Genomic DNA, 50,599 nt, shown 5'->3' with positions numbered 1-50,599 from the left:
GCCCCCTGCTCCAGGCCGGCCAGAGTCTCCAGTGGGCAGGGTTCGACCCGGCGACCCATGTGGTAAAGACGCACATCGGCACCGGTTCGAACGAAGAAATCGTGAAGCGTATGTATCGGCTGCATGGGGGCTCCCTTTCGTGCGTGCACTCTACCGTGGAGAACGGTCCGTTGTCAGCCACCTGCGGGTGGGGAATCTCACCGGTTGATCAATAAATGACCACGCCTGGCAGAGGCCCGGGTTATCTGCTACCCAGGCGGCTTTCCATAGCTTATCCACAGGCTCTTGCAGTGAAACTGTGAACAGTGCGGCTGGCCAGGTGGGGCTACTGGCTGGATAATGAGGAGAAATGCATTGCCGGAACCTGACATGACCGTTCACGAAGAACTCGATGTCGCGTTACGCCGACTCGAGGCCACCATGAAGGCCACCAGCATGTGGCGTATGGAAGCCCCCAAGCCAGAGGCTTACGAGAGTCGGCAGCCATTTTGTATCGACACCATGGAGCTTCCGCAGTGGCTGCGTTTCGTGTTCATTGCCAGGCTCGACGCCCTGATCGAAGCCGAGGCGCCGATGCCGGAAAAGTGCGATGTGGCCCCGGTGCTCGATACCTTCCTGGCCCAGCAGGGAGCCCGTGCTACCGACCGTTTGCTGCTATGCAAGGCCGTGGAGGAGATCGACCGCCTGGTCACCGAGAATTGAAGGGCAGCTGTGGGTTCGAACGCAATGAGGCCCACCGAGTCAAGATGGGCCTCATTGCGCTATGAACGGATGTCTCAGAAGCGATAGCTGATACCGGCCATGAAGACCCAGGGGTCGATGCTGACCTTGCCCACATCCGTGCCGTTCAGGCTGGCGTCGGTATCGATGTCGATATACCACGCGGAGGCGTTGAGGCCCCAATTGTCATCCAGCCGCACGTCGAGACCCAACTGGCCGGCCAGGCCCCATGAGCTACTCAAGTCCAGATCGACGCCATCGATGGCAATCTCTTCACTGAAGAAATGCGTGTAGTTGAGGCCGATACCGGCATAGGGCTGTACCTGTGAGCCTGTGCCGCCCAGCGGGTAATACTGAACGGTCAGCGTGGGCGGCAGATGCTTGGTTGATGCAGCATTCTCGCCATCAAGGTGAATGTCGTGCTTGAACGGAAGTGCGGCCAGCAGCTCGACGCCGAAGTTGTCGTGGAACAGATAGCCAAGGGTAAAGCCCAGGTTGGTGTCGCTGCGTACGTCGACATCAATGGCGCCGTCAACCAGGCTGCCGTTGTCGCTCTTGGGGTCGACATGGGCAACGCCCACGCGGGTGATGAAGTCGCCTTGGTTGTAGGCGAGCGCCTGGCCGCTGGCCAGAAGGGCAGTGGCAGCGAGGCCGGCAGTAACGAGCGTGGGAAGAGCGTGCTTGCGCATGAGTCGACTCCTGTCGTTTCAAAGGAGCAGCCCTGGGCTGCTATCGAACGAATGCAGTCTACTCAGCGTCTGAGGGTTGATTCTTGATCCAAGGCAATAGTTTTATCTGAAACAAAAAGAGCATTTCATATATTTGTTAGTAGGTTGTGCTCTCAGCAACGAAAACGCCGGGCCCATGGCCCGGCGCAGACTATCCGTCAGGTTCGCTTAGAAGCGGAACGTGACGCCGCCGCCAATGGTCATCGGATCCACTTTTACGGTACCGATGGCTCCATCATCGCCAGAGAGCCGTGCATCGACATCGGCGTAGTTGGCGAAGCCGTTGAGCATGAAGTTGTCGGTCACGGCCAGATCGATCCCCACCTGACCCACGGCGCCGTAGGAGCGACGCGCATCGACGCCTTCGGGTTCACCGGAGAAGCGGGTGTAGTTGAGACCCGCGCCGAGGTAAGGCTGCACGCGTGAATCGAAGCCGCCCAGCGGATAGTAATTGACCAGCAGGTTCACCGGCATGCGATCGACGGTGCCGAGATCGGCGCCACCCAGAGCGATATCGTGTTCGAACTTCTCGGAGCTGTTCAATTCGATACCGATATTGTCGGTGAGCAGATGACCGGCGCCGAAGGTGAAGCCGCGAGCGGTGCCGAGATCGAAATCGGCATCACCGGCTTGACCGTTATCCGAGCGGACGTCGGACTGAGCGACGCCGCCGCGCACGAAGGTATCGCCGGCGCTATAGGCCAGTGCTGCCTGACTGGCGAAGGTGAAGCCGGCAGCGAGGGCAACCACGGGAATCAGACGAGTCGGTTTCATTACAATGACCTCCTGGTTTCGGCTAAGGCCGGAAAGCCCGGCGCCTTGACACTTCCTAACTATACGAACACTGTTTCTAAATGTCTTGTTTAATTTTGTTATCGACTGGATAGCGATGATTGATGGGCGCAATCGCTGTCCGGCTAATATCAAAGACACGAATATGATAAAAAAAGGGAAGTTTTGTATAGCTTTTGCTGCGCCGCATCGTGGCGCAATGAGCCGGCTGCAGCTAAGCCTTTTAGAAAGAGGAGGAAGAGCATGTTGAGAGTTGAGGCTCAGACCCCGCCCATGTGGCTTACGCTGGGGGCGATGCTGGTGGCTGCTGGCTTGGCACTGTGGCTCTTGCTGCGTCCTGATCTCATCGGTGGGTTGGCCATGCCGCTGCGGCTGCCGGCCATTGCGCTGGGCATGTGGGCGCTGGGTGCGGCCTTCATGCAGCCGCTGGGGCTCGAATTCCGGCGGCACTGGCAGCGGCGTGCCACCAGCCCACCGCTGAGCCTGGCCGCATTGGCCGTCTTCACGTTATTAGTGGTGGCACGTGCGCTGTGGCTGTCATGACGGAGCGACGAGGTAAGAAAAGAAAAGCCGCCCTCATGGGCGGCTTTCGCTTGTAGCAGGCGATGCCCTGCGATCACGCTTCATCGAAGGTATCGAAGTCGGCCGTCACGCGCAGATCCGGTTCTTCTGTCGCCAGGCTCGCCACGACGATGGCGATATAAGCCAGGATCACGCCGGGAACGATCTCGTACAGATCGAAGAGGCCGCCGGACAGCTCGGCCCAGATGACTACGGTCACGCCACCAGTCACGATGCCGGCCAGTGCCCCCCACTTGTTCATGCGGCGCCAGTAAAGCGACATGATCAGCGCCGGACCGAAGGCGGCACCGAAGCCGGCCCAGGCGTAGGCCACCAGGTCGAGCACCGTGGCATCCGGGTTGAGCGCCAGCAGGTAGGCAACGATGGCAATGGCGATGACCGCAAAACGCCCGACCCACACCAGCTCGGTCTGGCTGGCTTCCTTGCGGAATATCGCCTTGTAGAAGTCATCGGTCAGCGCAGAGGATGAGACCAGCAGCTGGGAATCGGCGGTCGACATGATGGCAGCCAGAATGGCGGCGAGCAGAATGCCGGCAATCACCGGGTGGAATATCAGGTTCACCATTACCATGAACACCGTCTCGCCATCGGCCAGGTCGCGCTGCACGAAGCCTACACCGAGCAGGCCCACGGCCACCGAGCTGATCAGGGCGATGGCGGTCCAGGTCACTGCGATACGGCGGGCGGCAGGGATGTCGCGGTCGCTACGGATGGCAGCGAAGCGCGCCAGGATGTGTGGCTGACCGAAGTAGCCCAGGCCCCAGGCCAGCGAGCTGACGATACCGATGAAGGTCAGCGCCTCGCCGGTGGAGGCGTCGCGGAACCAGGCGAGCATGTACTCGCTCTCCGCCGCCAGGGCCGCTGCTGCCCCGGTTGTGCCACCCAGGTCGCCGAAGGCGATGATCGGCACGATGGCAAGGGCCGCGGCCATCATCAGCCCCTGGATCAGGTCGGTCCAGGAGACTGCCAGGAAGCCGCCGAAGAAGGTGTAGGAGATCACGGCAATGGTGCCGATGGTCACGGCCAGGGTGTAGTCATAGCCGAATACCGTTTCGAACAGCCGGCCCCCGGCAACCAGTCCGGAGCTGGTATAGAAAAGGAAGAACATGAGGATGAAGATTGCCGAAATGACCCGCAGCAGCTGCGACTTGTCGCGGAAGCGGTTGGCGAAATACTCCGGTAGCGTCAGGGCGTCGCTGACCTTGAAGCTGTAGAGTCGCAGGCGACGCGCCACGATCAGCCAGTTCAGCCAGGTGCCGATCAGCAGGCCCACGGCGATCCAGCTTGCCGAGATGCCGCTGACGTAGGCCGCACCCGGCAGACCCAGCAGCAGCCAGCCGGACATGTCCGACGCGCCGGCGGAAATCGCCGAAGTCCAGGGGCCCAGCGAGCGCCCACCCAGGATGTAGTCGGACAGGTTGGTCGTGCGCTTGTACGCGACGATACCGATGCCGAGCATCAGCAAGAGATACACCACGAAGGTGAAGCCGATAGCCATGTTGTTCTGAACCATTGGGGGTTCCTTCAATGTTGTTGTGGTCAATGACGAGCCGTGTCACTCGTCTCCCAGCGCAAGCAGTGATGCATTGCCGCCCAGTGCGGCAGTGTTGACGGTCACGGTCTTTTCCGTGGCGAAACGCAGCAGGTAGTGCGGTCCGCCTGCCTTGGGTCCGGTCCCGGAAAGGCCCTGGCCGCCGAAAGGCTGTACGCCTACGACGGCGCCGATGATATTCCGGTTTATGTAGACATTGCCAACGCGAATCCTCTGTGCGACGAGCTGGGCAAAGGATTCATTGCGGCTGTGTACGCCAAACGTCAGCCCATACCCCTTGGAGTTGATCGAATCGAGCACCTGCTCGATTTCGCTGGCCCGATAGCGCACTACGTGCAGAATCGGACCGAATTGCTCACGCTCGAGTGCATCGATGGCGTCGATACTAAAGGCCATGGGCGGCACGAAAGTACCGTTCGCGGTATGGGCCGGGTCCAGGCGGGTCTCGGCCAGCAGGCGCCCCTCGGCCTTGAGCTTCTCGATATGCGCCATCAGGTTTTTGCGCGCATCCTCGTCGATCACCGGGCCAACGTCGGTGCCCAGGTCACGAGGGTCGCCTACGTGGAGCTCTTCCATGGCGCCGCGCAGGATTTCGATGACCCGGTCGGCCACATCCTCCTGCAGGTAGAGCACGCGCAGCGCGCTGCAACGCTGGCCGGCGCTCTGGTAAGCGGACTGCACCACGTCGGCGACGACTTGCTCCGGCAGCGCGGTTGAATCGACGATAAGTGCATTCATGCCGCCGGTTTCGGCGACCAGCGCCGGCAGCGGGGCGTTCTCGCGAGCGGCCAGGGCTCGATTGATGATCTGGGCGGTATCGGTTCCACCTGTAAAGGCCACTCCGGTAATGCGCGGGTCGGAGGTCAGCACGCTACCCACGGTGGGGCCGTCACCCGGCAGCAGCTGCACCACGTCCCGCGGCATGCCGGCTTCGTAAAGCAGCTCCACCACGCGATGGGCGACGATGGATGTCTGCTCGGCCGGCTTGGCCAGCACGCTGTTCCCGGCCACTGCGGCCGCCACCATCTGGCCGCAGAAGATCGCCACCGGGAAATTCCATGGGCTGATGACGGCAAAGACTCCTTTGCCGCCCAGCATCAAACGGTTCGATTCGCCGGTGGGGCCGGGCAGTTCGAGCGCCTCGCCGAACTGCTCCTCCGCGCGCATGGCGTAGTAGCGGCAGAAGTCCACCGCTTCCTTGATCTCGTCGACGCCGTCGATGAGCAGCTTGCCGCCCTCACGGGAGCACAGCGTCATCAGTTCGGCCATGTTCTCTTCCATCAAGTCGCCCAGGCGGCGAATGATGGCGGCCCGCTTGGCCACCGGCGTCGCTTCCCAGCGAGGGAAAGCGGCCCAGGCGGCGTCCACGGCACGGGATGCCTGGTCGCGGCTGGTCCATTGCACGCTGCCGACTCGCTGGCGGCGGTCATAGGGACTGAAGACCTCGTGCACGTTGGCCGGGTCCCGCGTGGCCTCGAAGGCGAGCAGCGGGCCGACTTCATAGCTGCGCTGCATGAAGCCCGACATGGCCTTCATCAACGGTTCGTAATGGCTGCGCACGTTGAGGTTGACTCCCCTCGAGTTGCGTCGTTTTTCTCCGTAGATGTCCTTGGGGAGAGGGATCCTCGGATTGGAGAAGGTGCGGTACTGACTCAGGGTGTCCACCGGGTGCACGCACAGCGATTCCACCGGCACCTTGGGGTCTACCAGCTGATGCACGAACGATGAGTTGGCACCGTTTTCGAGCAGGCGACGCACCAGGTAAGGCAGTAGGTCCTTGTGAGCACCTACCGGGGCATAGATGCGGCAGTACGTACCCATCGGGGCGCGCTTCAGTGCGGCCTCGTAGAGCGCTTCACCCATGCCGTGCAGGCGCTGAAATTCGAAGGGACGAGTGGCTTCATCCGCCATCTCGAGGATAGTGCTGATGGTATGGGCGTTATGGGTGGCAAATTGCGGAAAGATACGGCCCCGAGTCTGATCGGAGAGCAGAAAGCGAGCACAGACCAGGTAGGCGACATCAGTAGAAGCCTTGCGCGTATAGACCGGATAGCCCTCCACTCCAAGCTGCTGCGACTCCTTGATCTCGCTGTCCCAGTAGGCACCCTTGACCAGGCGCACGGGAATTTCATCGCCCTGGCGTTCGGCCAGGCGGTTGAGGTAGTGCAGCACCGGCAGGGCACGCTTGGAGTAAGCCTGCACCACCAGGCCGAAGTGGCCCCAGCCCTTGCAGGTATCGCTCTCGTAGACGGCGCGGAACACCTCCAGCGACAGCTCCAAACGGTCTACTTCTTCGGCATCGATGGTAAGTGCCACGTCGCGCTGGCGTGCCTTGGTCACCAGCGCTTTCACGCTGTCTACCAGCTCATGCAGTATTTGCTCGCGACGGCCGAACTCATAGCGCGGATGCAGCGCCGAAAGTTTGATCGATACGGAAGGCGCCGGGGTGCGGTCGGAGAGCTTGGTGCTGGTCAGTCCGACCCGCTCGATGGCACGAGCATAATCATCGAAGTAGCGCTTGGCATCGACACGGGTGCGTGCCGCCTCGCCCAGCATGTCATAGGAATAGGTATAGCCTTTGTCGAACAGCGGGCGGGAGCGCTTCAAAGCTTCATCGATATCGCGCCCGAGCACGAACTGCTTGCCCATGATCTTCATTGCTTCATACATGGCGCGACGAATCACCGGCTCGCCCATGCGATTGACCAGCCGATTGATGAAGCCCGTGGGCTTGCCGTCGTCGCGTGGCTTGTCGAGAGTGACCACGCGGCCGGTCATCAGCAGGCCCCAGGTCGAGGCGTTGACCAGCCAGGAGTCGCTTTGACCGATGTGTGCCTTCCAGTCGGCCGGGCCCAGTTTGTCCTCGATAAGGGCATCGGCAGTGGCGGTGTCGGGAATGCGCAGCATGGCCTCGGCCAGGCACATCAGCATCAATCCTTCATGGGTATCGAGGCTGTATTGCTGAAGCAGCTCGTCGATGGCGTCGACGGCGGTATCCATTTCGCGGACTTCTCGCACGAGCTCGGCGGTCTTGCTGGCGATCCGCTTAAAGTCCTCGGGGTCGGCGCTGAGTACGTTGACCAACTCCTGGACGAAGGCTTCCTCGTCCACGACATAGTGTTCGCTGATGCCTGAGAACAGGGCATCGAGATCCCGCTGCCAAGTGGCAGCGCTGAGCATGGTTTCGGCGTTGAGCATAGAAGTCCCCTGAAGGTCGCCCGTCCTGAAACGGCAATGCGCCAGATGCCTGGCGACTTGCCCGGACAGAGGGTTGTCACCATTGACTTTAGGGTGGGCTTAGGGGGTCTGCTTGCCAAAAATCCGGAAGAATTTGCAGATTCCGTGGCAGATTGCCGCGGTTGGATTGAAATTGCGACTTAAGTCGTATGTCGTAGCCGGTTTGGGGCGGCGGCGGCCGACCGCTCCAGAACGGCGCGACGCAGTTGGCTGGGTGGACAGCCAAAGGCGCTGCGAAATGCATGTGAAAGGGCGCTCTGATGCGAAAAACCCGTGCTTACCGCAATTTGAGATAGCGGCATGCGGCTCTCTTCGAGCAGCCGTCGGGCGGCTTCAAGGCGGCGCCTGCGCACATACTGCCAAGGGGAGAGGCCGGTCTGTTGACGAAAGCGGCTGCTGAAATGCGCTTCGCTGAGGCAGGCCTGCGCGGCCAGGTCGGCCACCGCGATCGGGGCGGCCAGGTGACGGTCGATGTAGCGATCGATCTTGCCCAGGTCGAGCTGACGCAGTTTGGATGAGCCGTCTCCTCCCAGCCTGGCGTGCAGACAGCCGAGGAAGGTGGCGGCCAGGCGATCGGATTGGGCGTCACCCAGTCCACCCTGGCTGCTCTCCTGCTCGAGCAGAAGGAAGTCCAGGTAGTACTTCAATGGGGTATCGAGGGCAAAGAAGCGTGGGGCATCGAAGAGGCGCGACAGCTCGTGATGATAGCCGGTGAGCGAAGGAGCATTCGCTGGCAAATCGAGTATCAGCTGACGGTTTTTCCCCTGGCCGACATAGTAGTGAACATGGTTGGCAGGCACGATGCACCCGGAAAGGGCGGAAATGGCGCCACCCAGGCCCTCGATTTCGAATTCTGCCCGACCCTGCAGGCCGATGACGATCTGATGAAAGTCATGGGCGTGGTGCTGTGTGGAGGTATCGAGCGGAATCTGGCGAATGACGCTGGACATGAGGGCCTCCCGCTAGTAGCTGGCGTCGAGCATACCATACTCGATGCACGGCCTACGCTACGACTCGTTGCGTTGACGTTCCCGCAGCCGTTGACGGGAAGCGAGATGGTCACGCAGCACCTTGAGTTCTTCCTGCCCCGCCTTGTCGAGCAGGGGTTTGCCTTGAGCGAGTTGCCAGGGGCGACCGTGCTCCTGCATCACATGCTGGGCGCGACGCCGCACGCCATCGAGGTAATCGTCGTGGCGAATGGGATAGTTGAGCACGACGTTCCACTCGGTCTCTCCGACCTGGTTGGCCAGGGCCTTGTCGAAAAGCTCAAGCAGCTGTTCCGGTTCGGTGCGATAGCGAGGCGTTCGCGAGAACAGCAGAATCAGCACCATGCCGCCGATGACGAACAGGCAAACGGCAAAGATGAGCAGGAAAAGAGCCATGGTAAAGCCACGCAGGAAGAGAGGTGCGCAATCATCAAGGTCGCGGTAGCGAAGGTTTTGCGACATTGGCTGGAGCGGGTGAAGGGAATCTCCCAAGACCCGGTGTATGCCTTAAAAATCAACTAGTTGCTGATGGGGGGTAGCCATCCGATGGCATTCCTGTAGCCACTCGTGCAGCCACCAACAAGGCTGATTGTACGGGTGCCGCTCTGGCTACTCAACCTATCGCCTCAAGTGAAGGGGAAGCTGGCCGATAAGCATGGCATCCGGTCCATGTCTTGAGTAGCACAGCCTACCTGTGTGATTCGTGCGGGGCCGTCACTTCTTAACTCGGCGACAATGAGGCTCCTAGGTGACAATTAAAGCAGTGGTGGCATGTGCAGAGCGGAGCGGGACCAAGTTGGCCTCTATTGCTGTGGGTGGTGCAGTCGGTATGTTCTTCGGTGGAGTCTTTCTCCTACCGGTGGTGGTTCTTGTCGAGATGCTGGGTTTTGCCGATGTAATAGATCCTGCTAGCCCCTGGGTATGGGCTTGGTGTGGAGCAATGGGCGGGTTCTTTTTTGGGAGCCACTCGGAGGCGAAGCCTAAACCCCAAGGGCGGACACCGGCAGCCAAGGAAGAACCCAAGGAGGAGCCACTGGACCCATGGATAGCAGTGGAGATGTGGAAGAAAGGGAAGTTCGAGTACGCCCAACTTATAGACCTCTGCGAATATCAGCAGGGACAGGGACACGCAGATAGTGCCGCTTGTCTGGGGTGGCTCTATGAGTACGGGGATCCAGCCGCCCCAGGTTCATATGATCACGGCAAAGCGGTTGGCTGTTACCGAACAGCAGCCCTGCTCGGTCATGACACAGCTCTTGACAGATTGCTCGCTATTGAGCAAGCAAAGGCCGAAGCTGAGAACCCCAAAGAAGACAAGTAAAAAATAAATAAGCCCTTTGTTGAGAGTGTAAGTCATTCTCAACTAGTGGGCTGTTCTGGTTAGCCCATCATCAGATACGGTCGAGGTAGAAACCCGTCCGATTCCACGCCAGCTCTACCAGACGTGGCACCCTCAGGAAGACCCCATAGAAGCTCATCTCCAGTTCAAACCCGCCAATTGTGATAGTCATTTTTGGTATTCCCGATTGCGTGAAAGAGGCTACTTTTTATCACGAGCAATACTTTCAATAACTTAGTTACGTTGGCGTAACTGTTCCGCTAATGTATGGAAGGCTTACGGTGCCTCGATTCTAAGTACCCTACAGGCTCGCTTCACCGAAGCAGGAGAAATGCCGAAGTGATCAGCCGTTGCCTTGATGCTGGCGCTGTTCTCCTGACGCCACTGAGCAACGGCTTTATCATCGATGACCTTCTCTCTGCCAAGATGCTTTCCCTCAGCCCTGGCTCGCTCCAGCCCCGCCAGTTGCCGCTCCTTGATGTTCGACCGCTCCAGCTCAGCGAGTCCCGCCAGCATGGTCAGCATCATCTTGCCCATGGGAGTTGAGAGGTCGAAGCCTTCACGGATCGAGAGTACCGCCACTCCCTTGACCTTGAGAGCCTCGACCGTCTCCAGCACATCGATGGTGTTCCTTCCTAGACGGTCGATGGCATAGACCACCACCGTATCGCCTTCCCTGACGTAGCTCAGGAGCTGACCGAATCCAGCCCTGTCCTTGGCCTTGATCGCTCCTGAGGTCGCCTCATCGCTGAACCAGCGGGACACCTTGTAGCGGCTCTCGATAGCGTGACGCTGGGCGTTGGTGGTCTGATCATCGGTGCTGACACGGACATAGGCGATGGTGACGGACATGGCTGGCTTCCCCTGCTAGTGGCTCATAAGGCTTGGCTCACAATCTACAGGGTGGCTCATAAGAAAGCAACGGCTTTGATCCAAGGTGGAGGACCTTCGCCTCGATTGGCTCACAGGGTATACCTTCTGAGCCAGACAGGAGCGCTCACAGGAGGCTCAGGAACAGCCCTTCAGCGTGCGCGAGGAGAGAGGCAGGGCGATGACATGGGCCAACTGTAACGCGCCTCCTGTGGCGCTGTGGGGCGTCCTGCTCAGCCCTGCTACCCACCCCCTTCCTTTTGATGTGTATAGGTGGTGCCCCTCGCTGCTTGAAGGGGCCGACAGGGGGGCAGGGGGGGTAGAGCTGCAGCGTAACCCGTGGGTGTCGGCTCAGATTTGTGCCACAAAATCAGGCGGGGACTACACCACCGAAGAGACCACCTTCAGGGACTCCGCATCTATCGAAGTGGTCGCGGGTGTCACCGGGCTGGAAGTGGGCCATGGCGAAGGTGTTCCCATAGGCTGCTGCCATGGCCATCCTGTCCGCCAGCTCGTTCATGGGATGACCATTGTGGGCCTTGATCCAGCGGACCTCCACGGAGTGGCACATGAGGAGAGCATCCAGCTCACGCCACAGGTCTTGGTTCTCCACGGGCTTCCTCTGGGCATTGACCCAGCCCTTGGCCTTCCATCCCTGGAGCCACTCGTTACAGCCGCGAGCGACATAGTTGCTGTCCGAGTGAACGATGGTATGAGCAGCTGCCCAGTCAGGTCGGATGGCCTTCAAGGCTTCGATGACAGCGGTCAACTCCATGCGGTTGTTGGTAGTCGGTTCCACCTTGCCGCTGAGGCGTCGTTGCTCCTGCGGGTAGTCCAAGATGGCTGCCCATCCACCGAAGGCGAAGGGTGAGCCGTTGTTGATGCAGGAGCCGTCCGTATAGATGGTGATGGTGGCACCTGCAGGGGTAACAGGGTTGATGATGTGCATGATCGTATGTCCTCATTGTCGAAGGCGACAGCTCCCCTCAGACAACGGACCCAGCGAACGGACATACGCCGTTGCCTGTCTATCGCCTTCGAGAATGTCACTGGGGTTAACTTGAAGAGTGGCTTGGGGAAAGCCTTGGTTGAGCTGACAAGGGTCAGTGATGGTTACCACTACCACCAGTATTCCTATCCCTGACAGAACATTCCTGACCAGCGAGGAATATTTCTTCCTTTGTCAGTTGTTCCATTGTCAGAAATGTGGTATAGAACCCCCCTCTATAGGTGTGTCTTTAAGTTGCATCTATAGGTGGGTCTGGTTTGGGTATACACGGGTGGTGATGGTCAGTAGTAGGTAGTCACTCAGGGTCCATGCTTGGGCTGGGCGTCATGTCTTTCTTTATGAGTCCGCTTTGCACTTCTTTCCTGTAACTGTCCAGTAATTGAACGTCGCCGATCTTGCTGGTAACGTGCTTGATCGTGTTCGGCCTGAATCTGCTTGGCCTGTGCCAGTACCTTCTCGAAGTAAGCCAGTGGGTTGGTCAGCAGATCATCAGCAGCGTGGTCTGCTACGGCGATGCCTTGGGTCTGACCACGGTCGAAGAACTCCACGACCTTGAGGTGGAACTTGGGGCTGATCCACATGGCATAGGTGTAGACCAGCTCCTTGCAGACGTAGGTGCCCGTGATTCCCCGGCCCCGCTGCACACGATAAGCCCTAGTAGACCGATTCTGGCCTTCTAACTCAGCGAGGAGTCCTTGGAAGGAGTCGCTGCGGGTGAACCTTGCGGGCTTGTGCTTCTCTTCCCCACCCGCAGCCTTGTGCAGGTCGTTCAGGCAGTAGCGCCCTTCGGCGTCAGTCTTGATGGTGGTGTTGGCGATGATGAGTGCTTGTTATCGGCCCAAGCATTCCTTGATAGTAATCCCATGGAATTTTTCGAGAAATTTGAAGGTTTGGTCACGCTCTGAATTCAGTCTGATTCCTCTGACCATCAACAGTGCAAACCCCCCATTGGACACTTTTTCAAGTCCTGTTATCAACTGATTGCAACGGGCGTCTTTTCGAGCGGCATGGGAATTGTAGGTCATTGCAGCAGCAATGATCAGAGCGCTGATAACGAGGGCTGCAGAGCTGTTAAATTTCTGACTCAACGTTGTGTCCCTTTGGAATTTCTGGGGCTGTGATGGGAAGAATGGTGGAATCTGTTTTCTCAACTTTGAGGGAGCAGGGCTTCGACCTGAATCGCTTCCACGGCTTTGAGCCTCGCCTTGAAGTCCGGACCACGGTGATAGACCTTGCTGGCTGTGGTCAGCCCGCGTTCATGACCCGTGACCCAGACCACGAGCTGCTCTTGGAAGCCAGCTCCGAGCATGATGGTGATGGCGGTGGTCCTAAACGAGTGAAAGCCTATCTTCCTGCCTTCCTTGGGAATCGTCTTCCCGGTCAGCCGAGAGAACCACTGGGAGTACTTCGGTCCCTTCTTCCCATCGGTACGGTTCGTTGCACCAGCTTCGGGAAAGAGGTACTCGGACCCTGCCGCTTGGGCTTGCTTGAGCTGCTTCAGTATCAACGGCTTGATGGCGGGGTGTAGCGGGACGTCTCGCGTAGCATTGCTGTTCTTTCCCTTGCCCTCACGGACTGACAGGCACCAGACGCCTTGCTGCTGGATGATGTCGCTCGTCTTGAGTGAGCATAGTTCTTCGAGCCTTGCGCCTGTGTAGAAGCCAAGCCGGGGCAGTAGGTAAAAGATGCCGTCATTGCTTTCCGTGGCCTTGAAGATCGCCTCGACGTCATCGCGGGTAAACTGGTCGTAGCTCTTCACGGTGGCCTTGGGGTTGAGGCTGTGCCCCTTGAAAGGGTTCCCGGTTGGTAGCGGCTCTTCCATGGTGTACTCGGCGTGACGCCACAGGGCCGATAGGCCAGAGAGGTAGTTGGCCACGGTCTGCTTGGTCTTGCCGATGTTGAGCTGGTCCGTGATGAATTCCCTGACCTGCTTGCGCGTCATCGTGACTAAAGCCGCGTCTTCTGTCTCGAGGTTGTCGAGGAAGAGCTGCACGGCATGGCTGTTCTTCGAGCGTGTGGAGTGTTTCCGCTCGATGAGAGGGGAGTGAAGCCAGTCTTCGAGGGCAGCCTTGAGGGTGAGCCTGTACGTCTCCGGCGTCTCGGTTGTGCTCATGTAGCGCAAGGCGTCCTGTTCGATCTCTGAGAGCTTCTCCGGCTCGATCACTTCGGTCAGGTACGGTCCATCAGGATCACTACTGCGCAGCTCCTGGTCAGCCTCTGTGAACCGCTCACGGGCAGCCAGGAACAGGCCGCGCCGCTTCGCCTGGGAGAGTTCCCCTGTCAGCGAGGCTTCCAGATCCGACAGCTCAACCAGCAGCCGGTCCCTGATCCGACAAGCGTCATCAAGGTCGCCTGTCTGGGTACTCTGCTGGAGCATCTTCTTGCCGAGGTGCTGAGCGAGGGTAGGGGAGAGCCGCTTCTGGACGAACCAGACGTTGCCTCTCATGCGAAGGTGTCGGGAGTCGGCTGGCTTGCCTCTGGCCATGGTGATGCTCCGGTGCGCTTGTGGAAGATCGCGGAGCATACAGCGGAGCGGGGGAGAAGTGTAGCCACTTCTGTAGCCATTCCTGTAGCACCTAACCCCATGATTAGTAGGGAAAACCTTGTGTATCAACGGCTTAGGTGGCTACTGGAGCGGGTGAAGGGAATCGAACCCTCGTCTTAAGCTTGGGAAGCTTCTGCTCTGCCATTGAGCTACACCCGCAGGGCAAAATCGATAGTAATCTCAACATGCTAGGCCGTGCAAGCTAAGTATACTTGTCTAATTTTTTCGTCCATTTTCCCCTGATAAGTGCCTGTTTTGCCTATTTCCCCCGAGAAACCGTTAGACACTTTTTCGCTCATTTCACCGGCCTGATGGTGCGCTTTTTTCGACGGTAGTGCTGGCGCGTGGTGCTGGGGCTGGTGTGGTCGAGCAGCTCCTGTGCGCGCTGTTCCGAGTCGGCATCGCTGCCTACCTTGGCCCGCAGGTCGTGCCGGGTGAACGGCTCCTCGAGGTCGGTTTGCTCGATGGCGTTGGCCATGCTGCGCCGCCAGCTCTTGTCCCATGTCGGGGTGATGCCGCTGGGCTGCACGTAGCAGGCGCCGCGGCGGTTGGGCAGCAGGTAGAGGCTGGGAGTGGGCTTGCAGGCGCGGGCCTCATCGATGGCAGCCTGCAGGGCGGTGGTCATCTCGAACACCACGGGCCGCTGGTTCTTGCTGACGTGGATCGTGAGCGTGTTCTCGGTGATGTGCCCTTCCATGATCCGCAGGCAGTCGCTCTTCCGAATGCCGGTGAGCATGACGATGGCGGCGAACGCCCGCTGCTGGCGCGTGGCCACGGTCTGCCAGGCGGCCAGCTCCCAATCCTCGACGTACCGATCCCGCGCCTTCTTCAGCCCCTCACGCTGGCCGTAGTACTTCACCGTGCCCTTCAGCGGGTTGCGCTCCAGGGCGCCCCAGCGCACGGCAGCGTTCATCACCTGGTTGGCCACCTTCAGGTCGGTGTTCGCCACCTGCATGCCTTTCTTCTTGGCCAGCGCATCCATGTAGCGATACATCACCTTGGGGGTAATGCTGCCGGCCGGGTTGTGCCCCAGGCCTTTGCGCAGCCGGCGCAGTGCCACGGCATAGCCGTTCTGGGTGCTCACGCCTCGAGTCGGCAGGATCTCGGCCTCGTAGCGATCGATCAGGCTCGACACCTTCTCGGTCATCTGCAGGTCCTGGATCTCGGCGAACTTGCGCAGCGACTCGCTGTAGGTCTTGCCGAGCCGGTACCAGGTCTTGCCGTCGAACATGTCGCGTTCGTGCCGGCGGGGAAGGTAGTAGTAGGCGCCGTGCTTGTGCTGCCAGCGCTTGGGCATGTCCTTCATGAGTCAAGGAACCCCATATCGATGCTCGCTTCTTCGTGGTGGGCGTCGTTCGCCGCCTCGACGCCCATGGCTCTCTCGTAGGCTCGCCGGTCTACCTTGGGCCAGCCCTCGGCGTCGACCCGGTAGGGTATCCCCAGGGCATCCAACTGCTGGCGCTGGGTGGCGCGCCTGGCGCAGCCGGTCAGCTCCTTGAGTTCGTTTCGAGACAGTACTAGTGCCATATCAGTCTCCTACGTGCTTACGCCCGCCCGGGCCCCGGCCCTTTTCATCCCGCCACTTCTGCTCGCTCTCGGCGATGCTGTCGGTCATGCGCTCACTTTGCTGGCGCTTGCGCTGCTGCAGCACTGCCGCCACTTCCGGCAGCTCTCGCACCTGCCTGAGCGTCTCCAGCTCTCGCCGCTGCTTCTTGATGATCCCCAGCGCCACGTCGGCCAGCTCCCAGAGATCCGCCGGCGTCTCGCCGTCGGCCCGCACCTTGCCCAGCCCGTAGCAGCCGCCGCAGGGCTTGGCCTTGTTGCCCTTGATCTGGTCGGTACCGGTGCCCAGGCATACCGGGCAATCATCCGGAGCGATCGGGCGCCAGTTGGCCTGCCAGTCGTCCATGGTGGTCAGGCTTTCCGTAACACGGTCGAGATCCTGGTAAACCACCAGCTGCTGGCCCTCAAGGGGGCCAGAGCCACAGTAGGTGGTGACCTGGCCGTAGCGCCCGCCCTGGGCACGGTGGGTGTGGGTGGGCTTGGTCACTCGGTGGGCTCCTCGCTGTTTTCTCCCTCTGGCTTGGGTGCGGCCTCTAGCATCATGCGCCAGTCCCATCGAGCAGTAGCCCGCTCCCAATTCCTTTCTTCATCACGCTCTTCTTCGCAGGCCGCCTCGACCATCTCCTCGGTCGGCTCCACCGGCACGCACTGCCAACCATCTGGGGTGTGGCGGGCATTCCATGAGTCGCCGTTCCTGTCGCCCTCGTCGCCTGATTCGTGCCTGCCGCCGCATTCGGTGCATGCGACGATGCAGCTTTGTCGCCGATCACCCAAGCGCTCGAATTCGGCCTTACCTCCGCAGAAGGGACAGGGTTTCAGTTTGCTCATGATCTCGGCTCCTTGTCGTTCTTCTTGCTGGCGCTGTGAACCAGGCGCAGGGCTGGGCGGTGTGTCTGCTTGAGCTCGCTGGCGCCCAGGGCTTCCATGGCCTGCTGCAGGGCCAGGGTCAGCGCTTCGTTCTGCTCGAGCAGCAGGTCGATCTGTTTCTCTGGCGTGGCGGCGAGGATCCGGGTACCGCAGTCGAGGCAGCGGCCGCCTTCGTGTTCGCCCAGGTCGGCAGGCCAGCAGGTGGGGCAGTAGTTCATGCCACGGCCCTCTCTGCTGGCGCCATGTACCGGCACTCGTGGGCGAAGTTCGCCTCGACGATGGCGCGGGCCAGCGGTGGGCATACGCTGTTGCCGATTAGGCGCACCTGGTGCCGCTTTGCCAGCGGCTTGCCGTCGATCTCGGCAAACTGGTAGTGGTCGGGGAAGCCCTGGGCCTTGGCCAGCTCATGCGGCTGGAACATGCGCGTGCCGATGTCGGTGATGGCGTAGCTCTCGCCGTCGATCGTCACAGTGACCAACTGAAAGCGGTCGGTAGTGGTAATGGTCGGCACCGGCTTACGCAGATCCCGCCCTGTCTCACCTGACCCGCTGCCGTAATAGGGCGCCAGGAAGGCTGCGACCAAGGCTGGTTTCTTTCCGCTGACTTGGGCGGCCGGCACCAGTGATACGGTAACGAGGCCATTGTGGTCGGTGGCAGTGATGGTCGGCAGGGGGTTGCGCAGGTCGTCACCGATCACACCGGTGTAGTGCTTTGCAACGAAGGCGGCAACCTTGCCGGACTGACTACCCGGTCCCGCCGGTACCGGGGCAATGAAGGGGTCTTTTGCCTTAATCACGAATCGCACCACGCCGTTGGCAATGCGAGCCAGGGTGGCATCAGCCAAGGGCTTCTTGCGGTCGAAGATACTGGGGCATGGGATGCTCCAATCGACACACTCAGCGGCTTGCCGCCATGGCTTGAGGCGGCCACGTCTCACTGCCAACGAGGCGGGGTCGCCATGAGTGGGTGCCGGCCAGACGATTGGCAGCCCATCTCGCCTGGCGATCAGGAAAAGGCGTTGCCGAATAGTCGGCGCGCCATAATCGCAGGCACGCAAGATGCGCCAATCGACCTGATAACCGTGACGCTTCATCGCTCGAACGAAACCTCTGAATGTCTGCCCCTTGCGTGCCGGGTCGCGCCGCGTTTTCCCGTCTGGCCCTTTGATTAAAGGCCCCCAATCGAGGAACTCCTCGACGTTCTCAAGCACCCCGACGCGAAACTTGGTCTTGGCTGCCCAGCGGGACATGACCCAGGCGAGGCCACGAACGGACTTCGAGACAGGGCGGCCGCCTTTGGCCTTGGAATGGTCCCGGCAATCGGGAGAGAACCAGCCGAGCCCCACCGGCATGCCATGAACGGCCTCTTCGGGATCGACGTCCCAAACATCACCGATGGCATGCTCGCTGTCAGGATGATTGGCATAGTGAACTGCCATCGCAATGGAGTCGTGGTTGATAGCCAGGTTTACCGGTCTGCCAAGCGCCTGCTCAATGCCCTCGCTGGCCCCACCACCCCCGGCGAAGTTATCGACCAGGCCTTCAGGGCCGAACAGGTTCATGTTGGTCACGCGCTCTTCCTCCGCTTGATTTCTTGCCGCTGGCGCATGCGTGCGCATGTTGCCGCCTTGCGGTTCTGGCTGTTTTTCTTGGCCCTGGCGCGCACGTGACGAGGCAGGTCGGCAAGGCGGTTATAGAGCGAGGTGGTGCTGACGGTGATCCCCTTGGCGGCAAGCTGGCGCTGCGCCTGGGGTACGGTCATCAGCTGGGCTTCGATGCAGTCGGTCAGCATCCGGTCGATCACTGGCCAGTCCTGACGCTTCCTCCAGCCGCGGCGCTCTGGCGTCATCAGGCCGATACGCTGAGCAGCACCTTGCACTTCGAGCTGGCCGCGTCCCAGGGCCTCGCCAACCTGGGCGTAAGTAAGCCCGGCATTGATCAACTGCTCGAGTCGATCCAGTTCGGCCCGGGGCCAGGCTCTCCGCTTGCGTGCCATTTGCCACTCCTCGTCTCGTCTTGCCAGGTCACTGGTCAGGCCGCCGTGGCGGGCTCACCGCTGCCCTGGGAAAAAGCCCGGCCCGTAGGCCGGGAGTTCTTACGCAGGGAACTGAAGGGGTGCTGGCGCCCGGCTGCAGGGCGGGCCGTCACCAGCTGCTGGCGTTTGGCTCGTTGTCCACCTGGCACAGGCCAGCGATACCGGTGGGCGAGGCTCTGCTGAGGGCAGAGCGACCGAGAGTGTTAGTCGTAGCCGGGGTAGGAGAAGTCGTCGGGATCGCAGTCGAGGATCAGCTTGGCCTCGCCGTAGTAGAGGGCGATGACGAGCTTGTCGTACTTGCTGCGCCAGACGCCCATACGCTTGCCCATCACGTCGCCGTCGAGCTTGGCGGCATAAACCCGGGCTACTTGGTAGCCACCATGGTTCGGGTCGTTGTCGACCTCTATTCGGGCCGCCAAGTTATTGTCGAGTGCGTATTTGCTGCGGGTGGAATACCGCGAGGCATCATCAGGATCCTTATCGAAGTAGAGGTGGAAGAAGGAGCCCTCTTCCTCGCAAACCACTCTGGGACACTCCCAGCCGTTCTCCGTGGCCTCTTCGGCATGGTCCTCAATGAACGCCTCGAGCAGCTCCTTGAGGCTGATCGCTTCGGGAATTTCGAAGTCCTTTAGGACCTCTTCGACGCTCTCCTGTGCGCGGCGTACCATGTCGGCTGCGACGCCGGAGCCTTCCCACTTCTCGCGGATCGCGTTTGCGACCAGGTTGTTGTAGCGAGTGAGTCCCATCATGTCGTCGATGTTGCCGGGCATGGCGGCCTTGATGGCTTCCTCGACGGCCTTGCCCATGTCGCCATAGGTGCGGAAGGCGTTGTCGATCACGCTCTTGAACATCTTCTCGACGTGCTCGTCGATGATCTCCTTAGGCTTGTCGCTCTGGACGAAGGTGGAGATCTGCTGGTGGAGAAGCTGCTCGAGTGTTTGCTGAGTCATTGGTGAGATCCTTCAGTAAGGTTGTGGTGGTTCGCCTCGCCACCCATCCAGCTGATAAGCGAGTCGATGCTGGCGCCCAGGGCTCGGGTCATGAGCAGGAAGTCGGCCTCGAGGCGCACTACGGCGTCGCCGTCGTCCTCGGTTTCGCTGGCCTCGTCGATCAGGGCGTCAGCGAACCGGATTCCCTTGATGGCCAGGTCGTCGTGGAGCACGAAGCTCATTTGCCCTTCGATCTCTAGGGCGAGCTGGCTGGCCTGGCGGCCGGTGGCGAGCAGCTGCTGCATGTCGTCGCTGTCGAGGTCCACCTGGCGGCCACGCACTACGCCGTCGTCATACTTGTCCTCGAGCTCCACCTTGTCGCCCAGTAGCAGCGGGGCGGGGCGGCTGGCGTCGTCGGTGAGCCACTGCGTCATGGCGCGCATGGGTAGGGTCTGGGTAGCCAGCGGCGTGACCTTCAGGCTGCCCAGCGTCTCGCGCAGCAGGTCGAGCACTTCCTCGGCACGCTTGCGGCTGGACGTGTTGATGGCGATGAGGCTGCGGGTGGTGTCCCACCACACGTCGATGCGCTGGCGCTTGATGTGCGACTGAGGCAGCAGCTCCTCGTAGACCTGCACCTTGAGCTCCTGCTTTTCCTGACGGCGCAGCTTGCGGCATTCGCGCTGCTCGATCTCGGCGGCACGCTCTTCGACTTCCTCGCGAACTACCGAGGCGGGCAGGATGCGCTCCTGGCGTAGCATGGTGAGCAGCCGGTGACCTTGCAGGTCGTGGTGCAGTGGCTCGCCAACGATTCCAGTTGGAAAAGTCCAGCCGACGCGGCGCGCTTCCTGGGTGCCGATCGAGCGAGCGCCATTCTCGAACAGGGCCGCTTCAAGAGCCCCGGCATCGAGCTGGGGCTGGGCGTGCAGGCGGTAAAGGTAAAGATTCTTGAACCACATGATTATTCCTCCTCCGCGCTGTCCCGGTCGGTAATCCGGACTGGGAACTCACCCATGTACCAAAGCGCTATCTCGATGCCTGTGATGAAACCCTTGTGAAGGTCCGTGCCTTGCTCAAACTGCGGGGCATCTTCGTCATCACCGAAGCGAATGACCGTGTCCTTATGTGTCAGCACTGTTTGCAGTTGGTCGCGCCGATGGTTGAAGTGCTCCTGTGCGAGGATCAGCACCTTGGCGGCATCATCACTGACGGCGCCGGATTCAACCTTCTCCGCCATCTCGGCGAACGCTTCTTGAAAATTCATATCAGCACTCCTGCCAAACGGTTGTCTCAACGGGCTTGCCGCGACGTGTTACCTGAACCTTCACAGGGCGCCTGATGTGCAGCCCTCGGCACCTTCCGGCGCGTTGAGCGAATGCAATGAACTCCCGGCAGAACTGCGGTGCGTCGTAGATCGGCGATATGGGCGCCTGACGCTTGCTGTCGAGGATCTTGTCGGCTCGCTGCTTGACGCGCTCTTCCCATTCCGACGCCGGCTCGTCCGGCTTGGGGGGGGTGAGTCTCCAAGCCATGCGGAACGCTTCACTCTCAGTCATGCCGTAAACACGGAAGCTCATCTCGACCTCCTCAGAACTGGCCCAGCTGGCGCTGGGGCTGGTGGCTGGCAGGAAACGCGCTGGGGCTGGCGACCTGGTAGGCCGGCAGGGCCGGGCGCATGCCGGGGCACTGCTCGGCGGCCTTGTTCTCGTAGTCGGGCTGGCCGGCACGCTCATTGAGCGGCACGCCGCGGGCCTCTTCGGCAGCCCAGATGGCGGCGTCCTTGCAGTACTGCTGGTGGCTTACCTGCTCGATCTTGGCGTCCATGCGGGTGACCCAGCCGATAGCGGCGATCAGTGCGGCCACGGTGGTGATGGCCAGGGCGGTGGTGAATACGCTGCGCGGTGTCATGCGGTGGCTCCCTGTGCTGACGCCAGGTTGGCGTGATTGCGTGGGTAGAGGGTGACGCTGCCGTTGTTGTGCAGTTGCTCAAGCATCCAGCTCAGCCAACCGATGGCCTGCGCCTCGGTCCAGTGCGGCTCGGCGGCGATGATCACCACCAGCTCCCCGGTGCTCGGCACGTAGAAGGCGGGGCGATAGCCGGCCCTCGGCGAGCCGTGTACGGCCTCGCTCGCCAGCAGTTGGGTTTCCAGATCGGTGATGCCGTGCCGCTCGGCGTGTTTACGCCAGGCGGGCACCAGGTCGCGCACCGGGTAGGTGAAGACGGTGCCGTGGTCGTATTTGCCCGCCTCTCGGTACATGTCGTCATCCCCCAGGAAGTCGCGGTCGTAGTCGCCGGCGACTTTGCAGGCGGCGAAGACGAAGGCGAGCAGAGACAGGTAGGCGGTGATACCGATAAGCCAGATCATGAGCGGGGCTCCTGGGCTTGCTTTTTGCGCAGATCCGAGAGCGCCCATGAACAGGCTTCATCAGCAGACAGCCCTTGACCCGCTGCGAGCGGCGCTTCTGAGTCAGGCTTTTCCTTCAGCCAGGCCACCCAGTCGGTTGTTCTGGTCCTCGCCAGTTCCACGTAGAGGAACGGATAACGACCAATGAGCGCTTCTGCTTCCTCGACGAACTCAAACATGGCGGCGTGTCCTTCTGCGGCGGCGTATCTCATCAGTCGCGCCTCGAGGTAGGCCACCCGCGCCCGCAGCTGCTCGACGATGGCGCTGGGCTGGCGCCGCTCGGTGGTGTGCTTGATCTCGGTCATGTCGTGCTCCTCAGCGCAGGCGAATGAAGGTGCCGAACGTCTTTACGATGCAGTCGCGGGCTTCCATGGAGACGACGGCCCCTTGCTTGGCACTGCGCACGGTGAGCAGCACCTGTAGGTCGCCTTTCTGGCTCAGCGCCTGGCGGGCGAGGGTGGCCATGCGCGGCCCCTTGAGTTCGTCGGCCATCTGGGAGAGGGCCTGCTCGACGGTGGTAACAGCCATGGCTTACACCTCCCGACGCAGTTGGGTTTGGGTGCGCTGGATACGGATACGGGCGGTATTGCGCAGTTGGTCGTCGCCGCTGGCGAACACCACGCCGAGCGCCAGCGTCAGCACCATGACGGGAACCGGATTGATCCAGCCGGCGCTGATGGCCTTGGCGACCAGGTGGGCGGCGTTGCGAGCGCCGACACGGTCGCAGGCAAGAATGATGTGTCTACGTACAGTCGCGACTGAGCGGTGCATGGCCTCTCCGCACTGCTCGGCTGTGTTGCCCTGGGCGAGCAGAGAGACGACTTGCTGTTGGCGTTTTGTCAGGCTCATGGCTGTGCCTCGATACGTGTTTTATACGAAAATACGTAGATGCACGTACTAAGTCAAGCAAGAGGCGTAAAAAGTAGACGCAAAAAAACCGGCGCGTGGCCGGTTCTTGGAATAAGGATGCTCAGTGGGATGGCGGGAGATCAACGTAGGAAGCGTTATCTGCGCAGCTGGCGAGCGCCCTACGCACGGCCTCCGAAGCGCCCTGTGCAGGATGAAGCTGATGCTGGGTATTGTCAGCCTGCTCGGACAGTTGTGAGGAGGTTTTGCTGTCCGCGATGCGCTGCTGTTCAGTCGTCATTTTTCTTTGCCCCATGGCCGTTCCCTGTATATCAATACAGTATAATGGAAGAGTAGGTTTGGCCACCCCTCAGGGGCTCGGTCATGGTACTTGTTGGGCAAGGTGTGCTGTTGGTCAAAAAAACGCCAGTTGCTCGCGCTATTCGCTTCATGATCTGCCTCGTGTGGACGGTTGGCTCATCACCCATTCTCCACAGTTTTCGATTTATGCAAGCCCGTGCTGGCCATCGATGTGGTCTTGAGTATGCGATTGCATAATCGGCAACCTGTGGTAGGGCCCACTGGCAGATAGGGGAGCGACTGACGCTAACTGGAGGGCAATACAAAAAAACCCGCCTCGGTGGGCGGGTTCGGCTGCTGGCGTGGGAGTGTTAGGCGGATGGCAGCAGGCGCAGAATGGCAAAGACGAGGGCGCCGGCGGCCAGGATCGTGCCGACACTCCACTGGATCATGCTGGATTTTGTGTCTGAAAGCTCTGCTTTAGTGGCCAGGTTGGCAAGTCGATGGTCGATGCCTTCGAACTTGGCATCGAGCTTACCCTCAATGCGGGCAAGCGTGACCTTGATGTCGCCAACATCACGCTCCAGATGTTCTACTCGCGCTTCCAGGTTATTCATCGGCGGTTCGCCTCCCGAGCCTCCATGAGAACCATTAGCCGTGTCTAAAAAGTGCACATTACTCACTAGATCGATCCTTGGCTTTCTTCCATTCTACGACACGTTGCGCTGAGAAGGTTCGGCAACAGCCACAATTCATGCAAAATAATGCGTATAGCGATGCGAAGCCGCCTGAGTGCCGGGGCGGATGATCCACCACCAGGCGGAACAAATACAGCGGAGCTTCGGGCCCATCGGCTTGAACTAGCACGTCCTCCTTGCCGCATTCGGGGCATGCCAAGGTGGCCCCCTTATCCTGCAGAAAGTCCGCTAGGTCGGTCCCTTTAAGGGATCGCATGGCTTCTTCTAATGGATCGGGCATACGGGTCCTTGTCGATAGGCCTGCGATACGGCCATACAGCTATACAGTTCAGCGCCCCTGCGAATCGGTGCTGGGGCTGCCGGCCTGCTCAAGCTCCCGCTGCTTCATGCGCTTGTAGAGGGAGCCGATTACCATCTCGTCGGGTTGCTTGTCCTGGAGAAGCGCAAGAGCAAGGTCGCACAGCTCGACAACCAGGGAGGGTGCGGCGTTCGGGTTCAGGTCAGTAACGACGCTATCCACCAGCTCTACCATTTTCGCCCTTAACGACGCCTCGTCCGCCGGGGTGCGCGGCGTGGGGTCATCTGTATAGCCCGCGAGAAAGCCCACGCTGACCCCGTAGAGGTTCGCCAACTTTGCCAGTGTTGCCATGGGGATAGGGGCTCTACCAGCCTTCCAGTCGGATACGTACTGAGGAGACTGGTCGGCATCAATGCCGATCAGCTTGGAGATGCCGCGCTCCTTGTGGTGATTGTGATGGTCCTGCGCGGCTTTCTTCACCCTATCCCAGACCAGCTCTCGGCTCGGTTCTGTCGGCTGATTGCCCATCGATCCAGTGCTCCTGCATTGGAAGCAAAATATACGGTTTACACCGTAGTTTATCGGCAAAAGCCGTTATTGTAATTGAGCTGATTTCTGCAATTCCTTGCGTTAGTACTGTAATCTACGTATCTTGCTCCGTGTGACTGTACATTGAGCGCGAGGTACCAGATGCCTACCACCCTTCAGCATGCTCCTTTTTCTGAGGAGCAAGACCAAATTCCCCTTCGCCCGGTAACTCTTCGAGATGTGCTGATCGATTGCGGTGGGCCGGTCGCAGTTGCCGAGGCGCTTTCGCTAGCGCGAACCACTGTATACGACTGGTCCCGAAAGGGACGAGTGCCTGATTCAGACCTGCTCGAGGTCGGAGGCACCACATACAGCGAGACGATCGCTCACATGCAGAAAACTTTGAAGCTCTCTCCCAGCGCCATCCGGAAGCTGGGCCGGCGCCTGTAGCCCGCCAGGGGGAGGAACCGCCATGAATGCACCACTGCCAACCGTGGCCCTACGCAATACCCAGCCGGGCCCGGACAAAGACCTGATCGACAAGGCGACCCGACTGGCGTTCCTGGTCGAAGCCGCCGAGCGCCGGGAGCGCAAGGCCAGCCGAGACCGCCTGCTGGCGCTGATCGCTTATCACGAAACCATGGCCGAGCTGACGGCCCGCACCACGGCGTTCTGCACTGAAGCGCAGGTCCGTATCAACCGTGCCCGGGCCGATCACCTGGAGAAGGCCAAGGCGGCGAAGCAGGAGCTGGCGCAGCTCGAAGGGGGAAGGTGATGTTCGTTTTTCTGAAGCGCTTGCGCTCCATGCGGGCGCTGGCCAAGGCCGGGCGAGGCGAAGAACTGGATCGCGTTCTCTTGGCGATAGATCAGGGTGCGCAGTTCAAGGGAGCGAGCGGCGTGATGCTGCTCGAGCTGGCAAAAGACCAAGGCTGGAACGAGCACTGGATGACTCGTGAAGGACGCCAAGCATTGTCCGATGACCTGCTTGGGCAGTTGTACGCGAAGAAGGTGTCGCGCTACATCCGCGACACCCGCAACGAGCCAGTTCAGAAAGGGCTGGAGCGCTGATGCACGTTCTTGACCAAGTCGTTGAGAGCCGCCTCGACGTTGGCCCACTCATCGCTTTGGAGGAGTCCATCGACTTCGTGAAGCGCTTCGAGTCGGGTGTCCCCATAGACCGGGGCGTGACCAATGCCGACGGTACCTCTTATCCAGTCCTCGGCGGGGTTTCCGGTGCTTGCCAGTGCCTGCTCAATGGCTTCCAGCCTGCCCAGAATTTCTGCCTGCATCACCAGGACGGTTCTCAACATCTTCTCGGTTTCGGCCATGTCGTTGCTCCATTGGGTTGTGTGGAAGCTCCTAATGTAACGGGTGACGGCATGGCCGCCTATTTGCGCGGGGGTGGCTGATGCAGTTCTCGGTCACGATTAACCAGGTGAAGGCGCAGGCATGGGGTCTCAACGCTCAACAGGCCTTGTTGTTCGCCTGGTTGTACGAGGTGCCCAGCTGGGCGGACTCCCGGCAGATCGACGGCCACGTGTACTTCAACGTGGCGAAAACCAAGATCGTGGCCGAGCTGCCGCTGCTGACGGACAAGCCCGATACCGCATACCGACTCATGAAGCAGTTGGCCAAAGCCGGCCTGATAGCCATGGCCAGCTGCGACAACAAGACGTACATGCGCCTGCTTCCCAAGGCCCGTTCCTGGAACCGTGATGCTGCCCCCAAAGGGTCGGAAAAAAATCCGACCCCCGGTAACGAAGAGGCAGGGTCGGAAAAAAATCCGACCTCGGAAAATTCTCCGAACAGGGTCGGAAAAATCTCCGAGGTAGGGTCGGAAAAATCTCCGACGAATCAGGGTACCAATGATCAGACCCCCTCTCTCTCTGACGCGAGCGCGAACGAGCCGAACGTCTTCGAGCGAGCAGCCCAGCAAACCGACGATGGCCAACCGGTAGCGAGCACTCAGCGCCAGCAGCCGATGACCCTCGACTGGGAGCCGGACCTGGCTGTCTGGCAGCGCGCCTGCTTCGACCGAGGCATGGCGCCCGATGCCGACGTCAGCGAAGCCCTGATCGACTTCCGCGAACATTTCGCCGCCCAGCCCGGGCGCACCCTCACGCACGCCGACTGGACCCGCCGGTTCAACCGGTGGGTGTACGAGAACCTGAAGCGCCAGCAAGCCCAAGCCGCCACCACCGGAGGTGCCACCCATGCAAACCGCCGAGAGCGTACTCCTGCGCGCCGTCTCACCGCAGCAGAGGCGCGTGAACGTGACCGAATCGCCCGAGCAGGTGGCGGGCAGCCTGGCGACGTGTTCCCAGGCGAATACACCGCCCGGACTCGTTGAGGACGACATGGACCTGGTGTTCGACGCCATGGGCTCGCTGTTCGGGGCCAAGTTCAGCTCCCAGTGGGGCAGCTACGACGCCAACGGCACCTGGCTGGCCGAGCTATCGCACCTGAGCCGCCAGCACCTCGAGTTGGGTATCCACCGCCTGCGCCAGCAGGTGCGCGAGGCGGCCCGCTCCGGCGACGAGGCATGGCCGCCGCAGCCGGTGGCATTCGCTGCCCTGTGCGAGCCGCGCCCCGAGGACGTGGGCCTGCCTGACGTAGCGCTGGCCTGGCGCGAGGTGTGCGACCACGCCCACGAGCCCCGCCAGCACGCCTGGAGCCATGAGGCGGTACGGATGGCTGGCGCCGCGGTGGGCTGGTGGGATCTGCGCCACGTCGCGCCCAGCCGGGTCGCTCGCCTGGAGAAGCGTTTCGGCCGAGAGTACACCGCCCTGATCAACCGGGTGATGGCTGGTGAGGACCTGACCCCGCGCCAGCTGCTCGAGCACGACGGCAACCGCAGCCGGGCCGAACTGGCAGAGCGGGCAGGACGTGAGGCTGCACAGCAACGTGCCGAGGCTGCTGGCCTGCCGCACGCAATGAACGCCGACCAGGGGCTGCGTAGTCTCCGGGCGGCCCTCAAAGGAGCCTGAGCATGAACCAGATGATTCGGCACCAGCAGCCCCAGACCATGAGCAGCCGCGAGATTGCGGAGCTGACCGGCAAGCGTCACGACCACGTCATTCGCGATATTCGCGCCATGATCGAGGCGCTAGGGGATTCCCCAGATTTGGGGAATCTCCGAGAGGAGAAGGATGCGCGAGGGTTCACCGCCTGTTTCCACCTCGACCGCTACTACTCCGAAGTGCTGGTGACCGGCTACGACGTGAACCGCCGAGCCGCTGTCATTCGCCGCTGGATGCAACTTGAGCAGCAGGCCCGCCAGCCTGTCGACCCCATGCAGGTGCTCAGCGATCCGGCAGCCATGCGTGGACTGTTGCTCACCTACACCGAAAAGGTGCTGGCGCTGGAGCATGAGCTGGAAGAGCAGGCGCCCAAGGTGGCCGCTCACCAGCGCATCGCCAACACCGAGGGCGCCCTCTGCTTGCGCGAGGCCGCCAAGACTCTGCAGGTCAGCCCTTCCTTCCTGATCGATTACATGCTGGAGCGTCGTTGGCTGTACCGGGTGGGCACTAAGGGTCGACTGCAGGCCTTCCAGCCCCGCCTCGATCGCGGCCAACTGCGACATAAGGCAAACCGCGACGGCCATCTTCCGCAGGTGCTTGTCACCATGAAGGGGTTGGCCCGCCTGGGTGAGCTGATCGCGCAGGAAGAGAGTCGTGGCCAGGTGATTCACGCTCATTTCGGTGCCTATCAGCGCCAGGAGGCCTTGCTGTGAAGCCCGTGGATATTGAAGGCGCCATCCTCGTAGCCCTGCGCCGTGTCGCCATGGCCGGTGACCCGCAGCCCATGACCATCCCCGCCCTGGTCAAGCGCCTGTCCACGGCCGAGCAAGAGGGTCCGGGCTGGCGCCAGGTGGCCAACGCCGTACAACGCTTGGAGCGCCAGGGCCTGATCTACATCGCCGGAGAGGAAGAGGTCGGCGAGGTGATGCAGCCCGCATATCAACTTACCAATGCTGGTGAGCCGCTCGCTGCCCAGGCGAATCTCGCCGCCCAGGCGCGTGAGGTGGCATATGACTGAGCCAACCATCCATAACGAGGAGAAGGGAATGCACAAGCCGATCTGCATCTATCACGGTAACTGCGCTGACGGGTTCGGTGCTGCCTGGGTGGTTCGCTTTGCTCTGCGCGAGAACGTCGAGTTCCACGCCGGCCATTACGGCAACCCGCCGCCCGACGTGACCGGCCGCGACGTGATCATGGTGGATTTCTCCTACAAGCGGGCTGTGCTGCAGGCGATGGCGCTCGCCGCGCGTTCCATCCTGGTGCTGGACCACCACAAGAGCGCTGCCGAGGATCTGGCCGGTTTCCCGAAACCACATCGGTCCTTTGCCGAACACATGGCGGCCCGACATTTTGATGTCGAGGAATATGACGGTGCCATCTGGGCGCTCTTCGACATGGATCGCTCTGGCGCAGGCATGGCATGGGACTTCTTCTTCCCCGGCCAGCAGCGCCCGGCCCTCATCAACCACATCGAGGATCGCGACCTCTGGCGCTTCAAGCTGGACGGTACCCGCGAGATCCAGGCAGCCGTGTTCAGCTACCCCTACGACTTTGGGGTCTGGGATGACTTGCTCAGCCAGCACCTGGCTAGCCTGCGCAAAGAGGGCGAGGCCATTGAGCGCAAGCACCACAAGGACGTGGCCGAACTGGTGAAGGTCTGCCAGCGCCGCATGGTGATCGCTGGCTTCGATGTGCCTGCCGCCAGTCTTCCCTACATCTATTCGAGCGATGCCGGCCACCTGATGGCCCAGGGCGAGCCGTTCGCCGCCTGCTACTGGGATACAGCGGAGGGCCGGGTATTCAGCCTGCGCAGCTCGGACGAGGGCGAGGACGTCTCTGCCATCGCCTCGCAGTTCGGTGGCGGTGGGCATCGCAATGCCGCCGGGTTCCGGGTTGGCCCGGATCATGAGCTGGCGCGCCAGTGGGTGGCTCGTGACTGAGCACGTCAAGGGCGGCCCCCTGGCGCGCCAAGCCGCCATGCTCTGCGAGCTGCCGACGTTCGGCCTCTACCTGGACCAGCGCCGCCGCTGGCGAGAGTCCCTGACTCACTCGCAGCTGCCTGACGGCACCCACAGCCCGCAGGATGCCGCCGACGCGATACGCAAGGCCTGTGGTGTGGCCAGCCGTGCCCAGCTGGACCACAACGAGATGGCTGGCGCGATGTTCAAGCGGATTTTGAGCGACTTCGGCAACTGGAAGAGGAGAGAGGGCCTGTGAAGTGCATCTGCATCTACTGCGGTCACGAGACCCACTATGGCGACCAAGGCGGCCCTACCTGGCAGGAAGCTCACCAGTTGATGGTCAAGCACGACCAGCGGTGCCCCCAGAACCCGCTCGTGCAGGAGCTTTCGCGCCTTCGTTCAGAGGTCAGGGCAGCCCGCAACACGATCGGCGACAGCGTGACCGGGCCTGCTGGGCTGACCGCAGTGTCGATATTGGAGCAAGCGCTGCGGGGTGAGGCATGACCTTGCGCGTGCAAGCCACCGCCGGCAAGCCGCGGCGGAAGCGCAGCCTGAAGAAGGATGGTACGCCCAGGGCCAAGCCGGTGGACTGGGAGGGCAACGAGCAGGCGGTGGTGATCCGTTGGCTGCTGGGCGAGAAGATGCGCGGCACTGAGGTTGGGCAGCTCTACGACCACATCTATCACGTGCCGAACGGTGGCCAGCGCCACAAGGCCACGGCCGCGGCTCTCAAGCGCCAGGGCGTCAAGGCTGGCGTCAGTGATCTTCCTGTTCGCCAGGCCCGCGGCGGCTGGCATGGCCTTTACTTGGAGTTCAAGGCTACCCCGCCCAAGGATGCCGCGCTGGCGCCCAGTCAAAGGGAGTGGCTCGAGGGGAGTGAATACGAGGGCTATTGCGCTGTGCTGGCGCGTGGCTACGAAGAGGCAAAGGCAGTGCTGAGGGAATACGCCAGTTGGCCGCGCACCCAGGTGGTGGGCGACCGGCTGGCGCTGCAGAACGGTACCGAGTGGCGGACAGGGGGAGAGGGCGATGGGGATGGCTGCACTGGCACTGACGACACAGCGGACTGAGCGAGGGGCAACTGTGGCGGATCTTGAGCGTATGGGTATCTGGCGGCTGCGTGAGATTGCACGGCAGACGCATCCGGAGCACGTGGACGAAGCCGCGCGGGTTTTTGTGCGGCGCGTACTCGAAATGGAAGCCGAGCGCCGCACACTGTACGAAGACCACGAGCGCCTGCAGGGCTACCACAGCCACAGCCCGATGGCGCCTGGGTTCGCGCCAGGCGGTACCGATATTGCCCGGGAGCCGTTGGCGGCGCTGTACGATCGGGGCATCCGGTACCACGAGGACCACGAAGCCGCGCGGCGCTGGATCGCCGCGGCGAGGCTCTCGCCCAGGAAGCTGCTTGCGGTGCTGATCCAGGCGCGCAAGCTGGACAGGCGCGTACCGGGAGAGTGGGGTGCTCACTACGACGACATTGCCCGGTTTATCCAGCACTACGCCAAGCGGCTAGGATTCAGCGTGTCGGGACACGTATTCGACTGCATCGGACAGGATGATCAGGGGCGCCCGCAGCTCAGATCGACACGGACGGTGAGGGCGTTCAGCAACGGCCAGGCGATCAAGGATGCAGCCAAGTCAGGCAAGGCCGAGTTGATCCTTCAGGCGAAGGCGGGAATTCTCTAATACAGCACATGTTGTGCTTTCTCCACGGTAGATGTACAGTGCTGGTAGCTTGGCGATGTTGCCGCCAGCCGCCAGACACAATGAAGCCCTGCCGATCCCGGCGGGGCTTCTCCGTTTATGCCGCCTGACGTTCCCCCTTCCCCAGCGTCAACAGGGCGGCGCCCAACACGTCATCAGCGTGTTCCCCTGCCATGGATGGCCCTTTTCCGTGATGGCACCGCCTGGTGTCTTTGCCCCACGTGCGGGGCCTTTCTCTTCTGAGGTGACGCCATGCGTTACATCACCCTGCATTGCGCGGCCACGCCGGCGCGGATGGATATTGGCGTTGCCGAGATTCGGCGCTGGCATCTGGAGCGGGGCTTCAAGGACGTTGGCTACCACTACGTTATCAGGCGTGACGGCACCCTGGAGCGCGGTAGGCCTGAGCATGTCACCGGCGCCCATGTGGGCGGGCACAACACCGGCAACCTTGGCATCTGCCTGGTTGGTGGTGTGGCAGACGATGCCAAGACGCCGCAGAACAACTACACGCAAGCGCAGTGGGACACGCTCCGCGAGTTGCTGACTGACCTGCATAAGCGGTACCCGGAAGCAATCATCATGGGGCACAACGGTTTCCCTGGGCACGAGAGTCGCGGCTGTCCCTGTTTCGATTGGCGCTCCTATCGCGATGCACTTCACAACGAATATTGGGCGGATAAAGCCCCAGAGTGGCATGGCCACTGGATCGAAGAAATCGACGCAGTAGAGGCCGGATAGGCCCGCTGAACTCCATGTACGCAGACCCACCAGGAGGCGGGATGTCTGAGGAAAATCCCGATACCGCCGTGAGGAAGAAGCCGATCATGGAGCGCCACTTTCAGAGTTTCCTGCTCTCAATTGTCACGCTGCTCGTGGGCTGGCAGGGCTTTACAACCTTCGAGCTCAGCAAGGCGGGCGCCCGGCAGGATGAGCGAATTCTGCACCTGACCCAGCAAGTCGCCGAGATCCACCGCGAGCTGAGAGAGCAGCGCGACAACAACGTTTCGCTCACTGAGTTCGAGCGGCGAATGGGCGAGCACCAGCGCGAGATTCACAGCATCCGTGACCGGGTGCGCACCCTCGAGGAACGGAGATGATGAGAACTCACACTGTCCTGATAACCCTGCTGCTGTCTGTGCTTGTGCTCACTGCCTGCGCGGTCAGCCCCCAGCTGCCGTATCAGTACGCCACGCTCAAGCTGATTGAGCGAGACGCGGTCACCGCCGGTGCGGTCATGGATCGCGTCGAGCGCGTGCAGGCATTGCTCGACAACGAGCACGAGCTGTCGGTGATCGATCTTGATCAGCAGGTGAAACAGATCGCGGGCTACTCGGCCCTGCCGGCAAGCGACCGGCTGTTGATCGACGCCTTGATTGGCGACCTGAGTCACGACCTGGGCATTGCCATCGACTCACCTCTGACCGATGAGCACCGGGAGCGATTGCGGTTGCGCCTGGAGTGGATCGCCCAAGCAGCGGCCATGGCTGACTGACCATGCCGCGCTTCGAGACACAGCCCACCATCACCAGGGTGCCCGGGCCATACCCGTGGCGCCTCGAGGCTGATCTCATCTACCACAGCGACATCGTGGGAAGGATTGTAGTGCCTGCCGGCTATTGCACCGACTTCGCCTCGGTGCCTCGGCTGCCGGTTGTGTACTGGTGGACAGGCGGCCGCGCCGTGCTGCCCGCCATCATTCACGACTACCTGTACGACTGCTGGACCAAGCGCATCACCCGCAAGGAAGCCGACCGGGTATTCCTCGAGGCCATGACCAGCCACCGCGACCCCAGGCGCTGGGCGACACGTCAGGCCATGTACTGGGGTGTGCGCGTAGGGGGCGGTCGGCCATGGCGGCGAGACTCTACCGACAAGTGCGTGGGCTGACGGCCCGCGTCTGGTTCGTTGCCCTGATCCTGCTTTGGGTGATTGGTCTGATCTACTTCGAGGTGCTGGCATGGATGAATCCATTGAAAGACTGGTCGCTGCGCTCGAGGCGCAGACGTCAGCAATGAACAGCCTGGCCGAGAGCAACCGTCAGCTGGTGGACTACCTGATCGCTCACGAGGCTGACGAGATAGACGAGGAGCGCCAGCCCGAGCAGTACCTGGACGGCACCCCATGCCGCTAAGGACAGCCAAGCCATGCCGCGACCGGCTGTGCAACCGCACGACGCGGGAGCGGCACGGCTACTGCGAGGAGCACGCCGACCAGGCCAAGAGCTGGACGCGAGGCCGGGCAGGCAGGGGCAGAGGTGGACGCCCGTGGCGCCGACTGCGTGCCGCGGTGCTGGAGCGTGATCGATACCTGTGCCAACCCTGCCACCGGCAGGGCCAGGCAGCACCAGCTACCGAGGTTGACCACATCGTGCCAGAGGCCGAGGGCGGCCCCACGGTGGCGAGCAACCTCGAAGCCATATGCGGGCCATGCCATAAGGCGAAGACGCAGCGAGAGGCGCTGAGGACTCGCCCTGCCCCGGACTGACACCCGGGGGCGGGTCAAATCTCTGGAGGCCTCGCCAGCGGACACCGCGCCTTCAGTCACTTTTTTTTACGCGAGAAATAACGAAGAAAATCCCAGGGGGCCCGGATGACGAATGCTGCACCGGTGCGGGCCTCGGGTGGGGGGCGAAAGCCGAAGACCTCGAACCAGCACAAAAGCTCACTGACCCGCATCGCGCCGCCGGATGAGCTGATCGACGAAACGGCGGTTCGGCTCTGGAAGACCCAGTCGAAGATCCTGATCCAGCGCGGAACATTCGAACTCGAGGATGCGCCGCTGCTGGTCGCCTACTGCAACAGCTTCGCCCTGATGCTCAAGGCCGAACTCAAGATCACCGACTGGGCGGCAGACGATGGCGGCATGGTCGTGAACACGGCCGACGGCAGCATCAAGAAGTCGCCCTACGTCAACGTGCGCAACGACTGCATCGCTCAACTGACCCGCACCGGCTCGCTGCTGGGGCTGGATCCGCTCACGCGCCTGCGCATGCTCGGTGCCGGTTCCGGCGGCGACGATGGAAATAACGAGGGCAATGAATTCGACGAGTTCTGACCATGGCCGCCTACCCGAACGTCAACGCGGCGCAGAAGTACGCGCGCGACGTTGTCGGCGGCCGGATCGTCGCCTGCAGCTACGTGAAGGCGGCCTGCGCTCGACACCTCAATGACCTGAAGGCCAGCAAGGCCAAGAGCTATCCATACCGGTTCGACCGCGACAAGGCCGAGCGGGTATGCAGGTTCGTGCAGCTGCTGCCCCACACCAAGGGCGAGTGGGCCCGGGGCAATCAGCGCATCGTGCTGGAGCCCTGGCAGCTGTTCAGCTTCGCCATGGTGTACGGCTGGGTCCGCAAGAAGGACGGATTTCGCCGGTTCCGCGAGGTGTACGAGGAAGTCCCGCGGAAGAACGGCAAGTCGATCAAGGTGGCTGGCGCTGGGCTCTACGCCTTCTGTGCCGACAACGAATATGGCGCCGAGGTCTACTGCGGCGCGACCAGCGAGAAACAGGCCTGGGAGGTGTTCCGTCCGGCGCTGAAGATGGCCCGCAAGCTGCCCAATCTGCGCAAGCGGTTCGGCATCGTGCCGTGGGCCAAGAAGCTCGAACGCACCGACGGCTCTGTATTCGAGCCGGTCATTGGTGACCCGGGCGACGGCAGCTCGCCATCGATGTCCATCGTTGACGAATACCACGAGCACCCCGACTCGCGGCTCTACGACACGATGATCACCGGCATGGGTGCCCGCTCACAGCCGCTGCTGTGGGTGATCACCACCGCCGGCTTTGACATCGCCGGGCCCTGCTACGAGATGCGCGAACGCGCGGTCGAGATGCTGGAAGGTACCAGCGTCGATGACGAGCTGTTCGCGATCATCTACACGATCGACAAGGGCGACGACTGGACCAGCGACGAGGCCATCCTCAAGGCGAACCCCAACGCCGGCGTCTCGGTCAAGCTGGACTATCTGCGCTCCCAGCGCGACAAGGCCGTTGCCAGGGCGCGCCTCGCCAACAAGTACAAGACGAAGCACCTCAACATCTGGGTTACCAGCAAAGAGGGCTTCTTCAACATGGAGGACTGGGCGGCCTGCGAGGATCGCTCGCTGAGCATCGACCAGTTCAGAGGCGAAGACTGTTACCTGGCGTTCGACCTTGCTCGCAAGCTGGACATGAACAGCATGGCCCGGCTGTTCGTGCGGCAGATCGAAGGCAAGGCCCATTACTACAGTGTCGGCCCCCGCTTCTGGGTGCCGGAGGATACGGCATTCGATGGCGAAGACCGGCGGCTCAGCGAACGCTACCAGGGCTGGATCGAGTCGAAACACCTCGACGCGACTGACGGCAGCGAGATCGATTACCGCGAAATCCTCGAGTGCGCGAAAGAGGCGAACCTCGAGACGCCGGCGAGAGAGGCGCCCATCGACCCGCACGGCGCCACGAACCTTTCGCACCACCTGGACGACGAGGGCGTTAACCCGATCACCACCGTCCAGAACTACACCAACATGAGCGACCCGATGAAAGAGCTCGAGGCGGCCATCGTCGCTGGGCGATTCCATCACGACGGCAATCCGATCATGACCTGGTGTATCGGCAACGTGGTCGGTAAGTACTTGCCGGGCAACGACGACGTGGTGAGGCCCATCAAACAGGGCAGCCACAACAAAATAGACGGTGCGGTAGCGCTGATCATGGCCATCGGCCGCGCCATGGCGTCCGCCCAGGTGGGTGATGACGGCCTCGATGGATTCGTAGACAACCCGATTATGGTGGGCATCTGATGTCGAAAGCGAAACCCGGTCGCGTCAGGTCGGCCCTGTTGAACTGGCTCGGCGTCCCGATCAGCCTCACTACCGGCGAGTTCTGGGCCGAATGGCACGGCCAGTCCTCAAGCGGCAAGTCGGTATCGGTGGACAACACCATGCAGCTGTCTGCTGCCTGGGCCTGTGTGCGCCTGCTCTCAGAGACGATCTCCACCCTGCCGATTCGGCTTTACGAGCGTCAGGCTGATGGCTCGAGGGTACCTGCCACCCAGCACCCGATGTATCGCATGATTACTCGGCGGCCGAATGCCGAGATGACCACGGCCCGGTTCCTGCTGATGATCGTGGCCAGCCTGTGCCTGTGGGGAAACGCTTTCGTCGAAAAGCGCCGGGTCGGTCAGCGTGTCGTCGCCTTGGTGCCGCTGCTGCCCCAGAAGATGGGCGTGAAGCGCCTGGAGAGTGGCCGCCTCGAGTACAAATACACCGAGAACGGCAAGCCTCGCTTGATCGCCGAGAAGGACATCATGCACATCCGCGGCTTCGGCCTCGATGGGGTGTGCGGCATGCTCCCGGTCAGCACTGGCCGCGACGTCTTCGGCGGCGCCATGTCAGCCGACGAGGCCGCCTACAAGGTGTTTGCCCAGGGCATGCAGGCGTCAGGCATCCTCAGCGCGGATAGCACGCTGAAAGAGGAGCAGCGGGAGCGCCTGCGCAAGAACCTGGAACGGTTCATGGGCTCGAAGAATGCCGGCAAGGTGATGGTGGCCGAGGCCGGCATGAAGTACCAGAGCATCACCATGAACCCCGAAGCGGCCCAGATGCTGGAGACGCGGGCATTCAGCGTCGAGGAGATCTGTCGCTGGTTCCGAGTGCCGCCGTTCATGGTCGGCCACATGGATAAGCAATCCAGCTGGGCATCCAGCGTGGAAGGCATGAACCTGCAGTTCCTGACCAACACCCTACGCCCGATCCTAGAGAACATCGAACAGGAGATCGACCGCTGCCTGCTCGAGGATGACGAGCGCTACTACGTCGAGTTCAGCGTCGAGGGGCTGCTGCGCGCCGACAGCGCCGGCCGCGCGGCGTACCTCTCGCAGATGACGCAGAACGGCCTGATGACACGCAACGAGGGCCGCCGCCTGGAGAACCTGCCCGAGAAGGAAGGCGGCGACCAGCTCACCGTGCAATCGAACCTGGTGCCCCTGGAGCAACTGGGCGAGGCGACAGGCAACGATGGCGAGCGCGCCCGCGCCGCCTTGAGGCACTGGCTCGGCGAGCCTGACCCGAACCAAAAAGACCCTTCCTGACCTTCGGAGCAAACCGATGACGATCAAGAATCTTCCGGCCGCGCCGGAGGCACGCCCGCGCCAGGGCATGCAGTGCGAACTCTCACCCCGCGCCATGGAGCGCTGGAACCCGGGCCTGTACGCCGCCACGGATGACAGCGACAACACCATCACCATCTACGACCCCATTGGGGCCGACTACTTCGGTGATGGTGTAACGGCCAAGCGCATTGCTGGCGCCCTGCGTTCGATCGGCTCGGGCGACGTGATCGTCAACATCAACAGCCCCGGCGGCGATGTATTCGAGGGCCTGGCGATCTACAACCTGCTCCGCGAGCACAAGGGCAAGGTCACCGTGAAGGTGATGGGGCTGGCGGCCAGCGCCGCCTCGTTCATTGCCATGGCCGGCGACGAGATCCAGATTGGCCGCGCCGCGTTCTTCATGGTGCACAACGCCTGGGTGCTGGCCATGGGCAACCGCAACGACCTGAGGGAGGTCGCTGACTGGCTGGAGCCCTTCGACCAGACCATTGCCGACATCTACGCCGCACGCACCGGCATCCCCATCGATGAGGTCAAGTCGTCCATGGATGACGAGCTCTGGATCGGTGGCGCGGAAGCCGTCGACCTGGGCTGGGCAGATTCTCTGCTGCCTTCCGACGAGGTGCGCGAGAGCGCGAACGCCCGCACGGACAGCAAGCTGGCGGCTCGCAAGATGGATGTTGCCATGGCACGCGCCGGCATCTCCCGCAGCGAGCGCCGCTCCCTCATGCAAGCTTTCAAGTCCGACACGCCGAGCGCTGTCGGCAACGGTACGCCAGGCGCTACCGACCACGAGGCCGCTACGGCCGAAGCCTACGCCGACTTCGAAAAGATGGTCGCGCAAATCATCCAGTCACCGGAGAACAGCCATGACTGACAAGACGAATGCACAGCTCCTGGCGGACGCAACCAAGGCCCTGGAGAAGGTCCAGAGCGAGCTGAGCCAGAAGGCCGAGAATGCCCTGAAGGAAGCGCAGAACAGCGGTCAGCTCTCGGCGGAAACCAAAGAGGCCGTTGACCGCCTGCTGACCACTCAGAACGGCCTGCAGGAATCGGTCAACACCCTGAAGGCCAGCCTGGGCGAACTCGAGCAGGAATACGCCCGCATGCCGATCAACCGCGCCCAGAATGCCGCGAAGACCGCCGGCCAACTGGTCGCCGAGTCCGACAAGCTCAAGGCCTTCGCCTCGAGCGTGGAAGGCGGCAAGCGGATCAACGTCTCGGTGCCCCGCGCCGCGCTGACCAGCGCCGACGTTGCCGAAGGCGTGGTAGAGCCGCAGCGCCTGCCTGGTATCGACGTGATGCCCAAGCAGCGCCTGTTCATCCGCGACCTGATCGCATCTGGCCGCACCGGCTCACCGGCGATCTTCTGGGTGCAGCAGACTGGCTTCACCAACAACGCCTCAGTGGTGGGCGAGAACCCGGAAGGTGGTAAGCCCTACAGCGACATTGAGTTCGCCACCAAGATCACCCCGGTGCAGACCATCGCGCACATGTTCAAGGCGTCCAAGCAGATCCTGGACGACATGGCACAGCTGCAGTCCATGGTCGATGCCGAGCTCCGCTACGGCCTGAAGTACGTCGAGGAGCAGGAGATCCTGTTCGGTGACGGCACCGGCAACCACCTGGAAGGGATCGTGCCGCAGGCCTCGACCTTCGCCGCGGCGTTCAGCGTGGAGAGCCAGACCGGTATCGATGACCTGCGCCTGGCCATGCTGCAGGCGCAGCTGGCGCGGTTCCCGGCCAGCGGTCACGTGCTGCACTTCATCGACTGGGCCAAGATCGAGCTGACCAAGGACAGCCTGGGCCGCTACATCCTGGCCAACCCCTCGGCGCTCACCGGCCCGACCCTGTGGGGCCTGCCGGTGGTGGCCACCGAGGCCAACGCCTTCCAGGGCAAGTTCCTCACCGGTGCGTTCAGCGCTGGCGCTCAGATCTTCGATCGCGAAGACGCCAACGTGGTGGTCTCCACCGAGAACGCCGACGACTTCGAGAAGAACATGATCTCGATTCGTTGCGAGGAGCGGCTGGCGCTGGCGGTGAAGCGGCCCGAGGCCTTCGTCTACGGTGACTTCACCGTGCCGACCGGCGGCGATTGATCATCGCTGAAAGCCCACCACCGGGCCGCCCTCTCAGGCGGCCCGGCTTCGAGGATGTATCGATGAAGCTGACCCTGTCGAAACCGATCTACCACAAGGGCGCGGTTCTGATCTCCGGTACCGAGCTGGAAACCAATGACAGCCACGGCCGCGAACTGCTGCGCAAGGGCTACGCCACCCAGCCCCAGACCAAGCAGCCCCCGGCCGCCAAGACACCCAAGGCTGCAAAGGGTGGCAGCAAGGCCCAGGACGCCAAGGCCAACGACGAATAACCCCAGGCAGCGCAACCGGTACCGACCATGCTCGATCTCGAAATCATCAAACAGCACTGCCGCATCGAGCCCGACGAATCGGACGAGGATGCGCTGCTGGAAACCTACTCGAATGCCGCTCGCCGGTACGTCGAGAACTACACCGACCGGCCGCTCTACGAAACGCCCGAATCGGCCGAGGAATCCCCGCATGAGGAACCACTCGTGCTGGACGACGACATCACCACGGCGATGCTGCTGATGATCAGCCACTGGTACGCGAACCGTGAGGCGGTAGTGATCGGGTCGATTACCTCTGAGGTGCCGATGGCCGTTGAGTCGCTACTCCGCCCGCACAGGATCTACGGACTATGAGAGCCGGACGTCTCCGCCACCGGGTCACGCTCGAATGGTGGCAAGCCGGGCCACGCACTGACTCCGGGGCAACGCCGCCTGACTGGGTGCCTGGCGCCACTGTTTGGGCTGAGGTCGAGCAGCTACGCGGCCAGACGCTGTTCGCAGCACAAGCCGCCAGCGCAGAGACCACCGCGAGAATCCGGATGCGTTGGCGCCGCGAAGTCGCTGAAGCCACCGGCAAGACCCTGCGTATTCGTCACGGCGACGTGACCTATCAGGTTGAGGGCCGCCCGATTGACCTTGGTGGGAAGCGGGTAGAGCTCGAGGTGATGTGCCATGAGTGGGCATGACTGGCAGGTTCGTGGCGTTCACTTGCAGGAGATCCGCCGCGAGCTGAAACAGCTCGAGGAAAACCTGCAAGAGCGTGCCGTGCGTGCGGGCCTGGTGCAAGTAGCAGCCCCGGTCAAGCGCGAGGCCAAGCGTCTGGCGCCGACAGACAGCGGTGACATGGCCCGAGCAGTGGGTCATCTGAACCTTAACCGCCGACAGCGTACCCGTCTTGGCATGAAGGTCGGCACCGTCGGAATACTGGTAGGCACCAACCGTCGTATTAACGGCCGCTTTCAGGGACGCAAGGGCAGGTGGCAAGAGCACGGCACCGAGCGCATGGAAGCCAACCCTTTTCTGTGGCCAGCCATGCAGCGGCATAACACCGGTGCGGCTGGCAGGTTTTATCAGGGCCTGAGCCGATACCTCGATCGGCAGCGTCAACAAGGGAAGATCATATGATCGACCAGATCCTGGCGGCGCTGGCCGCCGCCGGCATCAGCGCTCAGCGCTCGAGCGATGCCGATCCCAGTCGCGCCGACACCGTACCCGGCCTGGTGGCGCTGGTGGACCCTGTAGTAGATGGAAAGCTGTGGCCGCTCAACCTGCCCAGCGATGCGCCTGAGCAGAACGGCGTCTACCAGATGGCCGCCATAGATGACATCGAAGTCGACGGCTACCGACTGGGCCGGGTAGACACCTATGTGCTCAGTCTGCGTAGCCCTACCTTCGATCCGCTACGCACGATGACCGACGCCCTAATTGCCAGGTTGGCAGAGCATGCCGGCATCGAGAGCTGGGACATCACCGACGCCGCCACCGACTACGAGTTCGACCAGAAGCAGTACCGGGCTCATTTCGAGTTGCAGTCGTCGAGCTTAGCTACGGCAGCGCCGGCCCTGCCAGCGGCATTCGTGCACCATGTCCAGGCCTCGGCCTCTCCCAATGCGCTGAGTACGTTTGATGTAAGGCAGACGGTAACAGAGCAATTGGTCATCGTGCTCATCGCCGACCAGGACGACCTGCAAGCGCATCGCCAGGCGTGCACCGATGCGCTGCTTGGTCTAGAAGACCCCCAAAATGCCGTAACACCGCTGGAGTATGCCGGCGGGCAACGGGTGGCTGTATCCGGCCGCCATGTCTACTGGCGCGAGCTTTACAGCTACCAGCGCCTCATTCGCAGCGCCTGACTACCCAGGAGGCCCCATGCCCAACCAAGGCGGTCGTTACGTCATCCGTAACGGCAAACGTGAGCTCGTGCACCGCACGAAGGAAGCCGCGCCCAAACAGCACTCGGCCAAGGCACCTGCCAAGGCCCAGCCCAAGCCCGCCGCCACGGCAGCGGAAAGCAAATCAGTAGAGGAGAAGGGCGATGCCTAGCATGAGCTGGCGCCGCCGCCTGGCGGTGGTGAAGATCGAAAGCGTGTACGGTGAGGCCGCGGCCAGTATGACCGACGGCACTATCCTGGAAGTGGTAATGCTCGACGCGGGCAACCCGTACGATGGCAACACGGTAGAGCGTGAGCGCATGCGCTACGGCTTTGGCGCCTTCGAGCAGATCAATACGGGGCCGTACGTGACTCGCCAGATTCGCGTGCCGTTCGCTGGTCACGGCACTAAGGGAGAGCCGCCTGCATACGGTCCGCTGCTGCGTGCATGCGCTATGTCCGAAACCATCGACGCGACTGAAGGCGAAGAGAAAGTTGTCTATCAGCCGGTCAGTGAGGGGCAGGAATCCGTCGAGGTCTGGTGGTTTGAGGATGGTCAGGCGCAGCAGATTCAGGGCGCTCGCGGCACCTGGAGCATGTCTGCCGATGCCCAGGGGCTGCCCTACATCGAGTTCACGATGACGGGTCTCTATAAGCGACCGGAGCTGATGCCCCAGGTTGAGGGCGAGCAAGCGGTTCAGGCCGGTGAAGTGCCCATCAACAAGCAGAACAGTCAGTTCAGCCTGTTCAATGTGGCGTCGCGTCTGCAATCCATGTCGCTCGATATGGGCAATCAGGTGGAGTACCGTAACCTCGTCAATTACGAGGGCGTGCACATCACCAATCGCCAGGCACAGGGCCAAATCAACATTGAGGCGCCCCGTCTCGACGAGAACAACATGTTCGAGAAGGTGGAGAGCCACCAGGGCACGACCACCGGACCAGTTGTCCTGACTCATGGCACCACCCCAGGCAATATTATTGAGGTGGCCGGTGGGCAGGTACAGCTGGCCAATATCTCGCCGCAGGATAACCAGGGCGTCATGCACTACCAGATGGATGCCCGCTTCCTGCCAACCGCCAGCGATGATAACGACTTCACGCTGACCTACATGTAACAGCTCCGCCGTGCCGCCCTTGGGCGGCACCGTAGTTCCTGTCCGACCGACACCAAGGAAACCTCATGACCTTCGTACTCAAGGCCATTCCCGATACCACCCTTGACGTGACCGTTCACGTGCCCGGCGAAGAAAAACCCAGCACCATTACCGCCACCTGGAAACTTCACAAGTGGGACCAGTTTCAGGATCGGGTCAAAACCATGCAGGCTGGTGACCTCAGTGATGAGGAGCTTGTCGAGCAAGACCTGATTGGCCTTGGCGGTATCAAGGACGAGAAGGGTGTCGATGTTCCGTACTCGAAGGATCTTGCTGCCCAGCTGCTGCAGCTCGGCTACGTTCGGCGCCCGCTGCTGGCCAGCTGGTTCGAAGCCCAAAACGGCCGCAGCAAGGCCGCGGCAAAAAACTAACCGCCGCCGGCCGGTGGTGGGCGGGAGCCGGTCGGGTGCAGGATCAGACCGCAGATGATGCCCGGCGCCTGGGCATCAAGCCTGCGCAGCCCGCCAAGCCGCAAGAATTCGAAGTATGGGAAGAGCATTGGGAGGCGTTACAGGTGTTCCTCGCCTGCCGCACTCAATGGCGCATTATCGCAGGGATGAGCGGGGCCCAGCACCAGGGGCTTGATTACCCGGCAGTAGAGAGCGTGATGCGCATGCGAGGTGTGGTCGACACCGGAAGAGTGCTCGAGCAGCTTCAGCATAGAGAATCAGGAGGGCTGGAAGGTCTGAGCGAAAAGTAGCCCCCCTCGTAACACTGAGTTACTCTCGATGTGTATTCATCGCAGGGGTAGCGGGCCTGGCGAAACCATCTGGGAGCTATGCGAAGGATACGGGGGCTTCGTGGAAGTTGGTCACGAAGGGGACAGGGTAAATCAAGGTAAGATTCATGACGATCAGGAAGCTGCCGGATCGGCATCGCTGGGAGGGCTGGGTTGCCCTGGCCTGGATTTTGGCTATTCTCGCCATCATCGTGGGCCTTTGGTTAATTGGCGTCCACGGCAAAATACAAGTTCCACGTGGCACTGATTTCCGCGGCAATGTTCAATGGGTGACAGAGTTAAATATTGTGGTGTGGGCTGCTGCCATCGGTCAGGCAGTTGGAGCTCTGATGCTGGCGGCCATCTTCAGCATGCTGAATAGCACTTACCAGAACTCGTGCGATATTTTGGCTGGCCAAGCAGGCATTGAAAGCTTGCCTGAAACATACCGGCCGGCCGGCGCGAGCCCAGACGAGCCAGACCTAAGTGAAACTGAGGTCGATAATGCTGACTATGGCGTGCCGGGCCTCACCGTCGTGTCGGTGCATCAAGTGTCGCCGCTGCGTGAGTTTGTAAAGCCGGGCTTTGCTTTATTGGCAGTAAATGGCAAGGGGGTGACTTCAGAGCTTGCAGCAGCTCAATCTTTGGTAAAAGGGAAAAACTATTTTACTTTCCGCGACGATCACTGGGGGCAGTTCAAAATCGAAGTAGAAATGCAGCCTGGTCCCTTGCATATACGCTTTACCTAGATAGCCACTCATCTGAAGCCCAGCCTAAGAGCTGGGCTTTTTCTTGCCTGCAATTCGAGGTAGCCCATGGCGCAACAGTATAAAACTGGCCTGATCATCACTGGTGATGCCAGTGGTGGCATTCGTGCCATCCAGGCGACCGATAAGGAGCTCTCTCAGCTCAATCGCGGTTTTGATCAGGGTAGCGCCCGCTCCAAGACGTTCGCCAAGGATGTGAACGGTACGAGCCGTGAGCTGCAGCTGTTGCGTCGAGCGGCGGCTCCGATTGGAGCTGTGCTGGCTGGCATGTTTGCTGGTCGAGCACTGCAAAGCCAGATCGACTATGCCGATCAGCTGCAAAAAACCAGCCTGCGTATCGGGGCCAGCACCGAGGCCCTTAGCGAATACACCTATGTGGCAAAGCTATCGGGTGTCGAGTTCGGCCAGTTGACGAATGCCTGGCGTGCTGGTGCACGGCGCATCGCCGAGGCAGCTCAGGGTACAGGCAGTGCAAAGAAGGCGCTCGAAGATCTCAACCTGAGCGCGCAAGAGCTGGCGCGGCTGAAGCCCGAGGATCAGTTCGAACGCATCGCCGCGGCAATGCAGGGCTACGGCAACGAGGGTGACCGTGCTGCGTTGGCACAGCGCATCTGGGGCCGCGAGGGCGTGGTGCTGACTCAGATAGTCAATCAGGGCACCGATGCTATCCAGGGGATGCGAGAGGAGGCTCAGCGGCTAGGGCTGACAATTAGCCAGGACACGGCCAATTCAATGGCTGACTACAACGACGAGGTGGTGCGGCTGCAGGCGGTGGCGGAGGGCGTGTCTCGGCAGATCCTTGCCGAGCTGGTGCCGGCCATGACCAGCGCGCTCCAGGCCACAAGCGGCCTTGTCGCAGAGCTGGGCGGTGCTGAGGCCATTCTCGACGGTATCAAGATGGGGGCGACCGGGGTCGCGGCCGTAATGGCGGGCCGTTACGCTGGCTCCTTGGCGACGGCCACGGCAGCGAAGCTAGCAGCCACTCGACAGGCGATCGCCTACCAGGCTGCTCTCGCGCGTATGGCAGGTGTTTCGGGCACAGCGGCTGCGTCACAGATTGCACTGGGGGCAGCAGTGCGGGGCGCTGCCGGCGCAATGGCCCTGGTCGGTGGGCCGGTGGGTGCTGCCGTGTTGGCCGGGGCCGGTATCTACTATTTCCGCGAGGAACTGGGGCTGGTTCAGCCGGAAGTTCGCGCCTCGGCGGAGCGTGTCGCTGAGCTGACTGGCAGTCTGGACGCTCTCAGCCAGGCGGCGGTAAGGACTCGCATTTCACAGCTGACAGCTGATCTGGCCGAACTGAAAACCGAGTTCCTCGAGATTACCGAGATCGGCACATCGACTGACCCTGGCCGTATTCGAGGCTCAGGCGTGTTGGGTGTTGCCGCAGGCGAGGTGGGGCGTCAAGCGGCAGCAATCCGAGATTCCGTCGATGGGTTGGTAGAGGGGCTGTATAGCGCCGAGACAGAAGCCGAGATAAAGGCCTTCGAAGCTGCTATTGCCGGGCTCGAGGAGCATCTCGAAAAGCTCGAAGGTACGGCGATCACTATCCCCCCTGTCATCGGCGATACTGATAAGGCCAACCAGGAAGCCGCTAAAGCCGCCGACCAGCACGCTAATGCTCTCGAGGCCCTTCGCCGTGAGATGAACCCTGGCCGCGCCGAGGCGGCCAAATACGCAGAGCGAACCCAGACTCTGACCCGCGCCCTGGCCAGCGGGGCTATGGGCGCCGGCGAGCATGCCCAGGCCATCGCCTGGGCGACACAGCAGTACTTGCGTGCCGCCACCGGTGCCGAGGAGCTGGAGAAGCAGCAGCAAAGCCTCATCCAGCAATACGACCGCGCCTACCGTGCCGCCCAGCGGCTGCGAGCTGACCTCTCGATGGTCAACCAGATGTATCGGGACGGCGTGATCGACGGTGGTCAGTATCAGCGCATGATTGCCGAGATCCGGGGCGAGATGGAGCGGCTGGCGTTCGAGGCCGACCCTATGGCCCAGGACATGGCTCGCGCCTGGGAAGAGGCCGGCAAGCGCATCGACGAGACGTTTGCCGATGCGTTCCGTGGGGCGTTCGATTCGTTCGGCGACTTCTCACGCCGACTGATGGACGGCTTCAAGCGGCTGCTGGCGGAGCTGGCGTATCAGGCCACGCTGCGGCCGATCGTTATTCAGATGACCGCCGGCCTCGGCGGCGCCCTGGGGCTGGCCGGGCCGGGTCAGGCCCTGGCCGGTCAGGCGGGCGGCCTGGGTGGCTTCGGCAACCTAACATCGCTGGTCGGTGGTAACAGCATCGGGCAGGCGTTCCACGGTGCCGGCTCCTACTTCGGTGGGTCGGCTGCGCCTGCCGGTGGCGGTATCTATGGTCAGGTGGGTGGCAATGTCAGTACTGGCGGCCTGTTTGCCGGCGCGGGGCAGTACGCCAACTGGCAATACGGCCTTGCCGGCATCGGTGGCAGCCTCGTCGGCGGCATGTTCGGCGGGCAGCATTCCGGCGCGCTGGGCGGCATCGGCTCGGCAATCGGCATGGCCGCCGGTGGGCCGATCGGGGCGGCGGTAGGTACCGTGCTGGGCGGTGCCCTGGGCTCGCTTTTCGGTAGCTCCAAGAGCAGCCCGAGCCTGACCCTGGCGACGGCGTCGAGCAGCAGCGGCGAGCGCTGGGAGCACCACGGCAGCGCCGTCACCGAAAGCGCCTTCGGCTCGGTGGGCTTTCGTGACCGTGGCACCTCGCGGCTTAGCGAGCTTCTGCCGGGCGACGGTGTCGATCAGTTCCTCGGCATCATCGCCGAGATGGACAACATGCTGGCCAGCCTGGCGCGCAGCGAAACCGAACTCGAGGCCATGGCCCGCGCCGCGCAGAGCGTGACGATTCAGGGCAGCAACGCCGACCAGGTGATGGATCAGCTGGGCAAGCGCACGGCGGCAGTGATTGGCGTCGTGGATGGCGAGTTCGGCAAATTCCTCGCTTCGCTTGAGGGCGGCGTCGAGGAGATCGTTGCGCGGGCCATCCTGGCGCAGCAGAGCCTGGCGCTGATGGGGCACCTGTCGGGACAGCTGTCGCTGCGCTTCGACGAGACCGGCCGTGGGGCGCTGACGGCGGCCGACAGCCTGGCGCAGCTGATGGGCGGCATCGATGCCCTGGCGGCCTCAGCCGAGGCCTACTACCAGCTGACCTACAGCGAGACCGAGCGGCAGGCGATTGCCCTGCGCGGTGCTTACAGCGCCCTGCAGGACTTCACCGACGAAACCGGCATCGTGGTGGAGAGCGCCGACGGTCTGCGCTATCTGGTCGAGGCCATCGACCTCACCAGCGAGAGCGGGCGGGAGCTGTACGCGCAGGCCATGGCGCTGGTGCCGGCGTTGGATGTCCTCGAGCAGCATTTCGGCCGGCTGCGCGAAGAGGCCGAGGCCGCTGCCCGGGCGGGTGAGGATGCCCTGCGCTCGAGCTATGGGCAGTTTGCCAATCAGGCGTTCGGCATGCAGGTGCGGCTGCTTGAGCTGGCCGGCGAGAAAACGGCTCAGCTCAACCTGCAGCGTCAGCGTGAGCTGGCGCAGATCGACGAGAGCCTGCGGCCGTTCCAGGAGCGCCTGTGGCAGCTCGAGGACGAGGCCGAGGCGGTGGCGATCTACAACCGCGAGCTGGAGCGGGCACAGGGCCAGCTCGATTCGGTTTTCGCCAACATCGTGCAGTTTGTCGACAACCTGCGCTCCACCGGGCAATCGCCAGGCCTCAACCTCGAGGCCGCCGGCGAGCAGTTCGCCCGACAGCTGGCGCTGGCCGAGGCGGGCGACCGTGCCGCCCTGCAGAGCATTACGCAGTATGCCGATCGCTACCTGCAAGCGGCGCAGGAGTACTACGCCTCGGGGGCCATCGCCCAGCAGATCCAACAGGACGTGATCGACGCCCTCGAGGACCTGCCCAACCTGGTCAGCGCCGAGCAGCTCATCGCCGATGAGATCCGCGAGGCGATGGAGCGGGCACAGCAGGCGCTCGGCGGGCAGCTCGAGGACCTGGCCGACATGGCGCTTGCTGAGTTGGCGTCGCTCGAAACCCTTATGCGGGAAACAGAGCGAAGCGTCGATCGGCTGATCACTATCGACTCGTCAATCCTCAGCGTGCGCGATGCGGTCATCGCGCTGGGCGTGGCTCAGGACCAGGTCAAGCAGCTGGAGCGTGAGCGTATCGCCCGGGAGCAGCAGACCCAGCAGCAGTTACAGGGGCAGCGCTCGCTGGCGCTGGATGCCATGACCGCCGCCGGTGATGCCAACAAGCTGGCGCGGGACGTGGGTAAGGCGCTCAATTCCCTGCACTCAGCGCTGACCGATACCACCACCTGGTCGAGCGTCAACCGGCATTTGGGCGGGTTCGGCAATCGCATCCGCGACCGTGCCGACGTGCCCAAGTTCGCCAAGGGTGGAGTCTGGACTAACCAGGTGGTGTCCGACCCCACGCTCTTCAACATGGCGGAGATGGGCGAGGCGGGGCCCGAGGCGATCATGCCGCTACATCGCGGCCCGGACGGCGGTCTTGGCATTCGTGCCGAGCTGCCACCACTGCCGGCGTTGCCGCTGCTGGGGCAGGGCGACATCGTCGAGGCGATCCACGACCTGCGCCGTGAGGTCACTCAGCTGCGCCGCGAGAACGGCGAGCTGCTCGGCAGGATCGAGCAGCACGAGGCGGCCGGCGTGCGGGTGGCGCAGGCCGGGTTCAAGCGGGTAGCGGAGAACACCGAGCGAAGCGCCCGTAGCGGCGAAGAGATGGCCCAGCAGACCAAATTGGAGAACCTGCGATGACCTGGCTGCTGACCATCGAAGCCCGCGACGATGCGGACCAGCCCGTTACCCTGCGCTTTGCCGATGGGGCGTATGACGCCCCCGACGACACCCTCTACGACCCGCGCATCCAGCAGCCCGGCCTGTACCAAGCCGGTATGTATGCCGGTGAGCTGGTGGGCAGTCGTCGGTCGGCGGTGGGTGAAACCACGCTGACCAATATCGACGGCGGCCTGGACTACCTGGCCGACTACGCCGTGGATGGTCGGCTGATGGTGCTCTCTCGGGTGATCGACGGCGCGGCCGTCGAGATCCTGCGCGGCACCGTCGAGGGGCTGAGGTGGGGGCGGCGTGACGTTGCGGTGGTGCTGCGCGAACCGCAGGCGCTGCTGCGGCGCAACCATCCCCACCAGGTGTACGCCGGTGACAACGTCGCCCCGGATGGGCTTGAGGGCACGCCCGACGACATTCAGGGCCGCTGGAAGCCGCGGTTATGGGGGCAGGTGCGTAACGCCGAGCCGGTGCTAGTCAATGCCAGCAAGCTGATTTACCAGCTCAGCGACCTGGCCGACTGCAGCGTATCGGCCGTGTACGACCGTGGCGCCACCCTGACGCCCGCCCCCCCTTATGCCGACCTCGAGGAGCTGCAGGCCATCGCGCCGGCGCTGGGCGAGTGGCGAGCGTATCAGGGGTATGTGCGCCTGGGGGCCTCGCCGCAGGGTGCGGTGACGGCGGATGCCGGTACCGCGCTGGCCGGTGCCGGTGACGTGCTGGCGCTGATTGCCGGCGAGGCGGGCTATTCCGTGCCCGCCGATGACGTGGCGGCGCTCAACCTGGCCGGCGCGGTGGGGCTCTACAACGCCGACCCGATCGACACCACCCAGCTGCTCGACGCCCTGGTGGGCGGCCTGGGGGCTTACTGGCGCATCAACGATCAGGGCCTGCTGCGCGCCCTGCCGTTGGCCGCCCCGGCGGAGCCGAGCCTGACCATCGAGGACTACCAGATACAGCAGATCACCCGCCGTGCCACTGGTGCCGGCGGCAACGGCCTGCCGATCTGGCGGGTAACCGTGCAGGCGGATCAGATCCTGCAAACCCAGGCGGACCTTGCCGGCAGCGTCAGCGATGCCCGTCGGGCGCGGCTGGCCAAGCGCTACCGCGAGGCCGTGGCCGAGCGCCTCGAGGTGCGCGACCGCCACCCGCTGGCCGAGGAGCTGGTGCTCGCATCGCCTTTGCGGAGCCTCGACGATGCTCAGGTCCTGGCCGAGTGGGTGCTGGATCTCGTCAGCGTGCGGCGCGACCGGGTCACGCTGGAGGCGCAGCTGGTCGGCACTCAGACGG

67 protein-coding genes and 1 tRNA gene (1 of these 68 only partly in view) are annotated in these 50,599 nt (G+C 62.3%); 38 read left to right on the top strand and 30 right to left on the bottom strand.

All coding sequences use genetic code 11. The annotated features are described in order from the left end of the window. Positions 1 to 369 precede the first annotated feature (369 nt). Positions 370 to 702 (top strand): YqcC family protein, encoded by a 333-nt coding sequence (locus AC2VNO_RS06855; protein ID WP_486933427.1) that lies wholly within the window; start codon positions 370 to 372, stop codon positions 700 to 702. Between the two features lie 74 nt (positions 703 to 776). Here AC2VNO_RS06855 and AC2VNO_RS06850 read toward each other — a convergent pair whose 3' ends face one another. Both AC2VNO_RS06850 and AC2VNO_RS06845 read right to left on the bottom strand, forming a co-directional pair. Next, entirely contained in the window at positions 777 to 1,409 is a 633-nt protein-coding gene (locus AC2VNO_RS06850) for an OmpW/AlkL family protein (RefSeq protein WP_486933426.1), read from the bottom strand. A 207-nt stretch (positions 1,410 to 1,616) separates the two neighbouring features. Beyond that, positions 1,617 to 2,222, bottom strand: coding sequence for an OmpW/AlkL family protein (locus AC2VNO_RS06845; protein ID WP_486933425.1), 606 nt, complete (start codon positions 2,220 to 2,222; stop codon positions 1,617 to 1,619). Between the two features lie 261 nt (positions 2,223 to 2,483). Here AC2VNO_RS06845 and AC2VNO_RS06840 point away from each other — a divergent pair, with 261 nt between their 5' ends. Then, positions 2,484 to 2,783: a hypothetical protein gene (locus tag AC2VNO_RS06840; protein ID WP_486933424.1), complete on the top strand. Its 300-nt coding sequence runs from the start codon at positions 2,484 to 2,486 to the stop codon at positions 2,781 to 2,783. A gap of 73 nt (positions 2,784 to 2,856) precedes the next feature. Here the strand turns inward: AC2VNO_RS06840 and putP are convergent, their stop codons facing one another. The 4 genes from putP to AC2VNO_RS06820 all read right to left on the bottom strand — a co-directional run bounded on the left by putP (position 2,857) and on the right by AC2VNO_RS06820 (position 8,993). After that, the gene (putP, locus tag AC2VNO_RS06835; protein WP_486933423.1) at positions 2,857 to 4,335 is read right to left on the bottom strand and encodes a sodium/proline symporter PutP; all 1,479 of its coding nucleotides are present in this window, start codon (positions 4,333 to 4,335) and stop codon (positions 2,857 to 2,859) included. Between the two features lie 42 nt (positions 4,336 to 4,377). Continuing rightward, positions 4,378 to 7,572, bottom strand: coding sequence for a bifunctional proline dehydrogenase/L-glutamate gamma-semialdehyde dehydrogenase PutA (gene putA, locus AC2VNO_RS06830; protein ID WP_486933422.1), 3,195 nt, complete (start codon positions 7,570 to 7,572; stop codon positions 4,378 to 4,380). 179 nt (positions 7,573 to 7,751) lie between these two features. After that, positions 7,752 to 8,561 carry a helix-turn-helix domain-containing protein gene (locus tag AC2VNO_RS06825; protein WP_486933421.1) on the bottom strand — a complete coding sequence of 270 codons (810 nt, stop codon included), beginning with the start codon at positions 8,559 to 8,561 and terminating at the stop codon, positions 7,752 to 7,754. 57 nt (positions 8,562 to 8,618) lie between these two features. Next, positions 8,619 to 8,993, bottom strand: coding sequence for a hypothetical protein (locus tag AC2VNO_RS06820; protein ID WP_228576019.1), 375 nt, complete (start codon positions 8,991 to 8,993; stop codon positions 8,619 to 8,621). Between the two features lie 352 nt (positions 8,994 to 9,345). Between AC2VNO_RS06820 and AC2VNO_RS06815 the strand changes: the two genes are divergently transcribed. Further along, positions 9,346 to 9,918: a hypothetical protein gene (locus tag AC2VNO_RS06815; RefSeq protein ID WP_486933420.1), complete on the top strand. Its 573-nt coding sequence runs from the start codon at positions 9,346 to 9,348 to the stop codon at positions 9,916 to 9,918. 294 nt (positions 9,919 to 10,212) lie between these two features. Here AC2VNO_RS06815 and AC2VNO_RS06810 read toward each other — a convergent pair whose 3' ends face one another. The 3 genes from AC2VNO_RS06810 to AC2VNO_RS06800 form a co-directional block, all read right to left on the bottom strand. Continuing rightward, a complete protein-coding gene (locus tag AC2VNO_RS06810) occupies positions 10,213 to 10,788 on the bottom strand; it encodes a recombinase family protein (protein ID WP_486933419.1) in 576 nt (191 codons plus the stop codon). 388 nt (positions 10,789 to 11,176) lie between these two features. Then, entirely contained in the window at positions 11,177 to 11,755 is a 579-nt protein-coding gene (gene rnhA / locus AC2VNO_RS06805) for a ribonuclease HI (protein WP_486933418.1), read from the bottom strand. Between the two features lie 359 nt (positions 11,756 to 12,114). After that, positions 12,115 to 12,579, bottom strand: coding sequence for a KilA-N domain-containing protein (locus AC2VNO_RS06800; RefSeq protein ID WP_486933437.1), 465 nt, complete (start codon positions 12,577 to 12,579; stop codon positions 12,115 to 12,117). On the opposite strand from AC2VNO_RS06800, the gene AC2VNO_RS06795 reads away from it, so the two are divergent. Beyond that, positions 12,511 to 12,720, top strand: coding sequence for a hypothetical protein (locus tag AC2VNO_RS06795; RefSeq protein WP_486933417.1), 210 nt, complete (start codon positions 12,511 to 12,513; stop codon positions 12,718 to 12,720). The genes AC2VNO_RS06800 and AC2VNO_RS06795 overlap by 69 nt on opposite strands. Positions 12,721 to 12,962: 242 nt before the next feature. On the opposite strand, the gene AC2VNO_RS06790 is transcribed toward AC2VNO_RS06795, so the two are convergent. The 20 genes from AC2VNO_RS06790 to AC2VNO_RS06695 all read right to left on the bottom strand — a co-directional run bounded on the left by AC2VNO_RS06790 (position 12,963) and on the right by AC2VNO_RS06695 (position 24,825). Then, positions 12,963 to 14,300, bottom strand: coding sequence for a tyrosine-type recombinase/integrase (locus tag AC2VNO_RS06790; RefSeq protein WP_486933416.1), 1,338 nt, complete (start codon positions 14,298 to 14,300; stop codon positions 12,963 to 12,965). A 145-nt stretch (positions 14,301 to 14,445) separates the two neighbouring features. Beyond that, positions 14,446 to 14,519 (bottom strand) — tRNA-Gly (locus AC2VNO_RS06785). Positions 14,520 to 14,655: 136 nt separating this feature from the next. Next, positions 14,656 to 15,666, bottom strand: a complete 1,011-nt coding sequence (locus AC2VNO_RS06780) for a tyrosine-type recombinase/integrase (protein WP_486933415.1) — start codon at positions 15,664 to 15,666, stop codon at positions 14,656 to 14,658. Continuing rightward, positions 15,663 to 15,887, bottom strand: coding sequence for a DUF4224 domain-containing protein (locus AC2VNO_RS06775; protein WP_486933414.1), 225 nt, complete (start codon positions 15,885 to 15,887; stop codon positions 15,663 to 15,665). Before AC2VNO_RS06775 ends, AC2VNO_RS06780 begins: the two co-directional genes overlap by 4 nt. 1 nt (position 15,888) lies before the next feature. Continuing rightward, positions 15,889 to 16,410 (bottom strand): hypothetical protein, encoded by a 522-nt coding sequence (locus AC2VNO_RS06770; RefSeq protein ID WP_486933413.1) that lies wholly within the window; start codon positions 16,408 to 16,410, stop codon positions 15,889 to 15,891. Further along, on the bottom strand, positions 16,407 to 16,751 hold the full coding sequence (locus AC2VNO_RS06765; RefSeq protein ID WP_486933412.1) for a Lar family restriction alleviation protein: 345 nt from the start codon (positions 16,749 to 16,751) through the stop codon (positions 16,407 to 16,409). Before AC2VNO_RS06765 ends, AC2VNO_RS06770 begins: the two co-directional genes overlap by 4 nt. Further along, positions 16,748 to 17,008, bottom strand: coding sequence for a hypothetical protein (locus AC2VNO_RS06760; protein ID WP_486933411.1), 261 nt, complete (start codon positions 17,006 to 17,008; stop codon positions 16,748 to 16,750). The genes AC2VNO_RS06765 and AC2VNO_RS06760 overlap by 4 nt, the downstream gene beginning before the upstream one ends. Beyond that, the gene (locus tag AC2VNO_RS06755; RefSeq protein ID WP_486933436.1) at positions 17,005 to 18,351 is read right to left on the bottom strand and encodes a DNA cytosine methyltransferase; all 1,347 of its coding nucleotides are present in this window, start codon (positions 18,349 to 18,351) and stop codon (positions 17,005 to 17,007) included. The genes AC2VNO_RS06760 and AC2VNO_RS06755 overlap by 4 nt, the downstream gene beginning before the upstream one ends. A gap of 5 nt (positions 18,352 to 18,356) precedes the next feature. After that, positions 18,357 to 18,785, bottom strand: a complete 429-nt coding sequence (locus AC2VNO_RS06750) for a hypothetical protein (RefSeq protein WP_486933438.1) — start codon at positions 18,783 to 18,785, stop codon at positions 18,357 to 18,359. 242 nt (positions 18,786 to 19,027) lie between these two features. Continuing rightward, on the bottom strand, positions 19,028 to 19,774 hold the full coding sequence (locus AC2VNO_RS06745; RefSeq protein WP_486933410.1) for a hypothetical protein: 747 nt from the start codon (positions 19,772 to 19,774) through the stop codon (positions 19,028 to 19,030). Then, positions 19,771 to 20,709 (bottom strand): recombination-associated protein RdgC, encoded by a 939-nt coding sequence (locus tag AC2VNO_RS06740; protein WP_486933409.1) that lies wholly within the window; start codon positions 20,707 to 20,709, stop codon positions 19,771 to 19,773. The genes AC2VNO_RS06745 and AC2VNO_RS06740 overlap by 4 nt, the downstream gene beginning before the upstream one ends. Before the next feature lie 2 nt (positions 20,710 to 20,711). Beyond that, a complete protein-coding gene (locus AC2VNO_RS06735; RefSeq protein WP_486933408.1) occupies positions 20,712 to 21,014 on the bottom strand; it encodes a hypothetical protein in 303 nt (100 codons plus the stop codon). A gap of 1 nt (position 21,015) precedes the next feature. Then, positions 21,016 to 21,327: a hypothetical protein gene (locus tag AC2VNO_RS06730; RefSeq protein WP_486933407.1), complete on the bottom strand. Its 312-nt coding sequence runs from the start codon at positions 21,325 to 21,327 to the stop codon at positions 21,016 to 21,018. Between the two features lie 10 nt (positions 21,328 to 21,337). Next, positions 21,338 to 21,658 carry a hypothetical protein gene (locus AC2VNO_RS06725; protein ID WP_486933406.1) on the bottom strand — a complete coding sequence of 107 codons (321 nt, stop codon included), beginning with the start codon at positions 21,656 to 21,658 and terminating at the stop codon, positions 21,338 to 21,340. Further along, entirely contained in the window at positions 21,655 to 22,116 is a 462-nt protein-coding gene (locus AC2VNO_RS06720; RefSeq protein ID WP_486933405.1) for a hypothetical protein, read from the bottom strand. Before AC2VNO_RS06720 ends, AC2VNO_RS06725 begins: the two co-directional genes overlap by 4 nt. Beyond that, positions 22,113 to 22,460, bottom strand: a complete 348-nt coding sequence (locus tag AC2VNO_RS06715; RefSeq protein ID WP_486933404.1) for a hypothetical protein — start codon at positions 22,458 to 22,460, stop codon at positions 22,113 to 22,115. The genes AC2VNO_RS06720 and AC2VNO_RS06715 overlap by 4 nt, the downstream gene beginning before the upstream one ends. A 10-nt stretch (positions 22,461 to 22,470) precedes the next feature. Beyond that, entirely contained in the window at positions 22,471 to 22,683 is a 213-nt protein-coding gene (locus AC2VNO_RS06710) for a hypothetical protein (RefSeq protein WP_486933403.1), read from the bottom strand. A gap of 3 nt (positions 22,684 to 22,686) precedes the next feature. Beyond that, positions 22,687 to 23,004 carry a response regulator transcription factor gene (locus AC2VNO_RS06705; protein WP_486933402.1) on the bottom strand — a complete coding sequence of 106 codons (318 nt, stop codon included), beginning with the start codon at positions 23,002 to 23,004 and terminating at the stop codon, positions 22,687 to 22,689. Positions 23,005 to 23,672: 668 nt separating this feature from the next. Beyond that, positions 23,673 to 23,918 (bottom strand): CCDC90 family protein, encoded by a 246-nt coding sequence (locus tag AC2VNO_RS06700; protein WP_486933401.1) that lies wholly within the window; start codon positions 23,916 to 23,918, stop codon positions 23,673 to 23,675. 409 nt (positions 23,919 to 24,327) lie between these two features. Further along, positions 24,328 to 24,825, bottom strand: coding sequence for a helix-turn-helix domain-containing protein (locus AC2VNO_RS06695; RefSeq protein ID WP_486933400.1), 498 nt, complete (start codon positions 24,823 to 24,825; stop codon positions 24,328 to 24,330). A 472-nt stretch (positions 24,826 to 25,297) separates the two neighbouring features. Between AC2VNO_RS06695 and AC2VNO_RS06690 the strand changes: the two genes are divergently transcribed. Together AC2VNO_RS06690 and AC2VNO_RS06685 are read left to right on the top strand one after the other, a co-directional pair. Then, positions 25,298 to 25,600, top strand: coding sequence for a hypothetical protein (locus AC2VNO_RS06690; protein WP_486933399.1), 303 nt, complete (start codon positions 25,298 to 25,300; stop codon positions 25,598 to 25,600). Continuing rightward, positions 25,600 to 25,893 carry a hypothetical protein gene (locus AC2VNO_RS06685; RefSeq protein ID WP_486933398.1) on the top strand — a complete coding sequence of 98 codons (294 nt, stop codon included), beginning with the start codon at positions 25,600 to 25,602 and terminating at the stop codon, positions 25,891 to 25,893. Before AC2VNO_RS06690 ends, AC2VNO_RS06685 begins: the two co-directional genes overlap by 1 nt. Here AC2VNO_RS06685 and AC2VNO_RS06680 read toward each other — a convergent pair. Then, a complete protein-coding gene (locus AC2VNO_RS06680) occupies positions 25,872 to 26,153 on the bottom strand; it encodes a hypothetical protein (protein WP_234250546.1) in 282 nt (93 codons plus the stop codon). The genes AC2VNO_RS06685 and AC2VNO_RS06680 overlap by 22 nt on opposite strands. A gap of 80 nt (positions 26,154 to 26,233) precedes the next feature. Here AC2VNO_RS06680 and AC2VNO_RS06675 point away from each other — a divergent pair, with 80 nt between their 5' ends. From AC2VNO_RS06675 to AC2VNO_RS06520, 32 genes are all read left to right on the top strand, one after another. After that, a complete protein-coding gene (locus tag AC2VNO_RS06675) occupies positions 26,234 to 27,175 on the top strand; it encodes a DnaT-like ssDNA-binding domain-containing protein (protein WP_486933397.1) in 942 nt (313 codons plus the stop codon). Further along, positions 27,099 to 27,812, top strand: a complete 714-nt coding sequence (locus AC2VNO_RS06670; RefSeq protein WP_486933396.1) for a replication protein P — start codon at positions 27,099 to 27,101, stop codon at positions 27,810 to 27,812. The genes AC2VNO_RS06675 and AC2VNO_RS06670 overlap by 77 nt, the downstream gene beginning before the upstream one ends. Before the next feature lie 2 nt (positions 27,813 to 27,814). Beyond that, positions 27,815 to 28,558 (top strand): phage antirepressor KilAC domain-containing protein, encoded by a 744-nt coding sequence (locus tag AC2VNO_RS06665; RefSeq protein ID WP_486933395.1) that lies wholly within the window; start codon positions 27,815 to 27,817, stop codon positions 28,556 to 28,558. Further along, complete coding sequence (locus AC2VNO_RS06660; RefSeq protein WP_486933394.1) at positions 28,555 to 28,863, top strand: hypothetical protein; 309 nt, start codon at positions 28,555 to 28,557, stop codon at positions 28,861 to 28,863. The genes AC2VNO_RS06665 and AC2VNO_RS06660 overlap by 4 nt, the downstream gene beginning before the upstream one ends. A gap of 28 nt (positions 28,864 to 28,891) precedes the next feature. Further along, entirely contained in the window at positions 28,892 to 29,788 is an 897-nt protein-coding gene (locus AC2VNO_RS06655) for a phosphoesterase (protein WP_486933393.1), read from the top strand. Next, complete coding sequence (locus tag AC2VNO_RS06650; RefSeq protein ID WP_486933392.1) at positions 29,781 to 30,065, top strand: hypothetical protein; 285 nt, start codon at positions 29,781 to 29,783, stop codon at positions 30,063 to 30,065. Before AC2VNO_RS06655 ends, AC2VNO_RS06650 begins: the two co-directional genes overlap by 8 nt. Next, positions 30,062 to 30,313, top strand: coding sequence for a hypothetical protein (locus AC2VNO_RS06645; protein ID WP_486933391.1), 252 nt, complete (start codon positions 30,062 to 30,064; stop codon positions 30,311 to 30,313). The genes AC2VNO_RS06650 and AC2VNO_RS06645 overlap by 4 nt, the downstream gene beginning before the upstream one ends. After that, positions 30,310 to 30,879, top strand: a complete 570-nt coding sequence (locus AC2VNO_RS06640; RefSeq protein ID WP_486933390.1) for a PDDEXK family nuclease — start codon at positions 30,310 to 30,312, stop codon at positions 30,877 to 30,879. The genes AC2VNO_RS06645 and AC2VNO_RS06640 overlap by 4 nt, the downstream gene beginning before the upstream one ends. Before the next feature lie 13 nt (positions 30,880 to 30,892). Continuing rightward, positions 30,893 to 31,498: a hypothetical protein gene (locus AC2VNO_RS06635; RefSeq protein ID WP_486933389.1), complete on the top strand. Its 606-nt coding sequence runs from the start codon at positions 30,893 to 30,895 to the stop codon at positions 31,496 to 31,498. Between the two features lie 270 nt (positions 31,499 to 31,768). Beyond that, positions 31,769 to 32,257 (top strand): N-acetylmuramoyl-L-alanine amidase, encoded by a 489-nt coding sequence (locus tag AC2VNO_RS06630; protein ID WP_486933388.1) that lies wholly within the window; start codon positions 31,769 to 31,771, stop codon positions 32,255 to 32,257. A 41-nt stretch (positions 32,258 to 32,298) separates the two neighbouring features. After that, entirely contained in the window at positions 32,299 to 32,616 is a 318-nt protein-coding gene (locus AC2VNO_RS06625) for a hypothetical protein (RefSeq protein ID WP_486933387.1), read from the top strand. Then, positions 32,616 to 33,011, top strand: coding sequence for a hypothetical protein (locus AC2VNO_RS06620; RefSeq protein WP_486933386.1), 396 nt, complete (start codon positions 32,616 to 32,618; stop codon positions 33,009 to 33,011). Before AC2VNO_RS06625 ends, AC2VNO_RS06620 begins: the two co-directional genes overlap by 1 nt. A 2-nt stretch (positions 33,012 to 33,013) precedes the next feature. Beyond that, a complete protein-coding gene (locus AC2VNO_RS06615) occupies positions 33,014 to 33,406 on the top strand; it encodes a DUF1353 domain-containing protein (RefSeq protein ID WP_486933385.1) in 393 nt (130 codons plus the stop codon). Between the two features lie 70 nt (positions 33,407 to 33,476). After that, the gene (locus AC2VNO_RS06610; protein ID WP_486933384.1) at positions 33,477 to 33,650 is read left to right on the top strand and encodes a hypothetical protein; all 174 of its coding nucleotides are present in this window, start codon (positions 33,477 to 33,479) and stop codon (positions 33,648 to 33,650) included. Continuing rightward, on the top strand, positions 33,641 to 34,003 hold the full coding sequence (locus AC2VNO_RS06605) for an HNH endonuclease (RefSeq protein ID WP_486933383.1): 363 nt from the start codon (positions 33,641 to 33,643) through the stop codon (positions 34,001 to 34,003). Before AC2VNO_RS06610 ends, AC2VNO_RS06605 begins: the two co-directional genes overlap by 10 nt. A 105-nt stretch (positions 34,004 to 34,108) precedes the next feature. Next, the gene (locus tag AC2VNO_RS06600) at positions 34,109 to 34,573 is read left to right on the top strand and encodes a P27 family phage terminase small subunit (protein ID WP_486933382.1); all 465 of its coding nucleotides are present in this window, start codon (positions 34,109 to 34,111) and stop codon (positions 34,571 to 34,573) included. 2 nt (positions 34,574 to 34,575) lie between these two features. After that, positions 34,576 to 36,297: a terminase large subunit gene (locus AC2VNO_RS06595; RefSeq protein ID WP_486933381.1), complete on the top strand. Its 1,722-nt coding sequence runs from the start codon at positions 34,576 to 34,578 to the stop codon at positions 36,295 to 36,297. Further along, positions 36,297 to 37,586, top strand: coding sequence for a phage portal protein (locus tag AC2VNO_RS06590; RefSeq protein ID WP_486933380.1), 1,290 nt, complete (start codon positions 36,297 to 36,299; stop codon positions 37,584 to 37,586). Before AC2VNO_RS06595 ends, AC2VNO_RS06590 begins: the two co-directional genes overlap by 1 nt. Before the next feature lie 16 nt (positions 37,587 to 37,602). Then, positions 37,603 to 38,484: a head maturation protease, ClpP-related gene (locus AC2VNO_RS06585; RefSeq protein ID WP_486933379.1), complete on the top strand. Its 882-nt coding sequence runs from the start codon at positions 37,603 to 37,605 to the stop codon at positions 38,482 to 38,484. Beyond that, positions 38,477 to 39,706, top strand: coding sequence for a phage major capsid protein (locus tag AC2VNO_RS06580; RefSeq protein ID WP_486933378.1), 1,230 nt, complete (start codon positions 38,477 to 38,479; stop codon positions 39,704 to 39,706). Before AC2VNO_RS06585 ends, AC2VNO_RS06580 begins: the two co-directional genes overlap by 8 nt. A gap of 62 nt (positions 39,707 to 39,768) precedes the next feature. Then, positions 39,769 to 39,978, top strand: a complete 210-nt coding sequence (locus tag AC2VNO_RS06575) for a DUF7210 family protein (RefSeq protein ID WP_486933377.1) — start codon at positions 39,769 to 39,771, stop codon at positions 39,976 to 39,978. Positions 39,979 to 40,005: 27 nt separating this feature from the next. Continuing rightward, entirely contained in the window at positions 40,006 to 40,332 is a 327-nt protein-coding gene (locus AC2VNO_RS06570) for a head-tail connector protein (RefSeq protein ID WP_486933376.1), read from the top strand. Next, positions 40,329 to 40,664, top strand: a complete 336-nt coding sequence (locus AC2VNO_RS06565; RefSeq protein WP_486933375.1) for a phage head closure protein — start codon at positions 40,329 to 40,331, stop codon at positions 40,662 to 40,664. Before AC2VNO_RS06570 ends, AC2VNO_RS06565 begins: the two co-directional genes overlap by 4 nt. Beyond that, a complete protein-coding gene (locus tag AC2VNO_RS06560; RefSeq protein WP_486933374.1) occupies positions 40,651 to 41,103 on the top strand; it encodes an HK97-gp10 family putative phage morphogenesis protein in 453 nt (150 codons plus the stop codon). The genes AC2VNO_RS06565 and AC2VNO_RS06560 overlap by 14 nt, the downstream gene beginning before the upstream one ends. Next, positions 41,100 to 41,831 carry a hypothetical protein gene (locus AC2VNO_RS06555; protein WP_486933373.1) on the top strand — a complete coding sequence of 244 codons (732 nt, stop codon included), beginning with the start codon at positions 41,100 to 41,102 and terminating at the stop codon, positions 41,829 to 41,831. Before AC2VNO_RS06560 ends, AC2VNO_RS06555 begins: the two co-directional genes overlap by 4 nt. Positions 41,832 to 41,847: 16 nt before the next feature. Then, complete coding sequence (locus tag AC2VNO_RS06550; protein WP_486933372.1) at positions 41,848 to 42,021, top strand: hypothetical protein; 174 nt, start codon at positions 41,848 to 41,850, stop codon at positions 42,019 to 42,021. Position 42,022: 1 nt separating this feature from the next. Then, on the top strand, positions 42,023 to 42,967 hold the full coding sequence (locus tag AC2VNO_RS06545; RefSeq protein ID WP_486933371.1) for a phage tail tube protein: 945 nt from the start codon (positions 42,023 to 42,025) through the stop codon (positions 42,965 to 42,967). A 65-nt stretch (positions 42,968 to 43,032) separates the two neighbouring features. Continuing rightward, complete coding sequence (locus tag AC2VNO_RS06540; protein ID WP_486933370.1) at positions 43,033 to 43,377, top strand: hypothetical protein; 345 nt, start codon at positions 43,033 to 43,035, stop codon at positions 43,375 to 43,377. A 35-nt stretch (positions 43,378 to 43,412) separates the two neighbouring features. Next, positions 43,413 to 43,706 carry a DUF1799 domain-containing protein gene (locus AC2VNO_RS06535; protein ID WP_486933369.1) on the top strand — a complete coding sequence of 98 codons (294 nt, stop codon included), beginning with the start codon at positions 43,413 to 43,415 and terminating at the stop codon, positions 43,704 to 43,706. Between the two features lie 146 nt (positions 43,707 to 43,852). Beyond that, the gene (locus AC2VNO_RS06530; RefSeq protein ID WP_486933368.1) at positions 43,853 to 44,473 is read left to right on the top strand and encodes a hypothetical protein; all 621 of its coding nucleotides are present in this window, start codon (positions 43,853 to 43,855) and stop codon (positions 44,471 to 44,473) included. Positions 44,474 to 44,539: 66 nt separating this feature from the next. After that, the gene (locus AC2VNO_RS06525; protein ID WP_486933367.1) at positions 44,540 to 49,279 is read left to right on the top strand and encodes a hypothetical protein; all 4,740 of its coding nucleotides are present in this window, start codon (positions 44,540 to 44,542) and stop codon (positions 49,277 to 49,279) included. Beyond that, positions 49,276 to 50,599, top strand: the 5' portion of a protein-coding gene (locus tag AC2VNO_RS06520; protein WP_486933366.1) for a hypothetical protein. 128 nt of this gene lie beyond the right edge of the window; only the first 1,324 of its 1,452 coding nucleotides appear in the window; it begins with the start codon at positions 49,276 to 49,278; its stop codon lies off the right edge, out of view. The genes AC2VNO_RS06525 and AC2VNO_RS06520 overlap by 4 nt, the downstream gene beginning before the upstream one ends.

Source organism: Halomonas sp. TH-94 (assembly GCF_057473365.1).
Note: the sequence above shows the minus strand (reverse complement) of the source record. Positions and strands in the feature narration are given on the sequence as shown.

Excerpts from the sequence above, each read along its gene's own strand:
- AC2VNO_RS06605 (WP_486933383.1), top strand. The coding sequence starts at position 33,641 with ATGCCGCTAAGGACAGCCAAGCCATGCCGCGACCGGCTGTGCAACCGC.
- AC2VNO_RS06590 (WP_486933380.1), top strand. The coding sequence starts at position 36,297 with ATGTCGAAAGCGAAACCCGGTCGCGTCAGGTCGGCCCTGTTGAACTGG.
- AC2VNO_RS06595 (WP_486933381.1), top strand. The coding sequence starts at position 34,576 with ATGGCCGCCTACCCGAACGTCAACGCGGCGCAGAAGTACGCGCGCGAC.
- AC2VNO_RS06685 (WP_486933398.1), top strand. The coding sequence starts at position 25,600 with ATGTTCGTTTTTCTGAAGCGCTTGCGCTCCATGCGGGCGCTGGCCAAG.
- AC2VNO_RS06565 (WP_486933375.1), top strand. The coding sequence starts at position 40,329 with ATGAGAGCCGGACGTCTCCGCCACCGGGTCACGCTCGAATGGTGGCAA.
- AC2VNO_RS06545 (WP_486933371.1), top strand. The coding sequence starts at position 42,023 with ATGAGCTGGCGCCGCCGCCTGGCGGTGGTGAAGATCGAAAGCGTGTAC.
- AC2VNO_RS06555 (WP_486933373.1), top strand. The coding sequence starts at position 41,100 with ATGATCGACCAGATCCTGGCGGCGCTGGCCGCCGCCGGCATCAGCGCT.
- AC2VNO_RS06615 (WP_486933385.1), top strand. The coding sequence starts at position 33,014 with ATGCCGCGCTTCGAGACACAGCCCACCATCACCAGGGTGCCCGGGCCA.
- AC2VNO_RS06580 (WP_486933378.1), top strand. The coding sequence starts at position 38,477 with ATGACTGACAAGACGAATGCACAGCTCCTGGCGGACGCAACCAAGGCC.
- AC2VNO_RS06680 (WP_234250546.1), bottom strand. The coding sequence starts at position 26,153 with ATGGCCGAAACCGAGAAGATGTTGAGAACCGTCCTGGTGATGCAGGCA.
- AC2VNO_RS06600 (WP_486933382.1), top strand. The coding sequence starts at position 34,109 with ATGACGAATGCTGCACCGGTGCGGGCCTCGGGTGGGGGGCGAAAGCCG.
- AC2VNO_RS06695 (WP_486933400.1), bottom strand. The coding sequence starts at position 24,825 with ATGGGCAATCAGCCGACAGAACCGAGCCGAGAGCTGGTCTGGGATAGG.
- AC2VNO_RS06820 (WP_228576019.1), bottom strand. The coding sequence starts at position 8,993 with ATGGCTCTTTTCCTGCTCATCTTTGCCGTTTGCCTGTTCGTCATCGGC.
- AC2VNO_RS06690 (WP_486933399.1), top strand. The coding sequence starts at position 25,298 with ATGAATGCACCACTGCCAACCGTGGCCCTACGCAATACCCAGCCGGGC.
- AC2VNO_RS06715 (WP_486933404.1), bottom strand. The coding sequence starts at position 22,460 with ATGACCGAGATCAAGCACACCACCGAGCGGCGCCAGCCCAGCGCCATC.
- AC2VNO_RS06810 (WP_486933419.1), bottom strand. The coding sequence starts at position 10,788 with ATGTCCGTCACCATCGCCTATGTCCGTGTCAGCACCGATGATCAGACC.
- AC2VNO_RS06790 (WP_486933416.1), bottom strand. The coding sequence starts at position 14,300 with ATGGCCAGAGGCAAGCCAGCCGACTCCCGACACCTTCGCATGAGAGGC.
- AC2VNO_RS06625 (WP_486933387.1), top strand. The coding sequence starts at position 32,299 with ATGTCTGAGGAAAATCCCGATACCGCCGTGAGGAAGAAGCCGATCATG.
- AC2VNO_RS06570 (WP_486933376.1), top strand. The coding sequence starts at position 40,006 with ATGCTCGATCTCGAAATCATCAAACAGCACTGCCGCATCGAGCCCGAC.
- AC2VNO_RS06735 (WP_486933408.1), bottom strand. The coding sequence starts at position 21,014 with ATGAATTTTCAAGAAGCGTTCGCCGAGATGGCGGAGAAGGTTGAATCC.
- AC2VNO_RS06755 (WP_486933436.1), bottom strand. The coding sequence starts at position 18,351 with ATGAACCTGTTCGGCCCTGAAGGCCTGGTCGATAACTTCGCCGGGGGT.
- AC2VNO_RS06530 (WP_486933368.1), top strand. The coding sequence starts at position 43,853 with ATGACGATCAGGAAGCTGCCGGATCGGCATCGCTGGGAGGGCTGGGTT.
- AC2VNO_RS06845 (WP_486933425.1), bottom strand. The coding sequence starts at position 2,222 with ATGAAACCGACTCGTCTGATTCCCGTGGTTGCCCTCGCTGCCGGCTTC.
- rnhA (WP_486933418.1), bottom strand. The coding sequence starts at position 11,755 with ATGCACATCATCAACCCTGTTACCCCTGCAGGTGCCACCATCACCATC.
- AC2VNO_RS06840 (WP_486933424.1), top strand. The coding sequence starts at position 2,484 with ATGTTGAGAGTTGAGGCTCAGACCCCGCCCATGTGGCTTACGCTGGGG.
- AC2VNO_RS06740 (WP_486933409.1), bottom strand. The coding sequence starts at position 20,709 with ATGTGGTTCAAGAATCTTTACCTTTACCGCCTGCACGCCCAGCCCCAG.
- AC2VNO_RS06620 (WP_486933386.1), top strand. The coding sequence starts at position 32,616 with ATGAGAACTCACACTGTCCTGATAACCCTGCTGCTGTCTGTGCTTGTG.
- AC2VNO_RS06775 (WP_486933414.1), bottom strand. The coding sequence starts at position 15,887 with ATGGCACTAGTACTGTCTCGAAACGAACTCAAGGAGCTGACCGGCTGC.
- AC2VNO_RS06630 (WP_486933388.1), top strand. The coding sequence starts at position 31,769 with ATGCGTTACATCACCCTGCATTGCGCGGCCACGCCGGCGCGGATGGAT.
- AC2VNO_RS06550 (WP_486933372.1), top strand. The coding sequence starts at position 41,848 with ATGCCCAACCAAGGCGGTCGTTACGTCATCCGTAACGGCAAACGTGAG.
- AC2VNO_RS06720 (WP_486933405.1), bottom strand. The coding sequence starts at position 22,116 with ATGATCTGGCTTATCGGTATCACCGCCTACCTGTCTCTGCTCGCCTTC.
- AC2VNO_RS06825 (WP_486933421.1), bottom strand. The coding sequence starts at position 8,561 with ATGTCCAGCGTCATTCGCCAGATTCCGCTCGATACCTCCACACAGCAC.
- AC2VNO_RS06575 (WP_486933377.1), top strand. The coding sequence starts at position 39,769 with ATGAAGCTGACCCTGTCGAAACCGATCTACCACAAGGGCGCGGTTCTG.
- AC2VNO_RS06750 (WP_486933438.1), bottom strand. The coding sequence starts at position 18,785 with ATGGCACGCAAGCGGAGAGCCTGGCCCCGGGCCGAACTGGATCGACTC.
- putP (WP_486933423.1), bottom strand. The coding sequence starts at position 4,335 with ATGGTTCAGAACAACATGGCTATCGGCTTCACCTTCGTGGTGTATCTC.
- AC2VNO_RS06850 (WP_486933426.1), bottom strand. The coding sequence starts at position 1,409 with ATGCGCAAGCACGCTCTTCCCACGCTCGTTACTGCCGGCCTCGCTGCC.
- AC2VNO_RS06765 (WP_486933412.1), bottom strand. The coding sequence starts at position 16,751 with ATGAGCAAACTGAAACCCTGTCCCTTCTGCGGAGGTAAGGCCGAATTC.
- AC2VNO_RS06705 (WP_486933402.1), bottom strand. The coding sequence starts at position 23,004 with ATGAGCCTGACAAAACGCCAACAGCAAGTCGTCTCTCTGCTCGCCCAG.
- AC2VNO_RS06710 (WP_486933403.1), bottom strand. The coding sequence starts at position 22,683 with ATGGCTGTTACCACCGTCGAGCAGGCCCTCTCCCAGATGGCCGACGAA.
- AC2VNO_RS06525 (WP_486933367.1), top strand. The coding sequence starts at position 44,540 with ATGGCGCAACAGTATAAAACTGGCCTGATCATCACTGGTGATGCCAGT.
- AC2VNO_RS06640 (WP_486933390.1), top strand. The coding sequence starts at position 30,310 with ATGACCTTGCGCGTGCAAGCCACCGCCGGCAAGCCGCGGCGGAAGCGC.
- AC2VNO_RS06675 (WP_486933397.1), top strand. The coding sequence starts at position 26,234 with ATGCAGTTCTCGGTCACGATTAACCAGGTGAAGGCGCAGGCATGGGGT.
- AC2VNO_RS06655 (WP_486933393.1), top strand. The coding sequence starts at position 28,892 with ATGCACAAGCCGATCTGCATCTATCACGGTAACTGCGCTGACGGGTTC.
- AC2VNO_RS06760 (WP_486933411.1), bottom strand. The coding sequence starts at position 17,008 with ATGAACTACTGCCCCACCTGCTGGCCTGCCGACCTGGGCGAACACGAA.
- AC2VNO_RS06560 (WP_486933374.1), top strand. The coding sequence starts at position 40,651 with ATGAGTGGGCATGACTGGCAGGTTCGTGGCGTTCACTTGCAGGAGATC.
- AC2VNO_RS06585 (WP_486933379.1), top strand. The coding sequence starts at position 37,603 with ATGACGATCAAGAATCTTCCGGCCGCGCCGGAGGCACGCCCGCGCCAG.
- AC2VNO_RS06610 (WP_486933384.1), top strand. The coding sequence starts at position 33,477 with ATGGATGAATCCATTGAAAGACTGGTCGCTGCGCTCGAGGCGCAGACG.
- AC2VNO_RS06745 (WP_486933410.1), bottom strand. The coding sequence starts at position 19,774 with ATGACTCAGCAAACACTCGAGCAGCTTCTCCACCAGCAGATCTCCACC.
- putA (WP_486933422.1), bottom strand. The coding sequence starts at position 7,572 with ATGCTCAACGCCGAAACCATGCTCAGCGCTGCCACTTGGCAGCGGGAT.
- AC2VNO_RS06540 (WP_486933370.1), top strand. The coding sequence starts at position 43,033 with ATGACCTTCGTACTCAAGGCCATTCCCGATACCACCCTTGACGTGACC.
- AC2VNO_RS06855 (WP_486933427.1), top strand. The coding sequence starts at position 370 with ATGACCGTTCACGAAGAACTCGATGTCGCGTTACGCCGACTCGAGGCC.
- AC2VNO_RS06780 (WP_486933415.1), bottom strand. The coding sequence starts at position 15,666 with ATGAAGGACATGCCCAAGCGCTGGCAGCACAAGCACGGCGCCTACTAC.
- AC2VNO_RS06730 (WP_486933407.1), bottom strand. The coding sequence starts at position 21,327 with ATGAGCTTCCGTGTTTACGGCATGACTGAGAGTGAAGCGTTCCGCATG.
- AC2VNO_RS06700 (WP_486933401.1), bottom strand. The coding sequence starts at position 23,918 with ATGAATAACCTGGAAGCGCGAGTAGAACATCTGGAGCGTGATGTTGGC.
- AC2VNO_RS06725 (WP_486933406.1), bottom strand. The coding sequence starts at position 21,658 with ATGACACCGCGCAGCGTATTCACCACCGCCCTGGCCATCACCACCGTG.
- AC2VNO_RS06665 (WP_486933395.1), top strand. The coding sequence starts at position 27,815 with ATGAACCAGATGATTCGGCACCAGCAGCCCCAGACCATGAGCAGCCGC.